Source organism: Streptomyces radicis (assembly GCF_003626575.1).
Taxonomy (GTDB): Bacteria; Actinomycetota; Actinomycetes; order Streptomycetales; family Streptomycetaceae; genus Streptomyces; species Streptomyces radicis.
In genome coordinates this window covers 1-57,671 of the sequence record NZ_RBDY01000015.1, presented here as the reverse complement: position 1 = coordinate 57,671, position 57,671 = coordinate 1, and the positions used below count along the sequence as shown (strand labels likewise).

Annotated in this window: 16 protein-coding genes (1 of these 16 running past the window's edge); 4 read left to right on the top strand and 12 right to left on the bottom strand. The window is 73.4% G+C overall.

What is annotated here, in order from left to right:
- Both D7318_RS34055 and D7318_RS19620 read right to left on the bottom strand, forming a co-directional pair.
- Nucleotides 1-5,384: the 5' portion of a type I polyketide synthase gene (locus tag D7318_RS34055; protein ID WP_183091493.1), read on the bottom strand. 5,269 nt of this gene lie to the left of the window's left edge; only the first 5,384 of its 10,653 coding nucleotides appear in the window; its start codon is at nucleotides 5,382-5,384; its stop codon lies off the left edge, out of view.
- Between the two features lie 43 nt (nucleotides 5,385-5,427).
- Nucleotides 5,428-7,026 (bottom strand): AMP-binding protein, encoded by a 1,599-nt coding sequence (locus D7318_RS19620; RefSeq protein WP_120698430.1) that lies wholly within the window; start codon nucleotides 7,024-7,026, stop codon nucleotides 5,428-5,430.
- Nucleotides 7,027-7,247: 221 nt separating this feature from the next.
- Between D7318_RS19620 and D7318_RS19615 the strand changes: the two genes are divergently transcribed.
- Nucleotides 7,248-8,189 (top strand): ACP S-malonyltransferase, encoded by a 942-nt coding sequence (locus tag D7318_RS19615; protein ID WP_120698429.1) that lies wholly within the window; start codon nucleotides 7,248-7,250, stop codon nucleotides 8,187-8,189.
- A gap of 17 nt (nucleotides 8,190-8,206) precedes the next feature.
- Here the strand turns inward: D7318_RS19615 and D7318_RS19610 are convergent, their stop codons facing one another.
- Nucleotides 8,207-8,443, bottom strand: a complete 237-nt coding sequence (locus D7318_RS19610; protein ID WP_120698428.1) for an acyl carrier protein — start codon at nucleotides 8,441-8,443, stop codon at nucleotides 8,207-8,209.
- 116 nt (nucleotides 8,444-8,559) lie between these two features.
- Here D7318_RS19610 and D7318_RS19605 point away from each other — a divergent pair, with 116 nt between their 5' ends.
- Nucleotides 8,560-10,080: an AMP-binding protein gene (locus tag D7318_RS19605; RefSeq protein ID WP_120698427.1), complete on the top strand. Its 1,521-nt coding sequence runs from the start codon at nucleotides 8,560-8,562 to the stop codon at nucleotides 10,078-10,080.
- Here D7318_RS19605 and D7318_RS19600 read toward each other — a convergent pair.
- Complete coding sequence (locus D7318_RS19600; RefSeq protein ID WP_120698426.1) at nucleotides 10,063-10,659, bottom strand: TetR/AcrR family transcriptional regulator; 597 nt, start codon at nucleotides 10,657-10,659, stop codon at nucleotides 10,063-10,065. The genes D7318_RS19605 and D7318_RS19600 overlap by 18 nt on opposite strands.
- Before the next feature lie 85 nt (nucleotides 10,660-10,744).
- Here D7318_RS19600 and D7318_RS19595 point away from each other — a divergent pair, with 85 nt between their 5' ends.
- Nucleotides 10,745-12,313 carry an MFS transporter gene (locus tag D7318_RS19595; RefSeq protein WP_120698425.1) on the top strand — a complete coding sequence of 523 codons (1,569 nt, stop codon included), beginning with the start codon at nucleotides 10,745-10,747 and terminating at the stop codon, nucleotides 12,311-12,313.
- Nucleotides 12,314-12,428: 115 nt separating this feature from the next.
- On the opposite strand, the gene D7318_RS19590 is transcribed toward D7318_RS19595, so the two are convergent.
- The 7 genes from D7318_RS19590 to D7318_RS19560 form a co-directional block, all read right to left on the bottom strand.
- Nucleotides 12,429-13,667 carry a cytochrome P450 gene (locus D7318_RS19590; RefSeq protein WP_230423907.1) on the bottom strand — a complete coding sequence of 413 codons (1,239 nt, stop codon included), beginning with the start codon at nucleotides 13,665-13,667 and terminating at the stop codon, nucleotides 12,429-12,431.
- Between the two features lie 47 nt (nucleotides 13,668-13,714).
- Nucleotides 13,715-23,830 carry a type I polyketide synthase gene (locus D7318_RS19585; RefSeq protein ID WP_120698424.1) on the bottom strand — a complete coding sequence of 3,372 codons (10,116 nt, stop codon included), beginning with the start codon at nucleotides 23,828-23,830 and terminating at the stop codon, nucleotides 13,715-13,717.
- A 7-nt stretch (nucleotides 23,831-23,837) separates the two neighbouring features.
- Complete coding sequence (locus tag D7318_RS19580) at nucleotides 23,838-24,773, bottom strand: proline iminopeptidase-family hydrolase (RefSeq protein ID WP_120698423.1); 936 nt, start codon at nucleotides 24,771-24,773, stop codon at nucleotides 23,838-23,840.
- Between the two features lie 112 nt (nucleotides 24,774-24,885).
- On the bottom strand, nucleotides 24,886-35,670 hold the full coding sequence (locus D7318_RS19575) for a type I polyketide synthase (protein ID WP_120698422.1): 10,785 nt from the start codon (nucleotides 35,668-35,670) through the stop codon (nucleotides 24,886-24,888).
- 7 nt (nucleotides 35,671-35,677) lie between these two features.
- On the bottom strand, nucleotides 35,678-45,739 hold the full coding sequence (locus D7318_RS19570; RefSeq protein ID WP_120698487.1) for a type I polyketide synthase: 10,062 nt from the start codon (nucleotides 45,737-45,739) through the stop codon (nucleotides 35,678-35,680).
- A 47-nt stretch (nucleotides 45,740-45,786) separates the two neighbouring features.
- Entirely contained in the window at nucleotides 45,787-50,700 is a 4,914-nt protein-coding gene (locus D7318_RS19565) for a type I polyketide synthase (RefSeq protein WP_408055512.1), read from the bottom strand.
- A 275-nt stretch (nucleotides 50,701-50,975) separates the two neighbouring features.
- On the bottom strand, nucleotides 50,976-53,759 hold the full coding sequence (locus D7318_RS19560) for an AAA family ATPase (RefSeq protein ID WP_230423906.1): 2,784 nt from the start codon (nucleotides 53,757-53,759) through the stop codon (nucleotides 50,976-50,978).
- Between the two features lie 2,277 nt (nucleotides 53,760-56,036).
- Here D7318_RS19560 and D7318_RS19555 point away from each other — a divergent pair.
- Nucleotides 56,037-56,270, top strand: coding sequence for a hypothetical protein (locus tag D7318_RS19555; protein ID WP_120698421.1), 234 nt, complete (start codon nucleotides 56,037-56,039; stop codon nucleotides 56,268-56,270).
- A 141-nt stretch (nucleotides 56,271-56,411) separates the two neighbouring features.
- On the opposite strand, the gene D7318_RS19550 is transcribed toward D7318_RS19555, so the two are convergent.
- Complete coding sequence (locus D7318_RS19550) at nucleotides 56,412-57,524, bottom strand: substrate-binding domain-containing protein (protein WP_120698484.1); 1,113 nt, start codon at nucleotides 57,522-57,524, stop codon at nucleotides 56,412-56,414.
- Nucleotides 57,525-57,671: the final 147 nt, after the last annotated feature.

The following is a 57,671-nucleotide window of genomic DNA, read 5'->3' as shown; positions in this document are numbered from 1 at the left end:
GCGGCGGGCGCGGCGCCGCCGACCTTGTCGAGCACATGGTCGGCGAGGGCGTGCGGCGTGGGGTGGTCGAAGATCAGGGTGGAGGTGAGGCGCAGCCCCGTGGCCGTGGTGAGCGCGTTGCGCAGCTCGACGGCGGCCAACGAGTCGAAGCCGAGCTCGGTGAACGCGCGGCGCGGGTCGATGGCGTTGGCGCTCTCGTGGCCGAGAACGGTGGCGATCTGCGCGCGGACCAGGTCGAGGACGATCCGGGCGCGCTCGTTGTCGGGCCGCCCGGCCAGCTGGTCGGCCAGCGCGCCGCCGGGGCCGCCCGCGGTCGCCGCCGCGGCGTGCCTGCGGGCGGGCGCGCGGACCAGGCCGCGCAGCATCGGCGGGATGCCGTCGGGGCGGGCGCGCAGCGCGGTGGCGTCGTAGCGCAGGGGCACGAGCGCGGGCGCGTCGGTGGCCAGGGCCTCGTCGAGGAGGGCGAGGTTCTCGGCGGCGTCCAGGGCCGGGAGTCCCGAGCGTTCGGCGCGGCGGAGGGTCACCTCGTCGAGCTGGGCGCCCATGCCCGCGTCGCCGGCCCACAGGTTCCACGCGAGGGACGTGGCGGGCAGGCCCTGGGCGGCGCGGTGTTCGGCGAGGGCGTCGAGGAAGGCGTTGGCGGCGGCGTAGTTGCCCTGTCCCGCCGCTTCCAGGGTCCCGGCCGCCGAGGAGAACAGCACAAAGGCGGCGAGCGGCAGGTCGCGGGTCAGCTCGTGCAGGTGCCAGGCGCCGTCGGCCTTGCCGTGGAAGACGGTGTCGACCTGCTCGGGGGTGAGCGACCCGGCGAGGCCGTCGGCGACGACGCCCGCGCTGTGGACGACCGCGGTGAGCGGGTGCGCGTCGGGGACGCCCGCGAGCAGCGCGGCGACGGCGTCCCGGTCGGCGACGTCGCACGCGGCAACGGTGGCCTCGGCGCCCAAGGCGGCCAGCTCGGCGACCAGTTCGGCCACCCCGGGGGCTTCGGGGCCGCGGCGACCGGTGAGCAGCAGGCGCCTGACGCCGTGCTCGGCGGCGAGGTGGCGGGCGACCAGGCCGCCGAGCCCGCCGGTGCCGCCGGTGATCAGGACCGTGCCATCGGGGTCGAGGCCGAGGGACCGCGGCGGCTCGGGCGCGGGCACGCGCGCCAGGCGCGGCACGGTCACCGCGCCGTCGCGCAGGGCGAGTTGGGGCTCCCCGGTGGCCAGGGCGGCGCGCAGGGCGTCCTCGGGCATGTCGCGGTCGGTGTCGACGAGGACGAAACGCCCGGGGTTCTCGGCCTGGGCGGCGCGCACCAGCGCCCAGGTGGGCGCGAGCGCCAGGTCGCCCTGCGCGTCGCGCGTGACGATCGCGAGCCTGGTGTCGTCGCGCAGCGCGCCCTGGATCAGCTCGAGGACGTGCAGGGTCGCCGCCCTGGCCGCGTCCGCGGGCGCGCCGGGGAAGGCCGCGGGGACGGACACGAGGGTGAACTCCCGTGCGGCGGCGTCGGGTTCGGCGGGGGCCTGGATCGTGGTCCACGCCACGCGCAGCAGCGAGCCGCCGCGCGACCCGCGCGAGGCCAGGGCCCCCGAGGGCAGGGGCCGTTGGACGAGGGACCTGATGGTGGCGACGGGCGCCCCCGCGGGGTCGGCCAGCTGGACGGAGACCGCGTCGGGGCCCGTGTGGTGCACGCGGACGCGCACGGCGGTGGCGCCGGTGGCGTGCAGCTCGACGCCGACCCAGGCGAACGGCAGGCGCACCCGGCCGTCGTCCTGGTCCTCCTCGTCGGCGTGCAGCGAGGCGTCGAGCAGCGCGGGGTGCAGCCCGAAGCGGTGGGGCGCCGCGTCGGCCAGGGCGACCTCGGCGAACACCTCGTCCCCGCGGCGCCACGCGGCGCGCGCGTTCTGGAACGCGGGGCCGTAGGCGTAGCCCTGTGCGGCCTGGCGCGCGTAGAGCCCCTCGACGTCGATCGGCTCGGCGTCGGCCGGGGGCCACTGGGCGAACGCGCCGGGGTCGGGCGCGGGACCATCGGCGCGCTCGGCCAGCAGGCCGCCGGCGTGGCGGGTCCAGCGCTCGTCGCCGTGCGCGGCGCGCGACCAGATCTCGACGGGGCGGCGTTCGGCCGCGTCGGGCGCGCCGACGACGACCTGGACCTCCACCTCGGCGTCGCCCGGCAGCGACAGGGGCGTCTCCAGGGTGAGTTCGTCGAGGACGCCGCAGCCCGCCTCGTCCCCGGCGCGCACGGCCAGCTCGACCAGGGCGGTGCCTGGCACGAGGACGGTGCCCGCGATGACGTGGTCGGCCAGCCACGGCTGCGACCGGGTGGACAGGCGGCCTGTGAGCACGAGCCCCTCGGTGCCCGCCAGGCTGACGGCGGTGTCGAGCAGGGGGTGGCCGATCGTGTCGGCGGCGGCGCTGCCGGGGTCGAGCCAGTAGCGCCTGCGTTGGAACGCGTAGGTGGGCAGGTCGATCCTGCGGGCGCCGCGCCCGGCGAAGAAGCGGTCCCAGTCGACGGCGACGCCGTGGGCGTGGGCCAGGCCGAGCGCGGTGAGGGCCTGGCGCTCCTCGCCGTGCCCCTTGCGCAGCAGCGCGGCGAACGCGGCGGTGTCGGAGTCCGCGACGCACTCGCGGCCCATCGCCGAAAGGACGGCGTCGGGGCCGAGTTCGATGAACGTGGTGACGCCCCGGGAGTCGAGCCAGCGCATGCCGTCGGCGAACCGCACGGGCTCGCGCACATGGCGCGCCCAGTAGTCGGCGTCGAACGCGGTGACGGGCTCGCCGGTCAGGTTGGAGACGACGGGGATCTTCGGCGGGGCGTAGGTGAGGGTCTCGGCGACGCGGCGGAACTCGTCGAGCATCGGATCCATGAGCGGCGAGTGGAACGCGTGCGAGACACGCAGCCGCCGCGTCTTGTGCCCCCGCTCGGCGAAGTGGGCGGCGATGGCCAGCACGTCGTCGGCGTCGCCCGAGACGACGACGGCGGTCGGGCCGTTGACGGCGGCGAGCGCCGTGTTCCCGGTCAGGTGGGGGGTGACGTCGTCCTCGGTGGCCTGGATGGCGACCATGGCGCCCCCGGCGGGGAGTTCGTGCATGAGCGTGCCGCGGGCGCCGACGAGCAGCGCGGCGTCGCCGAGCGTCATGACCCCGGCGGCGTGCGCGGCGGCGATCTCGCCGATGGAGTGCCCGGCCAGGAGCCCCGGGGTGACGCCCCAGGAGTCGAGCAGCCGGAAGAGGGCGGTCTCGACGGCGAAGAGCGCGGCCTGCGCGTAACGGGTCTGGTGCAGCAGCTCCTCGCCTGGCGAGCCAGGCTCGGCGAACAGCACGTCGCCCAGGGGCTCTTCGAGGTAGAGGTCGAGGTGGTCGGCGGCCTCCTGGAGCGCCTCGGCGAACACCGGGAACGCCTTGACCAGCTCGCGGCCCATGCCGACGCGCTGGCTGCCCTGGCCGGTGAAGAGGAACGCGGTGCGGCCCGTCGTCGGCGCCGTGCCGGTGAGCAGCCCCGGGGCGGGCTCGCCCTGGGCGAGGGCGGTGAGCGCCCGGCGCAGCTCGTCGCGGTCGGCGGCGACGATCGTGGCGCGGTCGCGCAGCGCGGCGCGCGTGGTGGCGGCCGAGTAGGCGATGTCGAGCGGGGACGCCTCGTCCACGGTGGTCAGGAGGCGTTCGGCCTGGCCGCGCAGCGCGTCCTCCCCCTGCGCCGACAGGACGACCGGCACGAGGCGTTCGGCCGCGGGGAGTTCGGGGGGCGCGAGGGCCGCGGGGGCCGCGGGGGTCCGGGCGTCCGCCGCGGGCGGCGGCTCCTCGATGAGGACATGGGCGTTGGTGCCGCTCGCGCCGAAGGAGGAGATCCCGGCGCGGCGCGGCGCGCCGTTCGCCTCCCAGGGGACGGGCTCGGTGAGCAGCGCGACGGTGCCGTCCGACCAGTCGACGTGCGGGGTGGGCTCGTCGACGTGCAGGGTGCGGGGCAGGGTGCCGTGGCGCATCGCCATGATCATCTTGATGACGCCAGCGACCCCCGCCGCGGCGCCCGTGTGCCCGATGTTGGACTTCACCGAGCCGATCCTGAGCGGCGCCTCGGGCGAGCGCCCGCGCCCGTAGGCGGCGACGAGGGCCTGGCCCTCGATGGGGTCGCCGAGCGTGGTGCCGGTGCCGTGTGCCTCGACGGCGTCGACGTCGACGGGGGTGAGCCCGGCGTCGGCGAGCGCGCGGCGGATGACGCGCTGCTGGGCGAGGCCGTTGGGCGCGGTCAGCCCGTTGCTCGCGCCGTCCTGGTTGATGGCGGTGCCGCGGATCACGGCGAGGACGGGGTGCCCGTCGCGCACCGCGTCCGACAGGCGGGCCAGCACGAACACCCCGACGCCCTCGGCGAAGCACGTGCCGTCGGCGGCGGCGGCGAACGCCTTGATCCGCCCGTCGGGGGCGAGTCCCCGCTGGCGGCTGAACGTGGTGAAGGTGCCGGGGCTGGAGATCACGGTGACGCCGCCCGCGAGCGCGAGGCCGCACTCGCCGCCGCGCAGCGCCCGCACCGCGAGGTGGAGGGCGGTGAGCGACCCGGAGCACGCGGTGTCGACGGTGAGCGTGGGCCCTTCGAGGCCGAGCGTGTAGGCGACGCGGCCCGAGACGACGCTCGGGAGGTTCCCGGCCATGATGTAGCCGTCGAGGCCCTCGGGCGCCTCGTGCGTGCGGGGCCCGTACTCGTGCGGCTCCGCGCCGATGAACACGCCGGACTGGCTGCCGCGCAGCCGCCCCGGGTCGATGCCCGCGCGTTCGAGCGCCTCCCAGCAGGTCTCGAGCAGCACCCGCTGCTGCGGGTCCATGGTGAGGGCTTCTCTGGGGTTGATCTGGAAGAAGTCGGCGTCGAAGTCGGCGGCGTCCGGCAGGAATCCGCCGCGCCGCACATAGCTGGCGCCCGTGGTGGCCGGGTCGGGGTCGTAGAGGCGGTCGAGGTCCCAGCCTCGGTCGGCGGGGAAGTCGGTGATCACATGGGTGCCGTCGGCCACGAGCCGCCACAGGTCCTCGGGCGAGTGCACGCCGCCGGGGAAGCGGCAGCCGATCCCGACGATCGCGATCGGCTCGTCGAACGCCCCCGGCACGGCCGGGGTCGAGGTCTCCTCGTCGGGCGCGGCGGGCTCGGCGTCGCCGTGCACCACGTCCACCAGGTGGTGGGCGAGCGCGGCCGGGGTGGGGTGGTCGAAGCCGATCGTGATGGGCAGGTCCACGCCAAGCTCGGCGGTGAGCCGCCGGTGCAGCTGGACCAACCCGAGCGAGTCCAGGCCCACCGCAAGGAACGGACGGTCGGCCGCCACGTCGGCGGCCCCGTCCTCGTACGCATCGGGATGGGCGGCGCGCAGCACGGCAGTGGCCTGCGCCAGCACCAGCTCAAGCATCGCGGCCCTGGACTGCTCGGTCATGTGCATACTCCGGGAACGAAGAGGCAGGGAGACGATCGGGTGTTCAGGCCGTCACGCGGGCGGCCAGGGCGGCGCGGTCGACCTTCCCGTTGACGGTCAGCGGGAACTCGTCCACCCCGTGCAGGCCTTGGGGGACCATGTAGGCGGGCAGCGCCGAGCGGCAGAACGCGACGATGTCCTTGGTGTCGGGCTTGTCGCCGCCGGGGGCGAAGGTGACGAACGCGTGCAGCAGCGGGTCGCCATCGGGGCGCGGCAGGACCATCGCGACGGCGCCCGTGACCCCGGGGAACGCGCCGACGCGGCGCTCCACCTCGCCGAGCTCGACGCGGTTGCCGCGGATCTGCACCTGGGAGTCGGCGCGGCCGTGGAAGTACAGCTCGCCATCCGGGCCCTTGGACGCCAGGTCGCCTGACTTGAAGACCAGCCGCCCCGACCTGGGGTCGAGCGGGTCGGGGACGAGGACGGCGCGGGTGGCGTCGGGGTCGCCCCAGTAGCCGGAGAAGAGCGAGGGGGTGCGCAGATGGATCTCGCCGACGGTGCCGGGCTCGGCCACGGGGCCGCCGTCGGACCCGATGAGGCTCATCTCCGCGCCCGCGACCGCGTAGCCGATGGACAGGCGGGTGGTGTCGGGGGGCAGGGGGTTGGGGACCTCGGTGAGCGAGGCGGCCATCGACTCGGTGGCGCCGTAGCCGTTGGTGAAGTGGGCCTTGGGCAGCAGGGTTTGGAGGGCGCGCAGCTCGTCGAGGGGGAAGTTCTCCCCGGAGAACAGGATCCGGCGCAGCGGGCCCCGCTCCCCCAGCTCGGCGAGCAGCTCGGGCTCGTGGCGCAGCACGGGGCGCCAGAGCGAGGGAACGCCGTCGACCTGCGTCGCCCCGGCCTCGCGCAGGAAGCCGAGGAAGCGGCGGGGCCAGCTGAGCCGGTCGCGCGGCACGGGCACGAGCGCGGCGCCGTGGCTGAGGGCGAGGCCGATGTCGAAGAGCGCGAAGTCGAACTGGAGCGGCGAGGTGCCCGCCACGCGGTCGTCGGCCGTGATCAGCTCCTCGGCCTCCACGCCACGCAGGAACGCGATGGCGCCGCGGTGGCTCATCACCACGCCCTTGGGGCGGCCCATCGTTCCCGAGGTGAAGACGATGTAGGCGGTGTCGACGGGCGTCACCACGCGGCGGTGACGCACGCGCGGCGCGGGCGGGCGCTGAACGGTGAGCCCCTCGGCGGTGAAGCGGGCCAGGCCGACGGCCTCGGGTATGCCGGGGCGCGCGTCGGGCGCGGCGCGCAGGTGCAGCGCGGGCTCGGCGCTCCCGATGATCGTCAGCAGCCGCTCGTCCGGGGTCTCGGGGCTGGTCGCGACGAACGGCAGCCCGAGCGTCGAGCAGGCCAGGAGCGCCGCGATGGCGTCGGCCGAGGTGTCGGATTCGAGGATGACGCGGTCGCCGACGTCGAGGCCGAGCGCGTCGAGCTGTTCGGCGAGGCGGTCGGTGCGCCGTTCCAGCTCGCCATAGGTGATCGTCTCGACGCCGCCGCCCTCGGCGGCCTGGACCACCGCGGGCCGGTCGGGGGCCCTTCGGGCGGCGGCCAGCAGATAGGTCCTCAGGTTGTCCACCGAGGCGTGGGCCCTGGCCTGAGTCGCTCCATTCGCGCTCATGCGCCACCCTTCCGATTCGACCTTGCCAGCGAATACCAGATCGTTTGTAACAGGGGGCTTTTGCCGCCCACAAGAACCCCACAGCCGCGACCGCCGGTTTAGGGGGCGTTAGGGGTTATGCCGACACCTGGGGCCCACAAGACTGACCGGAAACAATAGGATCGACCTGCCGGTCTTTTCGGATGCCCATGCCGAGCGCTCACGAAATGGAGTACCAGAATATGTCGGCGATTGTCTTTCCAGGAATCGGGCCGACGCGTTTCGCCGACTCGGCGCGCTTCATGGTGGTCCACCCGGTGGCGCGCCGACTCGTCGCCGAGGCGGACCGGGCGCTGGGCTATCCGCTGGTCGACCGCTACCGCGAGGCCGAGGACCGCGGCGACCAGGGCGCGTTCCCCGAGCCGGCGCGCGTGGCGTTCCTGGTCACATGTCTCGCGCTGGCCGAGTGGACGGTCGCCGAGCGCGACGTGGAGCCGGTCGCGTGCGCAGGGGCCAGCTTCGGCGGGACGGCGGCCGCCGTGCACGCCGGGGCGCTGCCGTTCGCCGACGCGGTGCGGATGACCGCCGAGTGGGGCCGCCTCGTGGACGCCCACTTCGAGCGGGAGCACCGCGACATCGTCACCCAGTCGTTCGCCCGCGTCCCGCTCGACCGGCTCGACGAGATCCGCGCCGAGCTGGACGAGAGCGGCGAGTGGAACGAGGTGGCGTGCCACGTGGACCACGACTTCCACATGCTGTCGGTGCGCGAGCACGTGCTCGACGGGCTCCAGGCGCGGCTGCGGGCGGCGGGCGGGCTGCCGTTGTACGTCATGCGGCCGCCGATGCACTCGCCCGTGTTCGCCGCGCTGCGGGAGGAGATCGCGGCGGAGGTCGTCGCCGGGGTCCCGTTCTCGGACCCGGGGATCCCCGTGGTGTCGGACCACGACGGGTCGCTCGTGTCGACGGCGGACGGCGTGCGGACGCTGCTGCTGGACGCGGTGACCCGGACGGTGCGGTGGCCCGCGGTCGTCGAGACGCTCAAGGAGCTCGGCGTCGAACGGGTGCATGTCACAGGCCAGGACGGCCTGTGGGGCCGGGTGGAGATCATGACCGAGGCGTTCGATGTGGTGGCGGTGCGCCCCGACACGGCTATGCGACCGCGCAGGCGCAGCGCGATCGCATAACGCGGAAGGACACCGGATCAGCGCATGGCTTCGAGGGTGTTCCAGAGGGTCGTGGGGGTGGCGAAATTGTCGATGTGGAGGGCGTCGTCCACAAAACGGACGCCGTATTTCTCCTCCAGCGAAGACAGCAGCGCAACCATTCCCATGGAATCGAGACCGAAGTCGCGCAGGCTGAGGTCTGCGGTGATCTCGTCCTCCGGTTCAAGCAGAGAAAGGTGCTTCCGGAGCAGTTGCCCGAACGACTCGTCCCACATGCCAGCTCCCGTGTTTTTCCCGGCGTTCACCGAATAGTCGGCTTCGCGGCCAACCTAAGCCCTGTGTCCCGCGGGTCGGCACCCCTATCCACCCCTTTTATCCCGGAGGAAGGACAATGACGGAGACACCCGTCCCCGGACACGGTCTGCACGAGCGGTTCCTGCGCGGCCTTTCGGTCTCGCCCCGCAGGACCGCGATCCGCGTGGACGCCGAGAGCCTGACGTACGAGGAGGCGCACGAGCTGGCCCTGCGCCGCGCGGGGGCGCTGCGGACGGCGGCGGCTCCAGGGCCGAACGCCGTGGCCGTGCTCGCGGACAAGAGCCTGACCGCGTATGTCGGGATCCTGGCGGCGCTGTACTCGGGCGCGACCGTCGTGCCGCTCAACCCCCGCTTCCCCGCCGAGCGCACCCGCAGGATGCTCACCGCGGCCGGCGTCTCGACGGTGATCGCCGACCCGGTCGGCCGAGCGGCGCTCGCCGAGACCGAGTTGGACCTGCCCGTCCTCGACGAGGCAGCGGCCGCGACCGCGCGGCCCCTTGACGCCCCGGCGGCCGTGCGGCCGTCGGACATCGCGTATGTGCTGTTCACCTCGGGTTCGACGGGCCAGCCCAAGGGCGTCCCGATGACGCACGCGGCCAACGACTTCTACTTCTCGCTGCTCGACGACCGCTACGACTTCGGCCCCACCGACGTGTTCTGTCAGAACGTCGGCCTCAACTTCGACTGCGCGATGTTCGAGATGTTCTGCGGCTGGGGCCACGGGGCCGCCGTGCACGCCGTTCCGCCCGCGGCGCACCGGGACCTGCCCGCGTTCTTCGCCGAGCGGCGGATGACCGTGTGGTTCTCGACCCCGAGCGGCATCGCCTTCATCCGGCGCATGGGCGGCCTGACGCCGGGTTCGATGCCCACGCTGCGGTGGAGCTTCTTCGCGGGCGAGGCGCTGCTGTGCGAGGACGCCGCGGACTGGCAGGCCGCGGCGCCCCGGTCGTTGATCGAGAACCTCTACGGGCCCACCGAGTTGACCATCACCATCAGCGGCCACCGCTGGTCGGGGGAGACATCGCCGAGCCAGGCGGTCAACGGCGTGGTCCCGATCGGCCCGGTGCACCCCGGCCATGAGCACCTGCTGCTCGACGGGGACGAGGAGTCGGACGTCGAGGGCGAACTGTGCGTCAGCGGGCCGCAGATGACGCCCGGCTATCTCGACCCCGAGGACGACAGGGGCCGCTTCGTCGAGCGCGCCGGGCGCCGCTGGTACCGCACGGGCGACCGGGTGCGGCGGCTGGCCGACGGCACGCTGGTCTATCTGGGGCGGCTCGACGCCCAGGTGCAGATCCAGGGTGTCAGGGTCGAGCTCTCGGAGATCGACCACGCGGTGCGGCAGTGCGCGGGCGTGCAGAACGCCGCCACCGTGACCCGCCCCGCCCCTGGCGGCGGCCTCGAACTCGTCCTCTACTACACGGGGAAGCGCGTGCCCGCCGCGACGCTGCGCCGTGAGCTGTCCGCGCTGCTACCCGAGGCGATGGTGCCCAAGGCGTTCCGGCACGTCACGGAGTTCCCGTTGAACTCCAACCGGAAGGTGGACCGGAAGCGGCTGGCCCGTGAGGCGGCCGGGATGTCAGAGGGACATCCCTGACCCGGCGCGGCGCACGTCCTCCACGACCGTCCGCAGCGCCTCGGCGAGCGACTCGCCCGTCGGGGCGTGCTCGGGGTCGATGATCCACTGGGTCATCACCCCGCTGAGCAGCGCGTGGTAGAACTGCCCGACCGCGATCTCGGTGCGCGGCGGCAGCTCGGCGCCGCCGAGCAGGAGACCGACCAGGCCCTTCTGGGCCTGCTGCTGGGCCTCGACGAAGAACGTGCGGACCTCGGGGACGTGGTCGAGCTGGGAGATCGCGTCGAACTGGGCGGCCCACACGGGCCGGTGGCGCTCGAACAGCTCGATCACTCGGGTCCACGCCTGCTCGAACCGCACGATCGGGTCGTCGGGCAGGTCACCGGCGTCGGCCAGGGCGCCCTTCAGCTCCTGGGCCCACTCCTCCAACGCCTCCATGATCGCGGCGTTGAGCAGGGCCTCCTTGGTGCCGTAGTGGTACCCGATCGACGCGAGGTTCGCCCCGGACGCCTCGACGATGTCCCGCGCGGTGGTACGGGCGTAACCCTTCTCGTACAGGCAGCGCTTCGCCCCGACCAGCAGGTCCTCTCGGTGTCCCATGCGGAGGAGTCTAGCCGCACGTCATGTTTTCGTCTAAGACCTATGGCATATACAAATCTCTAATACAGATCTAGAGTTGGGTTCTATGAGTCACGAACGAGCGACCCGGAAAGAGTGGATCGGCCTCGCCGTCCTCGTCCTCCCGGTCCTCCTGTTGTCGATGGACATGACGGTGCTGTACTTCGCGGTGCCGTTCCTGAGCGCGTCCCTCGAGCCCACGGCCACCCAGCAGTTGTGGATCGTGGACATCTACGCGTTCATGCTGGCGGGGCTGCTCATCACCATGGGCACCATCGGGGACCACATCGGCCGCAGGCTGCTGCTGATGCTGGGCGCGGGGGCGTTCGGCGTCGCGTCGCTCGCCGCCGCTTACGCCGGCAGCTCGGAGTTCCTCATCGCCTCGCGCGCCCTCCTGGGCGTGGCGGGGGCCGTGCTCGCGCCGTCCACGCTCTCGCTCATCCGCACCATGTTCCGCGACCCCGGCGAGCGCCGCACGGCCATCGCCGTGTGGACGATCGGCATGTCGGGCGGCTCCGCCCTCGGCCCGATCGTGTCGGGGCTCCTGCTCGAACACTTCTGGTGGGGCTCGGTCTTCCTGATCAACATCCCGGTCATCGCGCTGCTCCTGCTGATCGGCCCGTTCCTGCTGCCCGAGTACCGCTCCCCCGAGCCGGGGCGCTTCGACCTCATCGGCGCGCTGCTCTCGCTCGGCGCGATCCTGCCCGTCATCTACGGCATCAAGGAGCTGGCCGAGGACGGCTTCGCGTGGTCGTACGCCGCCGTCACGGCCGTGGGCGTGGTCGTCGGCGTGCTGTTCTTCCTGCGCCAACGCACCGCCGCCACGCCGCTGATCGACCTGAGTCTGTTCCGCAGCCGGGGGTTCAGCGCGTCCATCGGCGTCAACCTGGTGACGCTCTTCGCGATGGTCGGCTTTCTGCTCTTCTCCACCCAGTGGATCCAACTGGTCCACGGGCTCAGCCCGTTGGAGGCCGCGCTGTGGACGCTGCCCGCGCCGGTCGCGGTGGCGATCGCCGCGTCGCTCGCCGCCGCGCTGGCCAAGACCGTGCGCCCCGGGCACATCATCGCCGGGGGCATGGTCATCGCGACGGTCGGCTTCGGGATCATGACGCAGTTACGCGTCGACTCGAGCCTCGCCGTCGTGGTCATCGGCGCGAGCGTGCTGTCGGCCGGGGTGGGCATCGCGGCCCCGCTGACCGCCGATCTCATCGTCTCCTCGGCCCCGCCCGAGCGCGCGGGCTCGATCTCCGCGCTGCCCGAGACCAGCAACCAGCTCGGCGGGGCGTTCGGCGTCGCCATCCTGGGCAGCATCGGCGCCGCCGTCTACACGCGCGACGTCGCCGACGCGACGTCGGCGCTCCCGCCCGAGGCAGCCGAGCCCGCCGAGGGCTCGCTCGGCGGCGCCGCCGAGGTGGCGGAGCACCTGCCGGAGGAGGCGGGCGAGCCCCTGCTGGCCGCCGCTGCCGAGGCGTTCACCCATGGCATGAACATCGCCGCGGCGGCGGCGGGCGGCGTCGTGCTGGTGAGCGCCGTGGCCGCCGCGGTGCTGATGCGCCATGTCACGTCCCCCGCCGCGGCCCCGGCCAAGGCCGACCGCCCGGAGGCCGAGCAGGTCTCCGCCCACGGCCCCGAGTGAGGGAGCACCCCTCCACACGGGAAGAGTCCCTGCGCGACCGGTCGCGCAGGGACTCTTTTTCTTCACGACTCTTCTTCGCGACTTCCCTTCGCACGCGGGTCCCGCGTGCGACCGTTCAGCGGCCGAGGGTCAGCGGCAGCGTGGCATAGCTGGTCAGGCCCATGACGCCGCGGCGCTCGGGCTCGGAGGCCAGCTCGATCTTGGGGAACGTGTCGATCAGGGTCGTGAACAGCTCGGCGCCCTCCATGCGGGCCAGGGTGCCGCCGAAGCAGTAGTGGGACCCCGCGCTGAAGCTCAGGTGCGGGCCGTCGTCCCTGGTCAGCTTCAGGCGGTGCGGCTCGGGGAACCGGCGCGGGTCGCGGTTGGCGGCGGCGAGCAGGCACACGACGAGCTCGCCCTCGGGGATCTCGGCGTCCCCGACGGTGACGGGCTTGACAGTGACCCGGCTTGACGCGGTGTTGTGGGCGCTGTGGCGCAGCAGCTCGTCGACGGCCGACTGCGTGATGCTCTTGTCCTCCCGCCAGCGGTTGAGCTCGTCGGGGTGCTCGATGAGGGCGGCCGTACCGGCCGCGATGAGGTTGGTGGTGGCCGAGAAGCCCGCGGTGAACAGGAACAGCACGAGCGCCACCAGCTCGTCGTCGTCGAGGTGGCCGCCCGACGCCTCCTGCACGAGCGACGTCAGCAGGTCCTCGCGCAGCTGGGCGCGGCGGTCCTTGATGGCCTCGGCGAAGTAGCCGCCGAGCTGCTCGGCCGCGTCGTCGGCGCGGGCCAGGTCCTCGTCCGAGAAGGCGCCGGGGAAGACCCTGGACCAGTCGTCGGCCAGCTCCCACAGGCGTTCCCCGTCGGCGAAGGGGATGCCGAGCATGTCGCAGATGACCGCGACGGGGAACGGCGTCGCCAGCACCTCGACGAGGTCGACCGGCTCACCGCCCGACGAGCGCTCGATGAGGTCGTCGACAAGGCCGCGGGTCAGCCGCTCCACGGCGGGCTGCATCTTCTTGATCTTGCTGGGGGTGAAGACGCGGCTGGCCAGGACGCGAACGCGGCCGTGGTCGGGCTGGTTGAGGGCGACCATCGAGTTCAGGTAGAGGCGGAGCGACGCGTGCTCCGCCCAGTTCTCGTGCCTGAGGGCGGAGGCGCGGGCGCCGCTCTGGACGCCGGGGCGCTTCAGGAACTCGGTCACCTCCTCGTGCCCCGAGAGCGCCCAGATGTTCATGACGGCGCTGTGGTGGACCCGGCTCTCCGACTGCAACGTCTCGTAGAGGGGGAACGGGTCGATGGGGTGGGGCGGGATGAGGATCCCCATTAACGCCTGGTCGGCACGCCCCGGCGGCACGGTCGCTTCGGTGGCCATGTGGGCACTCTCCTCGTGATAGATGGTGATTCCGGTCCGGCGCGCGGTCAGCGCGTGGACCGGGTGTCCAGTTCGTCGTCGAGGACGTCGAACAGCTCGTCGGCCGAGAGCGATTCCAGATCCGCCTCCTCGGTCTCCTCGGGCCTGTGGGTCTCTACCCAGCCGGCCGTCAGGGCGCGCAGCCGGTCGGCGACGCGGCCATAGGCCTCGTGGTCGGGCGTGGCCGAGGCCAACGCCGCTTCCAGGCGGGCCAGTTCGGCTTCGAGCGGCGACCCGGTGGGCTCCTGGTCGCCGGTCAGCCTGGCACGCAGCTCGTCGGCGATCGCCATGGGCGTGGGGTGGTCGAACACCAGGGTGGCGGGCAGCTTGAGGCCGGTCGCCGCGCGCAGGCCGTTGCGCAGCTCCACGGCCGTGAGCGAGTCGAAGCCGAGGTCCTTGAACGCCCGGTCAGGCCTGATGGCGTCGGTGCCGTCGTGGCCGAGCACCGCCGCGACATGGGTGCGCACCAGGTCGAGCAGGAGACGGCCGCGTTCGGCGTCGTCCGGCTGGGCGGCGAGCCCGCGCCGCAGCTCCGCGCCCTGGTCGCCGCCACCGGCCGCGCCTGGGCCCGTGGGGCGGCGGCGCGGGGCGCGGACCAGGCCGCGCAGCAGGCCCGGCACCTTGGCGGCGTCGCGGCCGCGCAGGGCGGCGGTGTCGAGGTGGAACGGCGCGAGCGCGGGCTTGTCCGTGCGCAGCGCGTCGTCCAGGAGGGCAAGGCCCTCCTCCTGCTCCAGGGCGGGCAGGCCCATGCGCCGCATGCGGTGCAGATCGGCCTCCTCGAGATCGCCGAGCCCGGTGTCGGCCGCCCAGAGGCCGAACGCCAGCGAGGTCACGGGCAGTCCGGCCCTGTGGCGGTGGTGGGCGAGCGCGTCGAGGAACACGTTGGCCGCGGCGTAGTTGCCCTGTCCCGCGGCCAGCAGGTGCCCGCCGACCGAGGAGAACAGCACGAACGCCGCGAGGTCGCGGTCGGCCGTCAGCTCGTGCAGGTGCCACGCCCCGTCCACCTTGGGCCGCAGGACCGCCGCGAGGCGTTCCGGCGTCAGCCCGCGGACCAGCCCGTTGTCCACGACGCCCGCCGCGTGCACGACCGCGTCGACCGGGTGGCGTTCGAGCACCGCGGCCACCGCGGCGCGGTCGGCCACGTCGCACGCCTCGATGGCGATGTCGGCGCCGTGGGCGGCCAGCTCGGCGCGCAGCTCGGCCGCGCCCGGCGCGTTCCCGCCCCTGCGGCTGGTCAGCACGAGCCGCCTGACGCCGTGCGCCGTCACCAGGTGGCGGGCGACGAGGGCGCCGAGGCCGCTGGTGCCGCCGGTGATCAGCACCGTCCCCGCCGCCGCCCATGGCGCGCGCGCCGGGTCCACCGCGGCCGCGGGCACGCGGGCGAGCCGGGGGACGAGCAACGTGCCGTTCCTGACGGCGAGTTCGGGCTCGTCGACCAAGGGTGGCACGGTGGTGCCGCCGTCGAGGTCGAGCAGGATGAGGCGGCCTGGGTGCTCCGCGGCCGCGGCCCTGACCAGGCCCCACACGGGCGCCTGGGCCAGATCGATGTCCTCGCCCTCGACGGGCACGGCGTTCCTGGTGACGACCGCGAGCTTCTCGTCGCCCTTGGTGTCGTCGGCCAGCCACTCCTGGATCCGCGCGAGCACCTGCTCGGCGACGGCGTGGACCGCCTCGGGCGTCCCGCCTTCGGCCCGCGGGACCTCGTACACCGCGACGGGCACGTCGGGTGCGGGCCCGGCGGGGGCCTCGGTCCAGGTGAGGGTGAACAGCGACTCGCGGTGGTCGCCGCCGCCCCGCAGCTGCTCGACCGAGACGGGCCTGGCCACCAGGGCCTCGACGGTGAGCACGGGCGCCCCGGTCTCGTCGGCGACCAGCACGTCCGCGCCCTCGCTCCCCTTGTGGCGCGTGAGCCGGACGCGCAACGCGGCGGCGCCGGGCCTGTGGAGCGCGACGCCGTTCCAGGAGAACGGCAGCTCGGGCGGCGCCTCCGACTCGTCGTCCCCGATCAGCCCGGCGTGCATCGCCGCGTCGAGCAGCGCGGGGTGCACGCCGAAGCGTGCCGCGTCCGCGCCCTCGGGGAGGGCGACCTCGGCGAACACCTCGTCGTCGCCGCGCCGCCAGGCGGCCTTGAGCCCCTGGAACGTCGGCCCGTAGTCGTAGCCGCGGGCGAGCAGCCGCTCATAGGCGCCGTCCACGGGGACGGGCGTGGCGTCGCTGGGCGGCCAGACGGCCAGGTCGGACATCGGCGGCTCGGCGAACGGGGCGATGGCGCCCGTGGCGTTGCGGGTCCAGGTCTCGTCGTCGAGCGAGGAGTAGATCTCGAGGGTGCGGGCCTCTGACCCGTCGGGCCCTCCGACCATGACGCGCACGGCGACCCCGCCCTTCTCGGGGATGACGAGCGGGGCCTCGAGGGTCAGCTCGTCGATCGCGCCGCAGTCCAGCTGTTCCGCGGCGTGCAGCGCCAGCTCGACCAGTCCGGTGCCGGGCAGCAGCAGGGTGCCGAGCACGTCGTGGTCGGCGAGCCAGGGCTGGGATTCCGTCGACAGCCGCCCGGTGAGCACGGCGCCGCCGGTGTCGGGCAGCGTGACGCGCGCCGTCAGCAGCGGGTGCTCGACCGCGTCCAACCCGGCGACGGCCTTGGGCTGTTGGCTCAGCCAGTATCGCTGGTGCTGGAACGGGTAGGTGGGCAGGTCGACGCGGCGGGCGCCGCGCCCGGCGAAGACCGCGGTCCAGTCAACGGGAACGCCCGCCGCGAAGAGCCGCCCGACGCCGGTGAACAGGCTCTCGACCTCGGGGCGTTCACGGCGCAGCGTCGCCGCCATCGTCCCCTCGACGCTCTGCTGGGCCATGGCGGTGAGGATCCCGTCGGGACCGATCTCCAGGAAACGGGTCACCCCCTCACCCGCCAAGTGCCGTACGTCGTCGGCGAATCGGACCGCCTCGCGCACATGCCGCACCCAATAGTCCGCCGACGCCACATCCTTGGGGAAACGGATCCTGGGCTCGCGATACACCACGGACTCGGCGACCTTGCGGAAGTCATCGAGCATCGGCTCCATCAACGGTGAATGGAACGCATGGGAGACCTTCAACCGGCTCGTCTTCCGATCGGCGAAGCGTCCGACCACCGCGTCCACCGCGTCCTCGGCACCCGACACCACCACGGAGGACGGGCCGTTGACCGCCGCCAGGCCGACGTTGTCACCGAGCAGCGGGGACACCTCGTCCTCCGTCGTCCGGATCGCCACCATCGCACCACCCGAGGGCAACGCCTGCATCAACCGGCCACGCTCCACCACAAGCCGCGCCGCGTCCTCCAGATCGAAGACACCCGCCACATGCGCCGCCGCCACCTCACCGATCGAATGACCCGCCACAAAGTCCGGACGGATCCCCCACGATTCAACGAGCCGGAACAACGCCACCTCGAGCGCGAAGATCGCGGGCTGGGTGAACCCGGTCCGGTTCAACACCTCGACGTCCTCACCCCAGACAACGTCCCTCAGCGGCAGACCCGTTGCCTCGCACACCGCGTCGAACGCCGCCGCGAACACCGGAAACGCCTCAGACAACTCCCGCCCCATGCCAAGACGTTGACTCCCCTGCCCCGTGAAGAGAAACGCCACCTTTCCGGTGCCGACCACGTCGGTGATCGTCTCGGAGCCGACGAGCACCGCGCGGTGCTCGAGCGCGGCGCGTCCCGTCGCGGCCGAGAACGCCACATCGAGGGCGTCCCGCTCCACCGAGGCGACACGTCGGATCTGGGCGTCCAGCGCCTCGGCCGTCCTCGCCGACACCACAAGGGGCGCGACCGGCAACTCCCGGCGCTCCACGGGCGTTTCCTCGACCAGTGGCGCCTCTTCCAGGATGATGTGCGCGTTGGTGCCGCTGATCCCGAACGATGACACACCGGCGCGGCGCGGGCGTCCCTCGACCGTCCACTCCCGTGGCTCGGTCAAGAGCCTGACCTCGCCCGCCGCCCAGTCGACCTGCCGCGTCGGCTCGTCCACGTGGAGCGTCCTGGGCAGCACGCCGTGCCGCATCGCCTGGACCATCTTGATGATCCCGGCGACGCCCGCCGCCGCCTGGGTGTGCCCCATGTTGGACTTGATCGAGCCCAGCCACAGCGGCGCGCCCTCGGGGCGGCCCTGGCCATAGGTGGCGAGGAGCGCCTGCGCCTCGATCGGGTCGCCGAGCGTGGTGGCCGTGCCGTGCGCCTCGACCGCGTCCACATCGGCGGCCGTCAGACCGGCGTTGGCCAACGCCTGGGTGATCACCCGCTGTTGGGAGGGGCCGTTGGGGGCGGTGAGGCCATTGCTCGCCCCGTCCTGGTTGAGGGCGCTGCCGCGCACCACGGCGAGCACGGGGTGGCCGTTGCGGCGCGCCTCGGACAGGCGCTCGACCACGAGGATCCCCGCGCCCTCGCCCCAGCCGGTGCCGTCGGTGGCGGCGGCGAAGGACTTGCAACGGCCGTCGGGGGCAAGGCCGCGCTGCTCGCTGAAGTCGATGAACGTCTGCGGCGTGCCCATGACGGTCACGCCGCCCACGAGGGCGAGGGAGCACTCGCCCGAGCGCAGCGCCTGCGCCGCCCAGTGCAGCGCGACCAGGGAGGATGAGCAGGCCGTGTCCACGGTCACCGCCGGGCCCTCGAGGCCGAGGGTGTAGGCGACGCGGCCCGAGACGAGGCTTCCGCCGCCGCCACCGCCCGCGTAGTCGTGGTACATGACCCCGGCGAACACGCCGGTCGGGCTGCCCTTCAACGTGGTGGGGGCGATCCCCGCGCGTTCGAGCGCCTCCCAGGACACCTCGAGCAGGAGCCGCTGCTGCGGGTCCATGTCGCGGGCCTCGCGCGGGCTGATGCCGAAGAAGTCGGCGTCGAACTCGGCGGCGTCGTGCAGGAATCCGCCGTCGCGCACATAGGTCTTGCCCGGCGTGCCCGGCTCGGGGTCGTAGATGCCCTCGATGTCCCAGCCCCGGTCGGCCGGGAACTCCGACACCGCGTCAACCCCCTCGTCGACCAGCCGCCACAGCCCCTCGGGCGAGTCCACGCCCCCGGGGAAGCGGCACGCCATGGCGACGATGGCGATCGGCTCGTCGTCCACGGGGGCGGCGAGTGACCTGGCGGCGGTCCCCCCGACGGCGCCGGACAGCTGCTCCATGAGGTGCCGTGCGAGGTCTTCGGGGGTCGGGTAGTCGAAGACGAGGGTGGCGGGCAGCCGCAAGCCCGCGGCGGCGCTCAGGAGGTTGCGCAGCTCGATCGCGGTGAGCGAGTCGAACCCGAGGTCGCGGAAGTTCCGGTCGTGGCCTATGGCTTCGGCCCCGGAGTGGCGCAGGACGAGGGCGGCCTGGGAGCGGACGATGTCGACGAGCTCGGCGGCGCGCTCCTCCTCGGTGAGCCCGGCGAGGCGCTGCCGCAGGGCGTCGGTCGCGGGCGCGGCGGCGTCGACGACGCGGCGCGCCCGACCGCGCACGAGGCCGCGCAGGAGCGGCGGGGGCGTGTCGAGGGCCGCCAGGTCGAACCGGACGGGCACGAGCGCGGGTTCGGCGACGCCCGCGGCGGCGTCGAGCAGCGCGAGCCCGTCCTCGGGGGCGAGGGCGCGCATGCCGCCCTGGTCGAGCCCTTCGGCCATGCCGCCGCCCGCCCAGGGGCCCCAGGCGAGGGACTTGGCGGGCAGCCCGTGGGCGTGCCGGTGGCGCGCGAGGGCGTCGAGGCAGGCGTTGGCTGCGGCGTAGTTGCCCTGGCCAGGGGCGCCGATGACGCCCGCGACGGACGAGAAGAGCACAAACGCCGTGAGACCCATGTCGCGGGTCAGTTCGTGCAGGTGCCAGGCCGCGTCCACCTTGGGGCGCAGCACGCGGTCGACGCGCTCGGGCGTCAACGAAGGGAGCACGCCGTCGTCGAGGACGCCCGCGGCGTGCACGACCCCGCCGATGGTCCGGCCCGCGAGCAGCGCGGCCAGGGCGTCGCGGTCGGCGACGTCGCACGCGGCCACCTCGGCCTCGGCGCCCAACGCGGCCAGCTCGTCGGCGAGTTCGGCGGCGCCCGGCGCCTCGGACCCGCGGCGTCCCGTGAGGAGCAGCCGCCGCACGCCGTGCCGGGTGACGAGGTGACGGGCGACGGCGGCGCCGAGGGCGCCGGTGCCGCCGGTGATCAGGACGGCGCGTTCGGGGTCCCAGGCGGGGGCGTCGGTGCCGAGCGGCACGCGGGCCAGCCGGGGCACCAGGCTCTCGCCGCCGGTGACGCGCAGCTCGGGCTCGCCGATGGCGACGGCGGCGCCGGGGTCGACGTCGGCCTCGGGGCCTTCGGTGTCGACCAGGACGAAGCGGCCCGGGTGCTCCGCGGCGGCGGCGCCGATCAGACCGCGCACCGCGGCGTGGCCGAGGTCGGTGCCGTCGATCGCGCCCCGGGTGACGACGACAAGGGTGGCGTCGCCGTCGAGCGCGGCCCTGGCGGCATCGAGCGCGCCGTTCGTGGCCGCGCGCACCGCGGAGGGGATGTCGCCGGTGGTGGGCGGGCAACGGTGGACGATCACATCGGCCTCACCGATGACGCCGCCTTCGGGCGCCGGGCCCTCGGGCGCCGGGACCCACGCCACGTGGAAGAGGGCGTCGGCGACGCGGGCCGAGGTCAGGGCGAGCCCTTCGGCGGAGGCGGGGCGCAGCGCGAGCGCGCCGACCGAGGCGACGGGCGTGCCCATGACGTCGGCCAGCTCCAACGCCACGGTCCCTTCGGCCCCGACGCGCAGCCGGACGCGGGCGGCCGTGGCGCCCTCGGCGTGGAGGGTGACGTCGGCCCAGGAGAACGGCAGCAGCGTCGCGTCCTCGTGCGTGAGGTCGAGGGCGTGCAGCGCCGAGTCGAGCAGGGCGGGGTGGAGGCCGAAGCGGGCGGCGTCGACGCCCTCGGGGAGGGCGATCTCGGCGAACACGTCGTCGCCGCGCCGCCATGCCGCGCGCAGCCCGTGGAACGTCGGCCCGTAGGTGAGTCGTTCGTAGAGGCCCTCGACCGGCAGGGGCTCGGCGTCGCGGGGTGGCCAGGCCGTGAGGTCGGCGGACGGCTCGGCGGCGTCGGGGGTCAGCGTTCCCTCGGCGTGCGCGACCCACTCGTGGTCGAGCGGGGCGTCGTCAGCGCGCGAGAACACGGCCACGCGGCGGCGGCCCGAGGCGTCGGGGGCCTCGACGGCGACCTGGAGGTGGACGCCGCCGTGCTCGGGCAGGATCAGGGGCGCGCCCAGGGTGAGCTCCTCGACGCGGCGGCAGCCGACCTGGTCGCCCGCGCGGACGGCCAGCTCGACATACGCGGTGCCGGGCAGCAGGACGGAGCCGAGGACGGTGTGGTCGGAGAGCCAGGGGTGGGCGCCGGTGGACAGCCGCCCGGTGAACACCACGCCGTCGGAGCCCGGCAGCCGCACCATCGCGCCGAGCAGCGGGTGGTCGGGCCGCTCCAGGCCCGCGGACGCGACGTCGCCGCCCATGCCGCGCTTGTCGAGCCAGTAACGCCTGCGCTGGAACGGGTAGGTGGGCAGGTCGACGCGGCGCGCGGCGCGCCCGGCGAAGACGGCGTTCCAGTCGACGCGCAGGCCCGCGGCGTGCAGGCCGCCGATGGCGGTGAGGGCGGCGGCGGGCTCGCGCTCGCGGCGGCGCAGGGCCGGGACGAGCACGGCGGTCTCCGCGGTGCCGGTCAGGCAGTGGCGTGCCATGGCGGTGAGGATGCCGTCGGGGCCCAACTCCAGGTAGCGCGTGACGCCTTCGGCCTCGAGACGGGTCACGGCCTCGGCGAAGCGGACCGTGTCCCTGACGTGCCCCACCCAGTAGGCGGCGGTGGTGACGTCGCCACTCGCCATCACGGGGACGCCGGGCTCCGCGTAGGTGACCGACTCGGCGACGCGGCGGAAGTCGTCGAGCATGGGGTCCATGAGCGGCGAGTGGAACGCGTGGGAGACCTTGAGCCGGTTCGTCCTGCGGGCGCCGAGGCGTTCGACGGCGGCGGTGACGGCGGCCTCGGTGCCCGAAAGCACCACGGATGTCGGGCCGTTGACGGCGGCCAGGCCGACCCCGTCGCCCAGGAGCGGGGTGACCTCGTCCTCGGTGGCCTCGACGGCCACCATCGCGCCCCCGGGCGGCAGCGCGTCCATGAGGCGCCCGCGCGCGGTGATCAGCGTGGCGGCGTCCTTCAGCGAGAACACCCCGGCGATGTGCGCGGCTGCCAGCTCGCCGATGGAGTGCCCGGCGACGAAGTCCGCGCGGATTCCCCATGATTCAACGAGCCGGTACAGGGCGACTTCGAGAGCGAAGATCGCGGGCTGGGTGAACGAGGTCCGGTTCAACGCCTCCGCGTCCTCGCCCCACACGACGTCCTTGAGGGGCAGGTCGAGCGCGGCGCACACCGCGTCGAACGCCTCGGCGAACACCGGGAACGCGTCGTACAACTCCCGGCCCATGCCCAGGCGTTGACTCCCCTGCCCGGTGAAGAGAAACGCGGTGAGGCCGGTCGCGCGCGCCGGGCCGCCGACGGGGGCGGCGTCCGCCAACGCGTCGAGAGCGCCCAGGAGTTCGTCGCGGTCATGGCCGACGACGACGGCGCGGCGGGCGAGGGCGGCGCGGGCGGTGGCCAGGGAGAAGCCCATGTCCACGGGGTCGAGCTCGGGCGTGACCCGCAGGTGGTCGGCCAGCCGCCCGGCCTGGGCGCGCAGCGCGGTCTCGGTCGAGGCCGAGAGCGGCAGCGGCACGGGCGCGCCCGACGAGGGGCGCGCCGCGTCGGGCTCCGCGCCCGACTCGGCCTGTTCGATGATGACATGGGCGTTGGTGCCGCTGACGCCGAACGACGAGACGGCGGCCCGGCGCGGGCGGTCGGTCGCGGGCCAGGCCCTCGCCTCGGTGAGCAGGCGGACGTGGCCCGCGTCCCAGTCGACCTGGGGCGTGGCCTCGTCGACGTGCAGGGTCCTGGGCAGGACGCCGTGCCTGATGGCCTCGACCATCTTGATGATGCCCGCCACCCCGGCGGCGGCCTGGGCGTGCCCGATGTTGGACTTGACCGACCCCAGCCACAGCGGCCGTTCGGCGGAGCGGTCGCGCCCGTAGGTGGCGAGCAGCGCCTGGGCCTCGATGGGGTCGCCGAGCGAGGTGCCGGTGCCGTGCCCCTCGACGACATCGACGTCGTCGGGCGTCAACCCGGCCGTGGCCAGGGCCCGTTGGATGACCCGGCGCTGGGAGGGGCCGTTGGGGGCGGTGAACCCGTTGGAAGCGCCGTCCTGGTTGACCGCCGAGCCGCGCACGACGGCCAGCACGGGGTGCCCGTTCCGCCGCGCGTCCGACAGCTTCTCCAGGAGCAGCACGCCCGCGCCCTCGCCCCAGCCCGTGCCGTCGGCCGAGGCGGCGAACGAGCGGCAGCGGCCGTCGGGCGAGAGCCCGCGCTGCTCGCTGAACTCGATGAAGGTCTCGGGCGTGGCCATGACGCTCACCCCGCCCGCGAGCGCCAGGGTGCACTCCCCCGAGCGCAGCGCCTGCGAGGCCCACTGCAATGCGACGAGCGAGGCCGAGCAGGCGGTGTCGACCGTGACCGCGGGGCCTTCGAGGCCCAGGGTGTAGGCGACGCGCCCCGAGACGAGGCTGCCGTCGCTGCTCGTGATGCCGTAGTCGTGGTACATCGCGCCCGCGAAGACGCCGGTGCGACTGCCGCGCAGCGCCACCGGGTCGATGCCGGCGCGCTCCATCGCCTCCCAGGTGATCTCGAGCAGGAGCCGCTGCTGGGGGTCCATGGTGAGGGCCTCGCGCGGGCTGATGCCGAAGAACTCGGGGTCGAACTCCCCGGCCTCGTGCAGGAATCCGCCGTGCCGGACATAGCTCTTGCCCGGCTTCCCCGGCTCGGGGTCGTACAGCGTGCTCAGGTCCCAGCCGCGGTCGACGGGGAAGGGGCCGATGGCGTCCCTGCCCTCGTCGACCAGCGCCCACAGCGCCTCGGGTGAGTCGACGCCGCCGGGGAAGCGGCAGGCCATGCCGACGATGGCGATGGGCTCGGTGGCCGCGTCCGCGGCGGCGCGCAGGCTCTCGTTGTCCCGCCGCAGCCGCTCGTTCTCGACGAGTTGGCCGCGCAGCGCCTCGACGATCTCCTCGACCTTGGCATCCACCGTCGTCTCAGCCTCCGCTCACCGTCGTGGTCCGCGCGCCGACCGCGCCGACCGAGTCAAGGAATGCGCCGAGCACCTCGCGGAAGCGCTCGGGCTCCTCCAGGTGCGGCACATGGCTGGAGTCCTCGAAGATCTCCCAGCGGGCGTTCGGGATGAGTTCCTGGAACGGGCGCACCGTGACCGGGGTGGCCTCGTCGTGCCGCCCCGAGATGACGAGGGTGGGCACCTCGATGGCGGGGAGGTGGTCGATCACCCCCCAGTCGCGGAGGCTGCCGATGACGTGGAACTCGTTGGGTCCGTTCATGGTGCGGTAGACCGTCGGGTCGGCGAACGCCTCGATGTACGAGGCCATCATCTCGGCCGGCCACGGGTCAAGGCGGCAGACGTGCCGGGCGTAGAAGACCAGCATCGCCTCCAGGTACTCGTCGGCGTCGGTGGTGCCCGCGGCCTCGTGGCGGCGCAGCGTCTCGTCGACGCCCGGCGGGAGCTGGGCGCGCAGCACGTCCATCTCGGAGAGCCACAGCGGGTAGGACGCCGGGGAGTTGGCGATGACCAGGCCGCGCAGCCCCGCGGGGCGTTCCGCGGCGTGCCGGGCGGCCAGCATCCCGCCCCACGACTGCCCGAACAGGATGTAGTCGTCGGCGATGGCGAGGCGGCGCAGGAGGTTGCGCAGCTCGTCGTCGAACAGCTCGGGGGTCCAGAACCCCGGGTCCGCGTCCGGGAGATGGGTGGATCCCCCGTTGCCGAGCTGGTCGTAGAGCACCACGGGCCCTCCGGTCTCGGCGAACGCGGACAGGCCGATCAGGTAGTCATGGGTGGACCCCGGGCCCCCGTGCACGACGACGAGGGCCGGGAGGTCCGTGTCGGGCCTTCCGGTGATGTGGTACCAGGTCTCGTAGTCGCGGAAGGGAACGGTTCCCTTGACCGTGTGCGTGGGCGCCATCTCTTCAATCCACCTCGGGTTCTTGTCCTTCTCGGGCAGCGGTTCCGGGGTCCGACATCGGCCGGGCTCCGGCCGGGGGTCGGCCTTGCGTCGGCCTTGCGTCGGCCTTGCGTCAGCCGAGCGCCTCAAGCCACTCGTCGATGACGCGGGCGGTCGTCGGGGCGTCCTCCTGTCCGAGCGTGAAGTGGTGGCCTGGCACAGTGCGCAGGGTGTGCTCGGGGTTCCAGGGCTTGGCCCGCATGTCCGCGGGGTCGACGCCTTCGGGCGGCGCGACGAACGGCTCGGCCGCCTGGACGAACAGGGTGGGCGCGGCCAGCTTCACGGGGTCGAAGCCCTCGAGCACGGTGAAGTAGTGCGGCATCGCGGAGAGCCGCGTCGCGTCGTAGCGGCCGAAGGTGGACTCCATCGCGAGCACCTCCCTCATGAGGTGGTCGAACCCGACGTCCATCGCGGTGTCCTCGACGCGGAAGGTGTCGATCAGGATCAGCCCGGCGGGCGGGGTGCCCACCGTCTCCTCCAGGTGGCGCGCGAGGACGTGGGCGATGATGCCGCCCGAGGAGTAGCCGAGCAGCGCGAACGGCTCGCCATCGGCCGCCGCGAGCACGGCCTCGCCGAGCACCCGCACGAGCGCGTCGGTCGAGCCGGGCAGCGGCTCGCCGCGTTGGAAGCCGGGCAGCGGCATCGCCGACACCGTTCTGATGTCGCGGAACTCCGAGCCCAGCCTGGCGTGTTGGTGCACGCCGCCGCCCGCCATGGGCGTGGCGAGGCAGATCAGCCGGGTGCGGCCAGGGCCCTCGGCGAGCCGCACGGCCCCGGGTGCGCGGTCGAGGTCGTCGGGCGAGGCGAACGTGGGCCGCAGGGCGGCGACCGCCGAGAGCAGCCTGATCGCGCCCGCGCCGTCCTCGGCCCGCACGGCCCGCCGGAACAACTCGGTGACGGTCTCGTCCGCGTCGGCCTCGGGCCCCGAGGCCTCGGCGACGGGCGCCGCCGCCGAGGCGAGCTCGTCGGTGAGGAGGCGGGCCAGAGTGGCGGGGTTCTTGCCGTCGAACACCGCCATGGTGGGCAGCGTGAGGCCGGTGGCGGCGTTGAGCGCGGTGCGCAGCTCCATCGCGGAGAGCGAGTCGAACCCGGACTCCAGGAAGTCCCGGTCGGGGTCGACGGCTTCGGCGCCCTCGTGCCCGAGCACGGCGGCGGCCAGGCCGAGCACCAGCTCGCGCAGCCTGCCCTCGCGCCGGTCGGCGGGCAGCGCCGCCAGCTCGCGGCGCAGCGCGTCGGGCTCGGGGCCCGCGCCGCCGCCCGCCGCGCGGCGCCGGGCGCCGCCCTGGACCAACCCGCGGAGCAGCAGGGGCGGTTCACCGGCGCCGCCGCCGCGCAGCACCCCGAGGTCGAGGCCCATCGGCACGAGCACGGGCTCGGACCTGGTGGAGGCGGCGTCGAAGAGCGCGAGGCCGTCCTCAGGGGTCAGCGCGGGCGTTCCCTGGCGGCGCATCCTCCGCAGGTCGACCTCGCTCAGGCGCGCGCCCATGCCACCGCCGTCCCACAGCCCCCAGGCGAGGGACTGCGCGGGCAGCCCGTCGGCGCGGCGCCGCTCGGCGAGGGCGTCGACGAACGTGTTGGCGGCGGCGTAGTTGCCCTGGCCCGGCGCGCCGAGCACGCCCGCGACGGACGAGAACAGCACAAACGCGGACAGGTCGTGGTCGCGGGTCAGCTCGTGCAGGTTGAGCGCGCCGTTCACCTTGGGGCGCAGCACATGGTCGAGGCTGTGCGGCGTCAGGTTGGCGATCACGGCGTCGGCGAGCACGCCCGCCGTGTGCACGACGGCGCCGAGGGAGCGCCCGGCGAGCAGCGCGCCGAGGGCGGCGCGGTCGGCGACGTCGCACGCGGCGATCTCGACGGTCGCACCGAGGCCGGTCAGCTCGCGGTGGAGGTCGGCGGCGCCTTCGGCCGCCATGCCGCGGCGGCTGGTGAGCAGCAGGTCGGCGACGCCGTGCCGGGTGACCAGGTGGCGGGCGACGAGCGCGCCGAGGCCGCCCGTTCCCCCGGTGATCAGGACCGTTCCGCCGTGCCCCCAGGGGGACTCGGCGTCCGGCTCCACCGGGGTGCGCGCCAGGCGCGGCGCCATGAGGTCGCCGTCGACGAGCCGCAGCTCGGGCTCGCCCGACGCGATGGCCCTGGCGATCGCCCCGGGGTCGTCGCCTTCCGTGTCGAGGAGCGCGAAGCGCTCGGGCTCCTCGGCGCGGGCGGCGCGGACCAGGCCCCACGCGGCGGCGTGGGCGAGGTCGTCGCCGCGGGTGACCACCAGGAGCCTGCGCTCGGCGAAACGCTTGTCGGCGAGCCACTCCTGAACGGCCCGCAGCGTGTGGTGGGTGACAGTCCTGACGTCATCGGCGAGGTCGCCCGTGCCGCGCGGCAGGGTCAACGCGACGGTGGTTGGCACCTGTTCGGGCAGCTCGGCCAGGTCGGCGACCTTCGTCCACTCGGCCTCGGCGGCGGGGGCGTCGACCCGGGTCAAGGCGATGTGGAAGAGGGAGTCACCGGGCCCGGCGGGCGCCGGGGCCAGCTGCTCGGCGGAGACCTCGCGGGAGATCAGCGACTCGACGGTGGCGACGGGGCGCCCCTCGGTGTCGGCGACGTGGATGGCCATGCCGCCCTCCCCCTTGGGGGTGAGCCTGACGCGCGCGGCGGTGGCGCCCGAGGCGTGCAGCCTGACCCCCTTCCAGGCGAACGGCAGGGCGGTCGTCCCGTCGTCGGCCGAGGCGAGCATGAGCGCGTGCAGCGCGGAGTCGAGCAACGCGGGGTGGAGCACGAAGCGCTCGGCGCCCGCCGTGTCGTCGAGCGCGACCTCGGCGAACGTCTCGTCACCGACGCGCCAGGCCGCCCTGAGCCCCTGGAACGCGGGCCCGTAGGCGTAGCCGAACTCCCTGAGGCGCGCGTAGCCGTCGTCGATGGCGATGGCCGCATCCGGCGGGGGCGGCCAGGCGGCCGACGCGCCCGGCTCCGCGGGCGCCGCCGTGCCGGGGTCATCGGTGGCCAGCAGGCCCTCGGCGTGCAGGGTCCACTGCGCGTCCTCGTCGGCGTTCTCGGCCCGCGCGTGAACGGTGAGGGGGCGCCGCCCCGCGTCGTCGACCGGCTCGCCGACCGTGAGCCGCAGCCGCACGCCGCCGCCCTCGGGCAGGGCCAGTGGCGCCCGCAGCGTCAGCTCGTCAAGGACGCGGCAGCCGACCTGGTCGCCCGCGCGCACGGCCAGCTCGACGAACGCCGTGCCGGGCAGCAGCGTCGTGCCGAGCACCGCGTGGTCGGCGAGCCAGGGCTGGGCGTCCGTCGACAGGCGCCCGGTGAACACGACCGTCTCCGCGCCGGGAACGGCGATCTCGGCGCTGAGCAGCGGGTGTCCGAGGGCGGTGAGGCCCATGGAGGCGGCGTTCCCGCCACCCGCGGCGTCGGGCTCGGACAGCCAGTACCGCTTGCGTTGGAAGGCGTAGGTGGGCAGGTCGACGCGGCGGGCGCCGCGCCCCGCGAGGACGGCGCTCCAGTCGGGGGACACGCCGGTGGTGTGGAGGTGGCCGATCGCCGTGAGCAGCGTCGCGGCCTCGGGCCTGTCGCGGCGCAGCGTGGCCACCGCGGCGGCGTCGGGGGCCGTCTGCCGCGCCATCGCGGTGAGGATCCCGTCGGGGCCGATCTCAAGAAAGCGTGTGACGCCCTCGTCTTCGAGGTGGCGCACATCGTCGGCGAAGCGGACCGCGTCGCGCACATGCCGCACCCAGTGGTCCGCCGAGGCGACGTCCTTGGGCAGGCGGATCCTCGGCCGGTGGTAGGTGAGGGACTCGGCGACCTCGCGGAAGTCGTCGAGCATCGGGTCCATGAGGGGTGAGTGGAACGCGTGGGACACCTTCAACCGGGTCTGCTTGCGGTCGGCGAAGTGCTCGGCGATCGCGTTCACCGCGTCCTCGGCGCCCGAAACCACCACGGACGAAGGGCCGTTGACCGCGGCCAGGCTCACCTTGTCGGTGAGCAGCGGGGTGACCTCGTCCTCGGTGGCCTGGATCGCCACCATCGCGCCACCCGAGGGCAAGGCCTGCATCAGGCGGCCACGGGCCACGATCAGCCGGGCCGCGTCCTCGAGGCTCAGGACTCCGGCGACATGCGCGGCGGCCAGCTCACCGATCGAGTGCCCTGCGACGAAGTCCGGTGTGATTCGCCATGATTCAACGAGACGGTAGAGGGCGACTTCGAGGGCGAAGATCGCGGGCTGGGTGAACCCGGTCCGGTTCAACGCCTCCTGATCCTCGCCCCAGACAATGTCCTTCAGCGGCAGGCCCGTTGCCTCGCACACCGCGTCGAACGCCTCGGCGAACACCGGGAACGCGTCGTACAACTCCCGGCCCATGCCGATGCGTTGACTCCCCTGCCCGGTGAAGAGAAACGCCAGCCTGCCCTCGGCGCGCTTGCCGGTGACCAGGGAGGGCGAGGTCGCTCCGTCGGCCAGCGCGGCCAGGCCCGCGAGCAGCGCCGCCCGGTCGTCGGCCACGACCGTGGCGCGGTGTTCGAGGGCGGCGCGGCCGGTCGCAAGCGACAGGGCCACATCGGCGGCGGCAAGCTCGGGCCGCTCGTCCAGGTGGGAGTGGAGGCGTTCGGCCTGGGCCCGCAGCGCCTCCTGGCTCCTGGCCGACACCACCAGTGGAACGACCGGCAACTCCCGGCGTTCCACCGGGGTTTCCCGGGCCTCGGGCGCCTCCTCGATGATGACGTGCGCGTTGGTACCGCTGATCCCGAAGGACGACACGGCCGCGCGGCGCGGGGCCCCGCCCTCGGGCCACCCGCGGTTCTCGGTGAGCAGCCTGACCTCGCCCGCCGACCACTCCACCTGGGGCGTGGGCTCATCGACGTGCAGGGTCCTCGGCATAACGCCGTGCCGCATCGCCTCGATGACCTTGATGATCCCGGCGACACCGGCGGCGGCCTGCGTGTGACCGATGTTGGACTTGATCGAGCCGAGCCACAGGGGGCGTTCGTCGGAGCGCTCCCGGCCATAGGTGGCGAGCAGCGCCTGCGCCTCGATCGGGTCGCCCAGGGTCGTTCCCGTGCCATGTCCCTCGACCATGTCGATGTCGTCGGCGGACAGCCGCGCGTTGGCCAACGCCTGCCGGATGACGCGCTGTTGGGAGGGGCCGTTGGGCGCGGTGAGGCCATTGCTGGCGCCGTCCTGGTTGACGGCCATGCCACGCACGACCGCGAGGACGGGGTGGCCGTTGCGCCGGGCGTCGGAGAGGCGTTCGACCAGCAGCATGCCCACGCCCTCGCCCCAGCCGACGCCATCGGCGGCGGCCGCGTACGACTTGCAGCGCCCGTCGGACGACAGGCCGCGCTGGCGGCTGAACTCGATGAGCGTCTCGGGCGTGGCCATCACCGTCACGCCGCCCGCGAGCGCGAGCGAGCACTCCCCCGAGCGCAGGGCCGAGATGGCCTGGTGGAGCGCGACGAGGGAGGACGAGCACGCGGTGTCGACCGTCACCGCGGGCCCTTCGAGGCCCAGGGTGTAGGCGACGCGGCCCGAGGCGATCGCGCCGGTGCTGCTGTTGTAGGTGTAGTCGTGGTACATCATCCCGGTGAACACGCCGGTCGCGCTGCCCTTCAACGACAGCGGGTCGATCCCGGCGCGTTCGAGCGCCTCCCACGACGCCTCGAGCAGCAGCCGCTGCTGCGGGTCCATCACCAGCGCCTCATTGGGCGCGATCCCGAAGAACTCGGGGTCGAACTCCCCCGCGTCGTAGAGGAATCCACCCTCGCGCGTGTAGCTCTTGCCCGGGCGCCCCGGCTCCGGGTCGTAGATGCTCGCCTCGTCCCAGCCGCGGTCGCCAGGGAACCGCGATACGGCGTCGACCCCTTCGGCGACCAGCCGCCACAGCTCCTCGGGCGAGGCCGCGCCGGGGTAGCGGCAGCTCATCCCCACGATCGCGATCGGCTCACCGGGAGCCGCCTGCGCGGCGGCGGCCACGAGCGCGCCCGCGGCGTCATGGCGCGCGTCACCGTGCTCGGGCACCAGCTCGCCGAGCAGGTGCTCGGCCAGCACGCGGGCGTTGGGGTAGTCGAAGATCAATGTGGGGGGCAGCCGCAGACCGGAGGCGCCGTTGAGGGAGTTACGGAACTCCACCGCGCCGAGCGAGTCGAACCCCAGGTCCTTGAAGGCCCGTTCGGGCTCGATCGCCTCGGGGCCCGCGTGTCCGAGCACGGCCGCGGCGTGGGCGCGGACCAGGGTCAGCAGCTCGTCGTGGCGCTCGGTCTCGGGCAGCGCGGCGAGCCGCTGCCGGAGCGCCGCGGCGCCGCCCTCGTGCTCGGCCGACGCGGCGCGCCTGGCGGTGCCGCGCACCAGGCCGCGGAGGATCGGCGGCACCTCGGACGCGTCGAGCGCCCTGGGGTCCAGATGCATCGGCACCAGCAGGGGCGTCGCCAACGCGCTTGCCACGTCCAGGAGTCGCAGCCCCTGCTCGGCGGAGAGCCCGACCATGCCCGCGCGGTCGATCCGGTCGCGGTCGCGGCCGGCGAGCTCCCCCGCCATGCCGGAGTCGGTGGCCCACATGCCCCAGGCGAGGGACTGCGCGGGCAGGCCATGGGCGCGGCGGTGGGCGGCGAGGGCGTCGAGGAACGCGTTGGCCGCCGCGTAGTTGCCCTGCCCAGGCCCTCCGATCACCCCGGCCGCCGAGGAGAAGAGGACAAACGCCGTGAGGTCCATGTCCCGGGTCAGCTCATGGAGGTTGAGCGCCGCCACCGCCTTGGGTTCGATCACGGCGTCCAGGCGTGCGGGGGTCAACGAGGCGAGCACGCCGTCGTCCAGCACACCGGCCGCGTGCACCACGCCCGTGAGGGAACGCCCCGCAAGCAGCTCGGCCAGCGCCTCACGGTCCGCGACATCACACGCCGCCACCTCCACCTCGGCCCCGAGCCCCGTCAGCTCCGCCACCAACTCCGCCGCGCCTGGCGCGTCTCCGCCCCTTCGGCTGGTCAACAACAGCCGCCGCACGCCGTGTTCGGACACCAGATGCCGCGCGACCAGACCACCGAGCGCGCCGGACGCACCGGTGATCAGCACCGATTCACCGAACACCGACGACGGCTCCGACTCCGCGACCGACGCGGCCCGCAGCCGGGGCACCAAGCACCTGCCACCCCGCACCGCGACCTGCGGCTCACCCGTCGCCAACGCCAACGCGACGGCCGAGTCCTCCTCACCATCCACCACATCGACCAGCACAAAGCGCCCCGGATCCTCCGACTGCGCACTCCGCACCAGACCCCAGGCCGCCGCACCCACAAGGTCGGTGACATCCTCACCGTCCACCGACACCGCGCCCCGGGTCACCACGGCAAGGGTCCCGCTCTCCGCCTGCATCGCCTCGAGGAGGGGATGCAGCGCGGACGGCACGTCGCCGCCGTCGGGCCGCCACACGTTGACGCCGTCGAGCGCGGCACCGGCGCCGGAGGCCACCGGTGTCCACTCCACCTGGAACAGCGAGTCCACACGCGCCAGCGAAGGGGCGGACAGCTCGCGCAGCGACAGGGACTCGACCGAGACCACCGGCTGGCCCGCGCCGTCCACCGCGTCGAGGGAGACCTGGTCCTGGCCGGTTGACACCAGCCGGACGCGCAGCACGCCGGCGCCGCTGGCGTGCAGGGTCACGCCCGCCCAGGAGAACGGCAGGATCACCCGCTCGTCGTCCGAAAGCAGCGGAATGGCGTGCAGGGCCGAGTCAAGCAGCGCCGGGTGGAGCCCGAACCGGCCCGCGTCCCCGGACAGCACGACCTCGGCGAACACCTCGTCGCCGCGCCGCCAGGCGGACTTCAACCCCTGGAACGCCGGGCCGTAGGCCACCCCGGCCTCCGCCAACTCGCCGTAGAGCCCGGCCACTTCGACCGGCTCGGCCCCGGCGGGTGGCCACTGCGTCACCGCATCGGCCGCGCCGCCCGCGCCCGAGGCGAGCGTTCCGGCGGCGTGGCGGGCCCACGGCAGATGGAGATCGTCCTCGCCACGGGCATAGACCTCCACCGGGCGGCGCCCCGACCCGTCGTCCGAGCCCACCACCACCTGAACGGCCATCGCACCACGCTCGGGAAGAACCAGCGGCGCCTCGATCGTCAACTCATCGACCCGCCCATGACCCACCTCGTCACCCGCGCGCACCGCCAACTCCACAAACCCCGTACCCGGGAACAACACCGCACCCGCGATCACATGATCCGCGAGCCACGGCTGCGACCCCACCGACAGACGACCGGTCAACACCACCTGATCCGCACCCGCCACCGCCACCGCCGCATCGAGCAGCGGATGGTCGGCGGTCTCGAGACCGCGCCCTGATTCGAGCCAGAACGTCTGGCGTTCGAACGGGTAGGTCGGCAGATCCACGCGCCGCGCCCCGCGCCCGCCGAGAACGGCCTCCCAGTCGACCCGCACCCCGGCGGCGAACAGCCGCCCGATGCCCGTGAACAGGCTTTCCACCTCGGCCCGTTGGCGGCGCAGCGTGGCCGCGACGGTGCCGTCGTCGAGCTGCCGCACCATGGCCGTCAGCACGCCGTCGGGGCCGATCTCCAGGAAGCGGGTCACGCCCTCGCCCTGCAACCGGCGCACATCGTCGGCGAAACGGACCGCGTCGCGGACGTGCCGCACCCAGTAGTCGGCCGAGGCGACGTCCTTGGGGAAGCGGATCTCGGGGCGCTCGTAGGTGAGGGACTCGGCGACCTCGCGGAAGTCGTCCAGCATCGGGTCCATGAGCGGTGAATGGAACGCATGGGACACCTTCAACCGGCTCTGCTTGCGGTCGGCGAAGCGCCCGACCACCGCGTTCACCGCGTCCTCGGCACCCGAAACCACCACGGACGAAGGACCGTTGACCGCCGCCAGGCTCACCTCACCGGTGAGCAGCGGAAGCACCTCCTCCTCCGTCGCCTGGATCGCCACCATCGCCCCACCCGAAGGCAACGCCTGCATCAGACGACCACGGGCCACGATCAGCCGCGCCGCGTCCTCAAGGCTCAACACCCCCGCCACATGCGCGGCCGCCAGCTCACCGATCGAGTGCCCCGCCACGAAGTCCGGGCGGATCCCCCACGATTCAACGAGCCGATACAGGGCCACTTCGAGCGCGAAGATCGCGGGCTGGGTGAACCCGGTCCGGTTCAACGCCTCCGGATCCTCACCCCAGACAACATCCTTCAGGGGTAAGCCCGTTGCCTCACCCACCGCGTCGAACGCCTCGGCGAACACCGGAAACGCCTCATACAACTCCCGCCCCATGCCAAGGCGTTGACTCCCCTGCCCGGTGAAGAGAAACGCCAGCTTCCCCTCGGCGACCGAGCCGGTGATGGTCTCGGAGCCGATCAGCACCGTGCGGTGCTCAAGGGCGGCCCGGCCCGTCGCGGCCGAGTACGCCACGTCGAGCTCGTCCCCTTCGAGGGCGGTGACCTGGTCGAGCTGGCTCCTGAGCGCGGTGCGCGTCCTGGCCGACACCACCAGTGGAACGACCGGCAACTCCCGGCGCTCCACGGGCGTTTCCTCGGCCTCGGGCGCCTCCTCGATGATGACGTGCGCGTTGGTGCCGCTGATCCCGAACGACGACACGGCGGCGCGGCGCGGACGGCCCTCGTCCGGCCACTCCCGCGCCTCGGTGAGCAGCCGAACGTCACCCGCCGCCCAGTCCACCTGGGGCGTGGGCTCGTCCACGTGCAGGGTCCTGGGCATGACGCCGTGCCGCATCGCCTCGATGACCTTGATGATCCCGGCGACGCCAGCGGCGGCCTGCGTGTGACCGATGTTGGACTTGATCGATCCCAACCACAGCGGACGCCCCTCGGAGCGGTCCTGGCCATAGGTGGCGAGCAGCGCCTGCGCCTCGATCGGGTCGCCCAGGGTCGTTCCCGTGCCATGTCCCTCGACCATGTCGATCTGGTCGGCGGACAGCCGCGCGTTGGCCAACGCCTGCCGGATCACCCGGCGTTGGGAAGGACCGTTCGGGGCCGTGAGGCCATTGCTCGCGCCGTCCTGGTTGACGGCCATGCCGCGCACGACCGCGAGCACCTGGTGGCCGTTGCGCCGGGCGTCGGAGAGGCGCTCGACCAGCAGCATGCCCACGCCCTCGGCCCACCCCGTGCCGTCGGCGGCGGCCGCGTACGACTTGCAGCGCCCGTCGGGCGCAAGCCCGCGCTGGTGGCTCATCTCGATCAGCGTCTCGGGCGTGGCCATCACCGTCACGCCACCCGCGAGCGCCAGCGAGCACTCGCCCGAGCGCAGCGCCGAGATGGCGTGGTGCAGGGCGATCAGCGACGACGAGCAGGCCGAGTCGACCGTGACGGCCGGGCCTTCGAGCCCGAGGGTGTAGGCGACGCGGCCCGAGGCAATGGCGCCCGTGCTGTTGTTGTAGGTGTAGTCGTGGTACATCATCCCGGCGAACACACCGGTCGCGGTGCCCTTGAGCAACGTGGGGTCGATCCCCGCGCGTTCGAGCACCTCCCAGGACGCCTCGAGCAGGAGCCGCTGCTGCGGGTCGATGATCAGCGCCTCGTTGGGCGCGATCCCGAAGAAGCCGGGGTCGAACTCGCCCGCGTCGTAAAGGAATCCGCCCTCGCGCGTATAGGTCTTGAAGGGCAGCCCCGGCTCGGGGTCATAGATCCCTTCGATGTCCCAGCCGCGATTGGTGGGAAACCCCGAGACGGCGTCAACCCCACCGTCAACCAGTCGCCACAGCTCCTCGGGCGAGGCCGCGCCGGGGTAGCGGCAGCTCATCCCCACGATCGCGATCGGCTCGCGGGCGGCGGCCTGAAGGGCGCGGTTGCGCGCGCGGAGGTTCTCGGTCTCCTTGAGCGACGCACGCAGCGCCGCCACGAGTTTCTGGTCGGTGTCGGGCATCGTGTCCTCAGGCCTCTCGCGCGGCGTCGTCCAGGTCGGTGTCGTGCAGGGCCATGCTGATCAGGGCTTCGGCGTCCATCGCGTCGATCGAGTCCGGTTCGGGCTCGGGTTCGACCGCGGCGGCGGCGGTGGGGGCGGCGCCGGCGAGTTCGAGCAGGGTGTCCATCAGCCCGGCGTCGCGGAGCCGGGTGAGCGGGATGGACCCGAGCAGGCGGCGGATCCGCTCCTCGTGGTCGACCGTGTCACCTCCGCTGCCGTGGTCGGGCGTCACTTCGCTCACCAAGTGGTCGGCCAGCACACGGGCGTTGGGGTAGTCGAAGATCAACGTGGGAGGCAGCCGCAGCCCGGCCGCGGCGTTGAGGGTGTTGCGGAACTCGACCGCGCCGAGCGAGTCGAACCCCAGGTCCTTGAAGGCCCGTTCGGGCTCGATCGCCTCGGGGCCGGTGTGCCCGAGGACGGCCGCGGCGTGGGCGCGGACCAGGGTCAGCAGCTCGTCGTACCGCTCGTCGGCGTGCATCCCGGCGAGCCGCTGCCGCAGCGCGTCCGCGCCGCCCTCGTGCTCGGCTGCGGCGACGCGCCGCGTGGCGCCGCGCACCAGGGCGCGGAGGATCGGCGGCAGATCGGCCGTGTCGAGCGCCCTGATGTCCAGGTTGACGGGCACCAGCACGGGCGCGGCCAACGCGCTCGCCACGTCGAGGAGTCGCAGCCCCTGCTCGGCGGAGAGCCCGAGGATGCCCGCGCGGTCGATCCGGTGGCGGTCGCGTTCCGCGAGGTCCCCCACCATGCCGGAGTCGGTGGCCCAGGGGCCCCAGGCGAGGGCCTGCGCGGGCAGGCCATGGGCGCGGCGGTGGGCGGCGAGGGCGTCGAGGAACGCGTTGGCCGCCGCGTAGTTGCCCTGGCCGGGCCCTCCGATCACCCCGGCGAAGGAGGAGAAGAGGACAAAGGCGCTCAGGTCCATGTCCCGGGTCAGCTCGTGCAGATGGAGCGCCGCGTCCACCTTGGGCCGCAGCACACGGTCCACACGCTCGGGCGTCAACGACCCGATCACGCCGTCGTCCAGCACACCCGCCGCGTGCACCACGCCCGTGAGGGAGCGCCCCGCAAGCAGCTCGGCCAGCGCCTCGCGGTCGGCGACGTCACACGCCGCCACCTCCACCTCGGTGCCAAGCCCCGTCAGCTCCGCCACCAACTCCGCCGCGCCTGGCGCGTCTCCGCCCCTTCGGCTGGTCAACAACAGCCGTCGCACCCCGTGTTCGGACACCAGATGCCGTGCGACCAGACCACCGAGCGCGCCGGAGGCACCGGTGATCAGCACCGATTCACCGAACACCGACGACGGCTCCGACTCCGTCACCGAGACGGCCCGCAGCCGGGGCACCAAGCACCTGCCACCCCGCACCGCGACCTGCGGCTCACCCGTCGCCAACGCCAACGCGACGGCCGAGTCCTCCTCACCATCCACCACATCGACCAGCACAAAGCGCCCCGGATCCTCCGACTGCGCACTCCGCACCAGACCCCAGGCCGCCGCACCCGCGAGATCGGTGACATCCTCACCGTCCACCGACACCGCACCCCGGGTCACCACGACAAGGGTCCCGCTCTCCGCCTGCATCGCCTTCAGCAGGGAGTCGAGCACGGAGTGCACGTCGTCACCCTCGGCCCGCCACACCTTGGCGTCACCGGACGTGGCACCGCTCGACGCCACCGGTGTCCACTCCACCTGGAAGAGCGAGTCCACACGCGCCAGCGAGGGCGCGGACAGCTCGCGCAGCGACAGGGTGCCGACGGAGATGACGGGCTGGCCCGCGCCATCGGCCGCGTCCAGGGTCACCTGGTCGTGGCCCGTCGAGGACACGCGAACGCGCAGCGTGCTGGCGCCCGTTGCGTGGAGCTCGACCCCGGCCCAGGAGAACGGCAGGACGACCCGGTCCTCGTCGAGCAGGAGCGGGATGGCGTGCAGGGCCGCGTCGAGCAGCGCGGGGTGGAGCCCGAACCGGCCCGCTTCGCCGGGCAGCGCGATCTCGGCGAACACCTCGTCGTCGCGCCGCCAGGCCGCCTTGAGCCCCTGGAAGACCGGCCCGTAGGCGACCCCGGCCTCGGCCAGGCCCTCGTACATGCCCGCGACCTTCAGCGGCTCGGCCCCCGGCGGCGGCCACTGCGCCATGGCGGTCCCTTCGTCGCCGGTGCCCGAGGCGAGCGTTCCGGCGGCGTGGCGGGCCCATGGCAGATGGGCATCGTCCTCGCCACGGGCATAGACCTCCACCGGGCGGCGCCCCGACCCGTCGCCCGGGCCCACCACCACCTGAACGGCCATCGCACCACGCTCGGGAAGCACCAACGGCGCCTCGATCGTCAACTCATCGACCCGCCCGTGACCCACCTCGTCACCCGCGCGCACCGCCAACTCCACAAACCCCGTCCCCGGGAACAACACCGCACCCGCGATCACATGATCCGCGAGCCACGGCTGCGACCCCACCGACAGACGACCGGTCAACACCACCTGATCCGCACCCGCCACCGCCACCGCGGCATCCAACAGCGGATGATCGGAAGCCTCTGCGGCGCGCCCCGACTCGACCCAGAACGACTGACGTTGGAAGGCGTAGGTGGGCAGGTCGACGCGGCGGGCGCCGCGCCCGGCGAGGACGGCGCTCCAGTCGGGGGACACACCCGTGGTGTGGAGGTGGCCGATCGCCGTGAGCAGCGTCGCGGCCTCGGGCCTGTCGCGGCGCAGCGTGGCCACCGCGGCGGCGTCCGGCGCGGTCTGCCGCGCCATCGCGGTGAGGATTCCATCGGGGCCGATCTCAAGAAAGCGTGTGACGCCCTCGCCTTCCAGGTGGCGCACATCGTCGGCGAAACGCACCGCGTCGCGCACATGCCGCACCCAGTAGTCGGCCGACGCGACGTCCTTGGCGAAGGGGATGACCGGCTCGTGGTACGCGACGCTCTCGGCGACCTTGCGGAAGTCATCGAGCATCGGGTCCATCAGCGGTGAATGGAACGCATGGGACACCTTCAACCGGCTCGTCTTGCGGTCGGCGAAGTGCCCGACCACCGCGTCCACCGCGTCCTCGGCACCCGAAACCACCACGGACGAAGGGCCGTTGACCGCCGCCAGGCTCACCTCGCCCTTGAGCAGCGGAAGCACCTCCTCCTCCGTGGCCTGGATCGCCACCATCGCGCCACCCGAAGGCAACGCCTGCATCAGACGACCACGGGCCACGATCAGCCGCGCCGCGTCCTCAAGGCTCAACACCCCCGCCACATGCGCGGCGGCCAGCTCACCGATCGAATGACCCGCCACAAAGTCCGGACGGATCCCCCACGATTCAACGAGCCGATACAGGGCCACTTCGAGCGCGAAGATCGCGGGCTGGGTGAACCCGGTCCGGTTCAACGCCCCCGCGTCCTCACCCCAGATAACATCCTTCAGCGGCAGGCCCGTTGCCTCACCCACCGCGTCGAATGCCTCGGCGAACACCGGAAACGCCTCATACAACTCCCGCCCCATGCCAAGGCGTTGACTCCCCTGCCCGGTGAAGAGAAACGCCAGCCTGCCCTCGCGCGTCATGCCCGTCGCGACGGAGGGCGATGGGCTCCCCTCGGCCAGCGCGGCAAGCCCGGCGAGCAGCCCCGCACGGTCGTCGCCCACGACCGTGGCGCGGTGTTCGAGGGCGGCGCGGCCCGTCGCCAGCGACAGGGCCACATCGGCGGCGGCAAGCTCGGGGCGTTCCGCCACGTGGGAATGGAGGCGTTCGGCCTGGGCCCGCAGCGCCTCCTGGCTCCTGGCCGACACGGTCCATGGCACCGGGCCCGAGACGGTCACGGCCTCCGGGGCCTCGTCCTCGGCCTCCGGCGCCTCCTCGATGATGACGTGCGCGTTGGTACCGCTGATCCCGAACGAGGAGATGCCAGCGCGGCGCGGACGGCCCTCGTCCGGCCACTCCCGTGCCTCGGTCAACAGCCTGACCTCGCCCGCCGCCCACTCCACCTGCCGCGTCGGCTCGTCCACATGCAGGGTCCTGGGCATGACGCCGTGCCGCATCGCCTCGATCATCTTGATGATCGAGGCGACACCGGCGGCGGCCTGCGTGTGGCCGATGTTGGACTTGATCGATCCCAGCCACAGCGGACGCCCCTCGGAGCGGTCCTGGCCATAAGTGGCGAGCAGCGCCTGCGCCTCGATCGGGTCGCCCAGGGTCGTCCCCGTGCCATGCGCCTCGACCGCGTCCACATCGGCAGGGGACAGGCCCGCGTTGGCCAACGCCTGCTTGATCACGCGCTGTTGGGCCGGACCGTTGGGCGCGGTGAGGCCATTGCTCGCGCCGTCCTGGTTGGTGGCCGTGCCGCGCACCACCGCGAGCACGGGGTGGCCATTACGCCGGGCGTCGGACAGGCGCTCGACCAGCAGCACGCCGACGCCCTCGCCCCACCCGGTGCCATCGGCCGCCGCGGCGAACGACTTGCAGCGCCCGTCGCGCGCCAGGCCGCGCTGGTCGCTGAACTCGATGAAGTTCTCCGATGTCGCCATCACGGCGACGCCGCTGGCGAGCGCGAGGGAGCACTCGCCCGAGCGCAGCGCCTGCGCCGCCCAGTGCAGCGCGACAAGCGAGGACGAGCACGCGGTGTCGACCGTCACCGCGGGCCCTTCGAGGCCGAGCGTGTAGGCGACGCGGCCCGAGGCGATGGCGCCCGTGCTGCTGTTGTGGCTGTAGTCGTGGTAGCTCATCCCGGTGAACACGCCGGTCGCGCTGCCCTTCAACGCCGTCGGGTCGATCCCCGCGCGTTCGAGCGCCTCCCACGACGCCTCGAGCAGCAGCCGCTGCTGCGGATCCATCACCAGCGCCTCATTGGGCGCGATCCCGAAGAAGCCGGGGTCGAACTCCCCCGCGTCGTAGAGGAATCCACCCTGGTCGACATAGCTGGTGCCGGGGCGCGTGCCCGTGGGGTCGTAGATGCGGTCCAGATTCCAGCCGCGGTTCGTGGGGAACCCCGAGATGGCGTCAACCCCGCCGTCAACCAGCCGCCACAGCTCCTCGGGCGATGACACCCCGCCCGGGTAGCGGCACGCCATCCCGACGATGGCGATCGGGTCGTCGTCGGCCGGGGCCACGACCCGCCTGACCTGGGCCTCGTCGGCGGTCCCCCACACCTCGTCGAGCAGGTGGCGGGCGAGCACCGCCGGGGTCGGGTAGTCGAACACCAGCGTCGCGGGGAGCTTCAGGCCCGTGGCCCGGCCGAGGCCGTTGCGCAGCTCCATCGCCGCGAGCGAGTCGACACCCAGGTCACGGAAGGTGCGCTCCGGGCCGACGGCCTCGGGGCCCGCGTAGCCGAGGGTCCCTGCGGCCTGGGCGCGGACCAGGGTCAGCAGGGTGTCGAGCCGCTGGTCCTCGGTCAGGCCCACGAGCCGCTGGCGGATCCCGTCGGCGTCGGCGCGGGTGCGGGCGGTGCCGCGTGTGACCACGGGGATCAGGCCACGCAGCACGTCGGGCACCGAGCCGCTGGCGCGGACCGCCGCGAGGTTCAACTTCAGTGGGATGGCGGCGGGTTCGCCCGTGCGGAGCGCCGCGTCGAAGAGGGTGAGGCCGTCGCGGTTGGCGAGCGGGAGGATGCCGCCGCGCTCCATGCGGGTGCGGTCGGCCTCGTTCAGGGTGCCCGCCATGCCGGACGCCTGGCTCCATGGCCCCCAGGCGAGGGCCTGGGCGGGCAGGCCATGGGCGCGGCGGTGGGCGGCGAGGGCGTCGAGGAACGCGTTGGCCGCCGCGTAGTTGCCCTGCCCGGCGACGCCGAGCACGCCAGCGGCGGACGAGAAGAGGACAAAGGCGCTCAGGTCCATGTCCCGGGTCAGCTCGTGCAGATGGAGCGCCGCGTCCACCTTGGGCCGCAGCACACGGTCCACACGCTCGGGCGTCAACGAGGCGAGCACGCCGTCGTCCAGCACACCGGCCGCGTGCACCACGCCCGTGAGGGAACGCCCCGCAAGCAGCTCGGCCAGCGCCTCCCGATCCGCGACATCACACGCCGCCACCTCCACCTCGGCCCCGAGCCCCGTCAACTCCGCCACCAACTCCGCCGCGCCAGGAGCCTCGGAACCCCGACGACTGATCAACAACAGCCGTCGCACCCCGTGTTCGGACACCAGATGCCGCGCGACCAGACCACCGAGCGCGCCGGACGCACCGGTGATCAATACCGATTCACCCAGGGTCGAGGCGGCCTCGTCCGGCGCCCCGACCCGCCGAGCCAGCCGGGGCACCAGGGCGGCGCCCCCGCGGATGACGACCTGGGGCTCGTCGGTGGCCAACGCCAGGTCCACGGCGGCCCGTTCGGCGTCGGGCTCGGTCCCGGAGCCGGTCCCGGGGAGGTCGACCAGGACGAAGCGCCCCGGGTCCTCCGACTGCGCGCTGCGCACCAGGCCCCACACCGCCGCACCCGCGAGGTCGGTGACGTCCTCGCCGTCCGCCGACACCGCGCCCCGCGTGACCACGACGAGGCGTGGGCCCGCGGACTGCAACGCCTCAAGGGCCTGGTTCACCGCGGAACGCGCGTCGGCGCCGTCGATGCGGAGGATGTCCACGTCCGATGGGGCAACGCCGTTGGCCGCGGCGGGAGTCCAGGTGATGCGGTAGAGCGAGTCGGTGTGCGGGGTCCTCAGGTCGGAGACGGGTCGCAGGGTCAGGGCCTCGACGGTCGCGACGGGCTCGCCCGCGGCGTCGGCGATCGTCAGGGCCATGGCGCCGTCCGGCAGCCGGGTGACGCGGACCCGCAGGGCGCCCGCGCCCGACGCGTGCAGCTCGACGCCACGCCAGGCGAACGGCAGGTGCGCCGCGTCGTCCTCGGCCGGGCGGGACAGGGCGAACGCGCGCAGGCCCGCGTCGAGGACGGCCGGGTGCAGGCCGAACGCGCCGGGGTCGGCGTTGTCGGGCAGGGTGACCTCGGCGAAGATCTCGTCGCCGCGCCGCCAGGCGGCCTCGATCCCCCGGAAGGCCGGGCCATAGGTCAGGCCCGCGGCGGCGAGCCGGTCGTGGAATCCGTCCAGGTCAACCTGTTCCGCGCCGGTCGGCGGCCACGGGGTCAGCTCGCTCCCGCCCGAGGCGCCCGCGGCGCCCGCGGTGAGCAGGCCGACCGCGTGGCGCGTCCACGGGGCGTCGAGCGCGTTCTCGTCGCGCGCGTACACCGTCAGGGAGCGGGAGGCCGAGGCGTCCGCGGCCCCGACGACGACCTGGACGGCGACGCCGCCGCGCTCGGGGAGGACAAGCGGGGTCTCGACGGTCAGTTCCTCGACGCGGCCGCAGCCGACCTCGTCGCCCGCGCGCACCGCGAGCTCGACAAAGCCGGTGGCGGGGAACACGACGGCGCCGCCCACGACATGGTCGGCCAGCCATGGCTGGGAGCCGACCGAGAGGCGCCCGGTGAACACCAGCTCGTCGGACTCCGCCATCATGACGGTCGCCCCGAGCAGCGGGTGCCGCGCCGCCCCGAGCCCCATGGACGCGGGGTCGGCGTTCGCCGTGCCGTCGATCAGCCAGTACCGCCTGCGCTGGAACGGGTAGGTCGGCAGGTCGACGCGCCGCGCGCCGCGCCCGGCGAACACCGCGCTCCAGTCGACGGGCACACCCGCCGCGTAGAGCCGCCCCACGGCGGCGAGCAGCGTCGCGGTCTCGGGCCGCTCGCGCCTGAGGGTGGCGGTGGCGAGCGCGCCGTCGACCATCGCGCTGAGCACGCCGTCGGGGCCGATCTCAAGGAAGCGGACGTCGCCCTCGTCCCTCAGGCGGCGCACGTCGTCGGCGAAGCGCACCGTGTCGCGGACGTGCCGCACCCAGTAGTCGGCCGAGGCGACGTCCTTGGGGAAGCGGATCTCGGGGCGGTGGTACGTGAGGGACTCGGCGACCTCGCGGAAGTCGTCGAGCATCGGGTCCATGAGGGGTGAATGGAACGCATGGGACACCTTCAACCGGCTCTGCTTGCGGTCGGCGAAGTGCTCGGCGACCGCGTTCACCGCGTCCTCGGCGCCCGAAACCACCACGGACGAAGGGCCGTTGACCGCTGCCAGGCTCACCTCGCCCTTGAGCAGCGGGAGTACCTCTTCCTCCGTCGCCTGGATCGCCACCATCGCGCCACCCGAGGGCAACGCCTGCATCAGACGGCCACGGGCCACGATCAGCCGGGCCGCGTCCTCAAGGCTCAGGACTCCCGCGACATGCGCGGCCGCCACCTCACCGATCGAATGACCCGCCACGAAGTCCGCGCGGATTCCCCATGATTCAACGAGCCGGTACAGCGCCACTTCGAGCGCGAAGATCGCGGGCTGGGTGAACCCGGTCCGGTTCAACGCCTCCGCGTCCCCGCCCCACACCACATCCTTGAGCGGCAGGTCGAGCGCCGCGCACACCGCGTCGAACGCCTCGGCGAACACCGGAAAGGTGTCGTACAACTCCCGGCCCATGCCGAGGCGTTGACTGCCCTGCCCGGTGAAGAGAAACGCGGTGAGGCCGCCGCGGGCCACGTCGACGATGCGCTCCGAGCCGACCAGCACCGCGCGGTGCTCAAGGGGCGCCCGGCCGGTCGCCGCCGAGAACGCCACGTCCAACGCGTCACGCTCCACCGAGGTGACGCGCTCGATCTGGGCGTCGAGCGCCTCGGCCGTCCTCGCCGACAGCACCAGCGGAACGACCGGCAACTCCCGTCGCTCCAGCGGCGTTTCCTCGACGCGTGGGGCCTCCTCGAGGATGATGTGCGCGTTTGTCCCGCTGGCGCCGAACGACGAGACGGCCGCGCGGCGCGGGCTCTCGCCCCGGGGCCAGGCGCGGGTCTCGGTCAGCAGCCTGACGTCGCCCGCCGTCCAGTCCACCTGGGGTGTCGGCTCGTCCACGTGCAGCGTCCTGGGCAGCGAGCCGTTCCGCATCGCCTGCACCATCTTGATGACGCCCGCCACGCCGGCGGCGGCCTGGGTGTGGCCGATGTTGGACTTGATCGAGCCGAGCCAGAGCGGCCGTTCGCCCGAGCGCTCCTGGCCATAGGTGGCGAGGAGCGCCTGCGCCTCGATGGGGTCGCCCAGCGTGGTGCCCGTGCCATGGGCCTCGACGACGTCGATGTCGGACGCGGACAGGCCCGCGTTCGCCAACGCCTGGCGGATGACCCGGCGTTGGGAGGGGCCGTTGGGCGCGGTGAGGCCGTTGCTCGCGCCGTCCTGATTGGTGGCCGTGCCGCGCACGACGGCGAGCACGGGGTGGCCGTTGCGGCGCGCGTCGGAAAGGCGCTCGACCAGCAGCACGCCGACGCCCTCGCTCCAGCCCGTGCCGTCGGCGGTCGAGGCGAACGCCTTGCAGCGGCCGTCAAGGGCCAGGCCGCGCTGTCGGCTGAACTCCACAAAGGTGACGGGGGTTGACATCACCGTGACCCCACCGGCGAGCGCGAGGGAGCACTCCCCGCCGCGCAGCGCCTTGATCGCCAGGTCGAGCGCGACGAGCGACGACGAGCACGCGGTGTCCACCGTGACCGCGGGGCCCTCGAGGCCGAGGGTGTAGGCGACGCGCCCCGAGACCAGCGCTCCGGTCATGCTGCTGTTGGGGTAGTCGTGGTAGACGAGCCCGGCGAACATGCCCGTCGTGCTGCCGCTCAGCGACGAAGGGTCGATCCCGGCCCGCTCGATCGCCTCCCACGAGGTTTCCAGCAGGAGACGCTGCTGGGGGTCCATGAGGGTCGCCTCGTTGGGGCTGATGCCGAAGAACTCGGGGTCGAAGTCGCCCGCGTTCTCCAGGAAGCTGCCGCTGCGGACATAGGTGGTGTTCTCCCGCGCCCCGTCCGGGTCGTACACCCCGTCCAGGTCCCAGCCCCGGTCGGTGGGGAACTCGCCCACCGTGTCCACGCCTTCGGCGACCAGGTCCCACAGGCCCTCGGGCGAGGCCACGCCGCCGGGGAAGCGGCACGCCATTCCCACGATCGCGATCGGCTCCCGATCCCGGTCCTCCACCTCGCGCAGCCGCCGCCGGGTTTGCTGCAACTCTGCGGTGGCGCGCCGGAGATACTCGCGCAGCCGGTCGTCGTTCGCGTCCTTCGACATCGACATCAACCCATCCGTGAAAGTCCACGATCAGTGGCGGGGTCCCGTCAGGACAGGCCCAGTTCCTTGTCAAGCACCTCGAACAGCTCATCGTCGGAGGCGGCCACCAGGCCGGTGGCCGACGCGGCGTCCGCGGCCCCGCTCCTGGCGTCCCTGGCCCGCAGCAGCGCCACCTCGAGCCGGGCCGTGACCTTGGCGTGGGCGTCGTCGTCGCTCGGCGCGAGGTCAGCCAACGCGGCCTCGATCCGGTCGAGTTCGGCCAGCAGCGGCGCGGCGGGGTCGGCCTCGGCGGGACGCAGCCCGCGGTGCACGAGATCGGCGATGGCGAGGGGGGTCGGGTGGTCGAAGACCAGGGTCGGGGGCAGCGAGAGGCCGGTCTCGGCGTTGAGCGCGTTGCGCAGCTCCACGGCGCCCAACGACGTGAGGCCGAGCTCGTTGACCGCGCGGTCGGGCGGCACCGCGTCGACGCCCTCGTGCCCCAGGACGCGCGCGACGTGGCCGCGGACCAACTCCAGCAGGAGCCGCTCGCGTTCGGCCTCGGTCAGCCCGGTGAGCCGCCGCTCCAACGACGCGCCGCCCGAGGGCGCGCGCCGGGCCGTGACGCGCACGAGGCCGCCGAACTTGGCGGGGAGCGTCCCCGCCTCGGCCAGCCCGCGCATCACCGCGAGCTCGAACCTGACCGGGAGCGTCACCGGGGGCTGCCCCGGCAGGGTCCCGGCGTCGAGCAGCGCAAGGCCCTCGTCGGGGGCGAGCGGCGGCATGCCCGTGCGGGAGAGGCGGCGCAGCTCGGCCTCGTCGAGGCGGTCGGCCATGCCGCCGACCTCGGTCCAGGGCCCCCAGCCGAGGGAGAGCCCGGCAAGGCCCCGGGCGGCGCGGTGCCGGGCGAGGGCGTCCAACCAGGCGTTCGCGGCAGCGTAGTTGCCCTGCCCGGCGCCGCCGAGCGTGCCAGCGACGGACGAGAAGATGACAAACGCCGAGAGGTCGTGGTCGCGGGTCAGCTCGTGCAGGTGCCACGCGGCGTCCACCTTGGGCCGCATGACCGCGTCGAGGCGTTCGGGTGTCAACGCGCCGATCAGCACGTCGTCCACGACACCGGCCGAGTGCACGACGCCGGTGAGGCGGCGCTCGGCCAGCAGCGCGGCCAGGGCGTCGCGGTCGGCGACATCGCACGCGGCGACCTCGACCGTGGCGCCCAACGCCGTGAGCTCCTCGGCCAGTTCGGCAGCGCCCGGGGCCGCGCTGCCCCGGCGGCTGGTCAACAGCAGGCTTCGCACGCCGTGTTCGGCGACGAGGTGGCGGGCGGTCAGGGCGCCGAGGCCGCTCGTTCCGCCGGTGATCAGGACCGTGCCTTCGGCGTCCCACGACGGGGCGTGGGCGTTGGTCGCCGGGACGCGGGCCAGCCTCGGCACCCGGATCCGGCCGTCGCGCACGGCGATCTCGGGCTCGTCGAGGCGCAGCGCCTCCTCGGGCAGCTCGGCGTCGGCGTCCAGGTCGACCAGGACGAAACGGCCAGGGTGCTCCTCCTCGGCCGAGCGCACCAGGCCCCACGCGGCGGCGTGGCCGAGGTCGGCGCCGTCGGTCGCGCCGCGCGTGACGACCACGAGCCGGGAGTCCGCGGCCCGCTCGTCGGCCAGCCAGTCCTGGATGACGGTGAGCAGCCCGCGGGTGAGCGCGCGGAAGCCCTCGGGCGCGGCGGTGTCGAGCGGAGGGCACGCGTGGACGACGTGCGGGGCGGCCTCGGCGCGGGTGGGCGCGGGGGCGGGGACCCACTCGATGTGGAAGAGGGACTCGCGGCCGCCGGTGTGGGCGCGGACCTCCTCGGCGGTGAGGGGGCGCGTCTCGACGGACTCGGCCGAGAGGGCCGGGCGGCCCTCGCCGTCGAGGCGCACCATGGCGCCGCGCCACGCGTGGGCGAGTGCGGGCCCGCCCTCGGTGGGCAGCCCCGCGGCCTCGGCCGCCGTGGCGAGCACGGCGGCGTAGGCCGTCTCGTCGTCGCGGGGCCAGGAGGTCTTGGCGGCCTCGGAGGGCTCGGCGGTGAGCGCGCCGTCGGCGTGCTTGACCCAGGGCGCGTCGTCGTCGCAGCGCGCGTGCACGCTCAGGGTGCCGTCCTGGGCGACCAGCACGCGCAGCGTGCTGACGTCGTCGGCGTCGGCGAGGACCAGCGGGGCGTGGAGGTCGAGCCGCTCGACCCGGCCGTGGCCGGTCCGCTCGGCGGCGAACAGGGCGAGCTCGACCAACGCCTCCCCCGGCACCACCAGCGCGCCGAAGGCGTCGTGGTCGGCGAGCCAGGGCTGGGAGTCGAGGGCGAGCCGCCCGGTGAACACGGCGCCGCCGTCCTCGGGAAGCTCCACCATGGCGGTCAACAGCGGGTGTTCGACGGCGTCCGCCCCCGCGGCGGCGCCTGGCTGCTTGATGAGCCAGTACCGCTGGCGCTGGAACGGGTAGGTGGGCAGGTCGACGCGGCGGGCGCCGCGCCCGGCGAACACCGCGGCCCAGTCAACCGGAACGCCGGTGGCATACAGCCGCCCGACGCCGGTGAACAGGCTCTCGACCTCGGGGCGTTCACGGCGCAGCGTCGCCGCCATCGTCCCCTCGACGCTCTGCTGCGCCATGGCGGTGAGGATCCCGTCGGGACCGATCTCCAGGAAACGGGTCACCCCCTCACCCGCCAAGTGACGCACGTCGTCGGCGAATCGAACCGCCTCGCGCACATGCCGCACCCAATAGTCCGCCGACGCCACATCCTTGGGAAAACGGATCCTGGGCTCGCGATACACCACGGACTCGGCGACCTTGCGGAAGTCATCGAGCATCGGCTCCATCAACGGTGAATGGAACGCGTGGGAGACCTTCAACCGGCTCGTCTTCCGATCGGCGAAGCGCCCGACCACCGCGTCCACCGCGTCCACCGCACCCGACACCACCACGGACGACGGGCCGTTGACCGCCGCCAGGCCGACGTTGTCACCGAGCAGCGGGGACACCTCATCCTCCGTCGCCTGGACCGCCACCATCGCACCACCCGACGGCAACGCCTGCATCAACCGCCCACGCTCCACCACAAGCCGCGCCGCGTCCTCAAGATCGAAGACACCCGCCACATGCGCCGCCGCCACCTCACCGATCGAATGACCCGCCACGAAGTCCGGACGGATCCCCCACGATTCAACGAGCCGGAACAACGCCACCTCGAGCGCGAAGATCGCGGGCTGGGTGAACCCGGTCCGGTTCAACACCTCCGCGTCCTCGCCCCAGACAACGTCCCTCAGCGGCAGACCCGTTGCCTCGCACACCGCGTCGAACGCCGCCGCGAACACCGGAAACGCCTCATACAACTCCCGCCCCATGCCAAGACGTTGACTCCCCTGCCCCGTGAAGAGAAACGCCACCCTGCCGTCCTCGGCCACGTCCACGATCCGCTCCGGGCCGACGAGCACCGCGCGGTGCTCGAGCGCGGCGCGTCCCGTCGCGGCCGAGAACGCCACATCGAGGGCGTCCCGCTCCACCGAGGCGACACGTCGGATCTGGGCCTCGAGGGCATCCGGGGTCCTGGCCGAGACGACGATCGGCACGACGGGCAGCTCGCGGCGCTCCTCGGGCTCCTCGTCCTCGGCGGGCGGCGCCTCCTCGATGATGACGTGCGCGTTGGTGCCGCTGATCCCGAACGACGACACCGCCGCGCGGCGCGGGCGCCCTTCGACCGTCCACGCGCGCGGCTCGGTCAACAGCCTGATGTTGCCCGCCTCCCAGTCGACCTGGGGCGAGGGGTCATCCGCGTGCAGCGTCCTGGGCAGCACGCCGTGCCGCATCGCGAGGACGACCTTCATGATGCCCGCCACACCCGAAGCGGCCTGCGCGTGCCCCATGTTGGACTTGATCGAGCCGAGCCACAGCGGCTCCTCGCGGTCCTGGCCATAGGTGGCGAGCAGCGCCTGTGCCTCGATCGGGTCGCCCAGGGTCGTTCCCGTGCCATGCGCCTCGACCGCGTCCACATCGGCAGGGGACAGGCCCGCGTTGGCCAACGCCTGCTTGATCACCCGCTGTTGGGCCGGACCGTTGGGGGACGACAGGCCGTTGCTCGCGCCGTCCTGGTTGAGCGCCGTGCCGCGCACCACGGCGAGCACGGGGTGGCCGTTGCGGCGCGCGTCCGACAGGCGCTCCAGAAGGAGAACCCCGGCGCCCTCGGAGCAGCCGACGCCGTCGGCGCCCGCGCCGAACGACTTGCAGCGGCCGTCGAGGGCGAGCCCGCGCTGCTCGCTGAAGTAGACGAACATCTCGGGCGTGGACATCACCGTCACGCCCCCGGCGAGCGCGAGCGTGCAGTCCCCCGAGCGCAGCGAGTGGATCGCCATGTGCAGGGCGACCAGCGACGAGGAGCAGGCCGTGTCCACGGTCACCGCAGGGCCCTCGAGGCCCAGCGTGTAGGCGACGCGGCCCGAGACGATGCTGCCGCCGTTGCTGCCCTTGGCGTAGTCGTGGTACATGAGCCCGGCGAACACGCCCGTCGGGCTGCCCTTCAGCGACAGCGGGTCGATCCCCGCCCGCTCCAGGACCTCCCAGGACACCTCGAGCAGGAGCCGCTGCTGTGGGTCGGTCTCGGCGGCCTCGCGCGGGCTGATGCCGAACAGCTCGGCGTCGAACTCGCCCGCGTCGTGCAGGAATCCGCCCTCGCGGGCCGCGGTCTTGCCCGGCTTGCCCGGCTCGGGGTCGTAGATGCCCTCGGTGTCCCAGCCCCGGTCGGCCGGGAACTCCGACACCGCGTCAACCCCCTCGTCGACCAGCCGCCACAGCCCCTCGGGCGAGTCCACGCCGCCCGGGTACCGGCACGCCATGGCGACGATGGCGATCGGCTCCCGGTCGCGGTGCTCGATCTCGGCGATCCGCCTGCGCGCGGCGCGCAGGTCCGTGGTCGCGCGCTTGAGGTAGTCGAGAAGCTTCTCCTGGTTGCCCACCACAGCCACTCCGGGTAGAGAAGGCGCCGACACAGCGGCGCGCGCTTGTCTCGAACCCTAGGGACGCACACAAAGCGCCCCCAACCCCTGCTCGCCCCTAACGTGCCTGGCCCGGACACTTCTTCACCGCTCGGCAGCGGCCGGGCGCGGCCCCGGGAAAACCCCTGGAAAACCCGAAGTCCGCCTGCCCCGACGGGGGGACGGGACAGGCGGACGTCGCCCCAGCGGGGGGCACATGGGCGGGACGGGCGGAGGGTCGGGGGTCGGGGGTCGGGGCGGAGGGGTCAGACGGTCTCGTAGCTGACGGCCTGTACTTCTTCCAGGAGCTGCTCGCGGTTCCTGATGCCCATCTTCCGGTAGACGCGGGTCAGATGTTGCTCCACGGTGCTGACCGTGATGAACAGCCGGTCGGCGATCTCGCGGTTGGCGTAGCCCTGGGATGCCAGCATGGCCACGCGCCGCTCGGACTTGCTGAGCCCGCCGAAGCCGCCCCGCGCCTCGCGGTCGTCGCCGCGGGACGAGGACGTGCTCTCCCGCGTTCCCACGCTTCTCGGCAGGGGCGAGGGCAGCAGGGCCTGGCACATGGACTCCGCCTGGCAGCTCTTGGCGAGCCGCCACGCCCGCTGCGCGGTCGGCCGCGCCTTGGCCTTCTCGCCGAGCCTCTGGTAGGCCCGGCTGAGATCGGCCAGCACGGCGGCGGCCTCGTAGCGGGCGCCGCTGCTCTCGAGCAGGCGGAACGCGTCCTGGAGGATGGGGGGTTGCTTGGTGGTCGCCTGGACGAGCGCGAACCCGTGCAGGGCCATGCCGCGCGACCGCGTGAGCCCGGTGTCCGGGGTCGAGAGCTGCTTCTCGACGAGCCTGACCGCCCGCTCCCTGTCGCCGAGGCGCAGCCATGTCTCGGCCTCGCCGAGACGCCAGGCCGCGAGCGAGGGCGTGTCGATGTTCCAGCGCCGCATCAGGGCGCCGCAGCCCATGAAGTCGTACAGGGCCATATAGGTGTTGCCGGTCGCGAGGTGGTGGCGGCCGCGCGCGTAGAGGTAGTGCAGGCCCGCGCGGGTCAGGAACAGCTCGGGCGGCGGCTCGGGCGCCAGGTAACGGGCGGCGACCCGGTGGTTGCCCATGGCGGTGTGGGCTTCGACGAGGATCGCCAGCGCCATGGCGCCGCTGACATTCCACCTCGGCCCTGACAGCCGTTCATGGGCTGCCTCCGCCTGACGCACCGCGTCGCCGAGCCGTCCCCGGCGGAGCGAGATCAACGCGCCGACCGTGTCGAGCATCGCCCTCCAGATGGGGGCGTAGTGCCGTTCCTGGTCGGTCACCAGACGCTCGTACCACTCGGCGGCCGCGTCCAGTCGATCCGCGTAGCATAAGGCGAGTAACGCGGCGGGTAAGCCCTTGAGGTTCCACGGCGACCTGCTCTGGCTGCCCTGGAGCACCTGCTCGGCCAGGGCGATCGCGTACTCGTCGGCCCCCCGCTCCAGGACGAGGGCCAGGGCGTGCCGGGCGCGCAGCTCCGATGTGGACGTCGCCGAGGCGGCGGTCGGCGGGAGCGGGCGGCTCAGCCGGTCGAGCACCCCGGGGAACTCCGAGGCCATGAGCAGCCGGGTGCTGTGCAGCGCGGTGGCGGCGTCCTCGTTGCCGTCGTTGAGGTGGTTGACGGCTTCGAGTGCCTCGTCGAAGTCGAGGTGGAAGAGCATGCCGTCGGCGACGCGCAGCGCCTCGCCGCCCTTCAACGTGCCCGCGAGAATGGGGCCCTTGAGCGCGAGGAAGTGCTGGGCCGAGGCGGCGGGCCTCAGCTGCCACTGGGCCGAGGCGTACTGCGCCTTGACCGAGACGCGCTGCGCCTCCTCGGTGCAGCACTCGCGGGCCAGCTCGAGGCAGCGGATGCCGAGCTGCACGTCGCCGTCGGCCAGCGCGTGCCGGGCGGCCTCGCGCAGCACGGGCAGCACCCAGTCCTCGCGCAGGGGGCCCACGTCGAGCAGGTGGCCCGCGACCGCCCGGGGCGAGGCGCCGCTGTCGTAGAGCAGGCGGGCGGCGCGGTGCCGCAGGTCCGTGGCCTCGTCGTGGGGCATCTCGCCGAGGACCGCCTGCTGCACGCCCGCGCGCCTGAACTTGACGCCGTCGAGCACGCCGATGCCGGTGAGCAGCCGGAGGTAACGTTCCACCAGGCCCGTGTCGATGCCGCTGAGCCTGCTCATCAGGAGCGGCGTGGCCGCCCCTTCGAGCAGCGCGACGCACCGGGCGAGGCGGACCGCGCGCGGCCCGAGCCGGTGCAGGCACGCGAGGACCGCCTGGTGGAAGACGTGCCCGGTCGACAGCAGCCCATCGGTGACCGGCTGGGCGGCCTGCCCCTCGCTCTCCCGAGGAACGGCCCCCGCGCCGGGCTCGGGGGCGGCGCGCAGCCTGTGCTCCTCGATGAGCGCCTGGACGAGCAGGGGGTTTCCGCCGCTGAGCGCGTGGGCCTCGGCGACGAACCGGTCGGTGGCGGGCGTCGCGGTGCACCCCTCCGCGAGCTCCCTGATGCCGTCGCGCGTCAGGGGCCCCAGATAGGAACGCCGCACGCTGGCCCGGTAGAGGAGGTCGTGCAGGATGCGGGGCGGCTGCTCGTCCACGGAGACGCCATGCGTGAACACCAGCGCGAGGGGGAGCTGGGTCAGGTGCTGCGCCAGGTAGCTCAGACAGGTGAGGGTCGCCGCGTCGGTGTGCTGGATGTCGTCAACGGTGATCAACATGTGCCGCTTGGCGGCCAGTTCGGCGATGACCCGGTGGGTTCCCCGGGCCACGGCCAACGGGTCGTCCTGGGCGCCGGGCACGGCGGCGCCGGGGAAACGCGCGTCGATCGAATGGAACAGCTGGGCGAGCGCGCCATAGGGGACGTCGCGCTCGTGCGGTGAGCTCACCACGCTGAGGACGGTGCTGCCCGCCGAGACGGCCCGCTCCGCAAGGGCGTTGAGCACGGTGGTCTTGCCCATCGCGGTCGAGCCGCTGACGGCGGCTATGGCGCCGCTGCCTCGCGCGGACCGGATCAGTAGGTCATCGAGTTGTTCGAGGATCTTTGCTCGCTCCACCAACACTGCTGTACTTCCCCCTGTCGGCGTCATCATCACGAAGCCGGCCCGTTTTCCAGCGGTGGCCGGACCAGTCACAGACTCGTCAATCGAGAAGTCCGCTGCATTCTTTGGTCACTATCCGGTGGCAGGGTATTAGCCACCACCCCTAGGGACACCCCCTAGGAGCCCCTAGTCACACCCCCTCGGTCATATCTCGGTAAACGCTACCCGATGGGTGCTGCGAGGGAACACGGTGCCGTGCGACACTCTCCCGCCGCCCCGGTGGGGGATACAACTGCGGGTTCCTCAACACGCTGCATACAATGCGCGTGGCAGTGCGCCGCCGTGCACCGCTCCCGGTGCTCGGGGAGTGGCGGCGGACGCCCCTACGGCCGAGGTGAGGGGCCCCTGGGGCGCGACGGGGCGGTGGCGCGGACGGCCGTTCACCGAAAGCCATCCGGCCGTTATCCCGTCGGTCACGGAATTGCAGCTCATGGTCCTCACGCAATCGGACGTCGAAGTCCGGATACACCTGAGACATATGCTGTTCGACCATGCTTACCGCGCTGTACAGCATGAGTCGGATTTCACGGTCCACACGCCAGAGCGCCATCAATGTGACCGCCTCCATCTCGGGCCCGGCCAAGGACAACTGGCCAACGGTCGGCGCGACGGTGCACCGCCCTGATTTCATGCGAGGCAAAATTCTCGTTCCCATGCGCACGGCCGCCCGACACAAGGGCTTCCGCGGTGGTGCGCGAGAGGGCTCACCGTTCCGCCGGGGGCGGAGATGAATGGCCCGGGCCGTTCGCCCGGCGTTGCTCCGGTGGCGCGCGTCAGCGCGCGGCGGGCATGCGCCGCCCCCGGGGTGAGCCGCGGGGCCGCCGGTCAGCGGCCGCCGCGCTCGCCCGTGGTGACGGGGCGCCAGGCGCGTGTCAACGGGGACATCGCGTCAGGGGACCGGCGCGCGGAAGGCCGGTCCAGGCGCGCAGGCGATCCCGACGGGGGCTCATCGGCCGGTGGTCGCCTCCGCACCGCGCCGCCCCAGCGTCCAGGACGCGCCACCCTCTGGTGGCGCGTCCTCGCCGCTGGCCCGCGCGATCGAGGAGCGGAACCGTCGTGGCGCCGCCGCGTAACCGCTCACAGGAGAGCCGCACCGCCGCGAGCGCCCGGGAGAGGGCGTCGCTCGCCGCTAACTCAGGCCGGCCGTTGACCGGCACCGGGCGGGGCAGCCCGGAAGCGTGGAGCCGTACCTCATGTCCCATGAGACCTCGTCCCCTTCGCCTGGATGTCACCTGGATGTCGTCCGGACTCAGACCGGTGTCCTGCGGCTCGGCTCGGACGTCCAGGGAGCGACGCCCGGAATGGCCTATTTCGATTCGAACACGCCATGCGGTCCCGCGCTGCGACGGCCCGCGGTCCGAACCAGGTTCGACGGTAACGGCATTTACACGGCCCGCACCACCCCGCCCCATTGCGGGGGTTCGGGGCTCGGGTGAACGCGCCAACCGACACGTGGCATCGGCGCGGTCCCGCGGGTGGCGACGCCCCACCGTGCGCGTTCGCGAACCTCCGCCGTCCCGCCGACCAGCCGAGGCGGGGCGGGATTCGCGGTGGCGACGCGTCCGGGGCTCACCCTCGGCCCGCCGAACCCTCGCGGGGGCCGCGGATCCCGGGCCCGAACGGCGCGCCCGTTTCCGGCTCGATCTGCCCCATTCACCGCCCGAATCGGGCAGAGACCCCCTCCGACAGGCGCGAATCCGGCCTCGCGGGCGCCGGAATATGCCATGTCGCGCCCCAACGCCGCTGGTCAGCGGCGCGCCATCGCCCGGGCCTGACGCGCACATGTGACACGTATCTCATCGGCAACGCCCTGTCGCGACGCCGCGGGTACGGGCGCCGAAACCCGTGCGTAGCCTGCGACTTCGCGCGGAAACGTGGGCGTAACCCACGACTGGGGCGGGTGCGCGCTCGCGCGCCCCCGCGCGCCGTGCGATGGTCAAGTACACCACCGTGAACGGGCAACCGCCCACCCCGGGGCGGCGATGGCCCGGGTCGGCGGGCGTTCCCCCGGGGGGACGCGCACCCGGGCCCCAGGGGGGACGGACAGGGCCTTTTCGGCCTGGCATGGACCGGGTGCGGCGGTGTGGCGCGGGCTGACGCGCCCTCACATTTCCTCCACGGAAAACCAGCAAAACGTGGCGCGCGACGGTCGGGAGCAGTAGCGTCGTGTCAGGGCAGGGCGGGCAAGGGGGCGGAGCGTTGGCGGCACATCGCGGGAAGCGTTCTCCAGGGGTGGCGACGGCTCTCGGCGCGGCGTTCATCGGCGGCAGCGCGGCGGTCGTGGCGGCGTTCATCAGTGGCGCGTTCACCGCGTCGGGCGACGAGGGCGAGGGATCGCCCACGCCCACCCCCCACGCGGACACGACGGCCGAGCCGTCGCCGACCCCGACGGCCCTGTCGCGGCAGGCGACATCCGACGACGCCACGGGCCCCCTCGACGGCTCCTACACCGTGCGCCTCCGCTAGGTCCCGGACCCCCGCCGATGTGTGCGGCGGTCTCCACATCCATGTGAAGAATCCGTGTGCGCGAGGGAGCGAGGGCCACGACGCCCGCTCGGATCGTGGGCCGTCGGGGTCCTCCGTCGTGACGGCGGAGGGCCCAGCGCGTCAACGGCCGTGTGCCGCCTCGTAGTCCGCCTGGCCGCCGCAGGACTCGCGGACCTCCAGGGTCGGCCAGAGCTGCACCCGGTGCACCGGGCGGCGCTCGACCTCCGTGACGCGGGCCAGGGCCAGCTCGGCGGCCACCCTCCCCAGGCGGTGCTTCTGCGGGCGCACGGCGGTCAGCGGCGGGTCGGACGTGGCGGCGACCTCGTCGTCGTAGGAGACGACGGCCATCTCGCCCGGCACGGAGATGCCCAGGTCCCTGGCGCGTTCCACCATGCCGATGGCCTCCCGGTCGGAGTGCACGAGCAGCGCGGTCGCGCCCCGCTCGCGGCAGCGCCGCAGCACGTGGTCGTACGCGGCGGCCCACCCGGGGGTGCCATAGCTGGCGACCTCGAACTGCCACTCCTCGGGCTGCGGCAGGCCGAGCTCGGCCATGGTCCCGGTCCAGCCCCGGCGCAGCGCCCGGCTGGTGGGGCTCTGCCGGGACAGGACGAGCGCGATCGAGCGGTGCCCGAGGGTCACCAGGTGCCGCACGGCGAGCCCCGCGCCGATGGCGTGCGCGGTGGTGGCGGCGTCCAGGGCCAACGTCGGCAGCTCGGGTGGGGGTTCGCGCTCCACCAGGACCACGGGCACCGGCAGGGTGGCGAGCCAGCGCAGCAGGTCGAGGCCGTAGGTGCCCGTGACCACGGGGGCGACGAGCAGCGTGCGCGTCCCGCGTTCGAGCAGGGCGGTGATCTGCCGCCGGTCCTCGCCCGGCTCGTAGCTGGAGACGCGCATCACCAGGCGGCCCCCCGCGGCGTTCACCGCGGTCTGCGCGCCCTGGATCACCTGCGGCCAGTAGTACTCCACGGAGGGCACCACCATGCCGAGCAGGACACCGGCGGCCGTCGGCCCGAACGGCGTGCGGCGCTCCTCGTGTTCGGCCGCGCCGCGGTGCGGCAGGGTGACGCCGCCGTGCACGCGCCGCAGCAGGCCCCGGTCGGCCAGCGCGGTGACGTCACGGCGCACCGTGACCGCGGAGACGCCCAGGCGTTCGACGAGCTCGCCGAGCCGCACCGTTCCCCGCTGGCGCACCGTGGCCAGGATGCGCTCCTGGCGCTCCGAGGGAAGGAACACGGCCACCCCCCTTTCGCTAGCCTCGGGCTTTCATGGGGTGGGCCGTCCGAAGGGTGATCGAAAACGCGAGAAGTGCTCCTGACCTGGGACGATAGGACTTGTCGAGGGTCCAGATCGTGCCGTGGAAAGAAGCACTTCTCAGGTGAA

Excerpts from the sequence above, each read along its gene's own strand:
- D7318_RS19620 (WP_120698430.1), bottom strand. The coding sequence starts at position 7,026 with ATGAGCGCGAATGGAGCGACTCAGGCCAGGGCCCACGCCTCGGTGGAC.
- D7318_RS19615 (WP_120698429.1), top strand. The coding sequence starts at position 7,248 with ATGTCGGCGATTGTCTTTCCAGGAATCGGGCCGACGCGTTTCGCCGAC.
- D7318_RS19610 (WP_120698428.1), bottom strand. The coding sequence starts at position 8,443 with ATGTGGGACGAGTCGTTCGGGCAACTGCTCCGGAAGCACCTTTCTCTG.
- D7318_RS19605 (WP_120698427.1), top strand. The coding sequence starts at position 8,560 with ATGACGGAGACACCCGTCCCCGGACACGGTCTGCACGAGCGGTTCCTG.
- D7318_RS19600 (WP_120698426.1), bottom strand. The coding sequence starts at position 10,659 with ATGGGACACCGAGAGGACCTGCTGGTCGGGGCGAAGCGCTGCCTGTAC.
- D7318_RS19595 (WP_120698425.1), top strand. The coding sequence starts at position 10,745 with ATGAGTCACGAACGAGCGACCCGGAAAGAGTGGATCGGCCTCGCCGTC.
- D7318_RS19590 (WP_230423907.1), bottom strand. The coding sequence starts at position 13,667 with ATGGCCACCGAAGCGACCGTGCCGCCGGGGCGTGCCGACCAGGCGTTA.
- D7318_RS19580 (WP_120698423.1), bottom strand. The coding sequence starts at position 24,773 with ATGGCGCCCACGCACACGGTCAAGGGAACCGTTCCCTTCCGCGACTAC.
- D7318_RS19575 (WP_120698422.1), bottom strand. The coding sequence starts at position 35,670 with ATGCCCGACACCGACCAGAAACTCGTGGCGGCGCTGCGTGCGTCGCTC.
- D7318_RS19570 (WP_120698487.1), bottom strand. The coding sequence starts at position 45,739 with ATGTCGAAGGACGCGAACGACGACCGGCTGCGCGAGTATCTCCGGCGC.